The organism is Mesorhizobium sp. M0293, from assembly GCF_040321735.1.
GTDB lineage: Bacteria > Pseudomonadota > Alphaproteobacteria > Rhizobiales > Rhizobiaceae > Mesorhizobium.
Window position 1 is genome coordinate 1 of sequence record NZ_JAMYSA010000057.1, and the last position, 41,368, is coordinate 41,368.

50 protein-coding genes and 2 tRNA genes are annotated in these 41,368 nt (G+C 62.3%); 20 read left to right on the forward strand and 32 right to left on the reverse strand.

The window, feature by feature from the left end; all coding sequences use genetic code 11:
• Positions 1-122 precede the first annotated feature (122 nt).
• Positions 123-1,799 (reverse strand): ABC transporter substrate-binding protein, encoded by a 1,677-nt coding sequence (locus tag NKJ06_RS20980; protein WP_352810493.1) that lies wholly within the window; start codon positions 1,797-1,799, stop codon positions 123-125.
• A gap of 288 nt (positions 1,800-2,087) precedes the next feature.
• On the opposite strand from NKJ06_RS20980, the gene NKJ06_RS20985 reads away from it, so the two are divergent.
• The 4 genes from NKJ06_RS20985 to NKJ06_RS21000 all read left to right on the forward strand — a co-directional run bounded on the left by NKJ06_RS20985 (position 2,088) and on the right by NKJ06_RS21000 (position 5,881).
• Positions 2,088-3,146: an ABC transporter ATP-binding protein gene (locus tag NKJ06_RS20985; RefSeq protein ID WP_352810494.1), complete on the forward strand. Its 1,059-nt coding sequence runs from the start codon at positions 2,088-2,090 to the stop codon at positions 3,144-3,146.
• Between the two features lie 27 nt (positions 3,147-3,173).
• Positions 3,174-3,626, forward strand: coding sequence for an RbsD/FucU family protein (locus tag NKJ06_RS20990; RefSeq protein ID WP_352655755.1), 453 nt, complete (start codon positions 3,174-3,176; stop codon positions 3,624-3,626).
• A 4-nt stretch (positions 3,627-3,630) separates the two neighbouring features.
• Complete coding sequence (gene rbsK / locus NKJ06_RS20995; RefSeq protein ID WP_352810495.1) at positions 3,631-4,560, forward strand: ribokinase; 930 nt, start codon at positions 3,631-3,633, stop codon at positions 4,558-4,560.
• A gap of 1,003 nt (positions 4,561-5,563) precedes the next feature.
• On the forward strand, positions 5,564-5,881 hold the full coding sequence (locus NKJ06_RS21000) for a hypothetical protein (RefSeq protein ID WP_352629242.1): 318 nt from the start codon (positions 5,564-5,566) through the stop codon (positions 5,879-5,881).
• Between the two features lie 124 nt (positions 5,882-6,005).
• On the opposite strand, the gene NKJ06_RS21005 is transcribed toward NKJ06_RS21000, so the two are convergent.
• A tRNA-Asp gene (locus NKJ06_RS21005) sits at positions 6,006-6,082 on the reverse strand.
• A 216-nt stretch (positions 6,083-6,298) separates the two neighbouring features.
• On the opposite strand from NKJ06_RS21005, the gene NKJ06_RS21010 reads away from it, so the two are divergent.
• A tRNA-Val gene (locus tag NKJ06_RS21010) sits at positions 6,299-6,374 on the forward strand.
• 61 nt (positions 6,375-6,435) lie between these two features.
• Here NKJ06_RS21010 and NKJ06_RS21015 read toward each other — a convergent pair.
• From NKJ06_RS21015 to NKJ06_RS21035, 5 genes are all read right to left on the reverse strand, one after another.
• Positions 6,436-7,206, reverse strand: a complete 771-nt coding sequence (locus NKJ06_RS21015) for an SDR family oxidoreductase (RefSeq protein ID WP_352629241.1) — start codon at positions 7,204-7,206, stop codon at positions 6,436-6,438.
• A gap of 13 nt (positions 7,207-7,219) precedes the next feature.
• Positions 7,220-8,215, reverse strand: a complete 996-nt coding sequence (locus NKJ06_RS21020; protein WP_352629239.1) for an ABC transporter permease — start codon at positions 8,213-8,215, stop codon at positions 7,220-7,222.
• A 149-nt stretch (positions 8,216-8,364) separates the two neighbouring features.
• Positions 8,365-9,405: a sugar ABC transporter substrate-binding protein gene (locus NKJ06_RS21025; RefSeq protein ID WP_352629237.1), complete on the reverse strand. Its 1,041-nt coding sequence runs from the start codon at positions 9,403-9,405 to the stop codon at positions 8,365-8,367.
• Between the two features lie 41 nt (positions 9,406-9,446).
• Positions 9,447-10,211: an ATP-binding cassette domain-containing protein gene (locus tag NKJ06_RS21030; protein ID WP_352629235.1), complete on the reverse strand. Its 765-nt coding sequence runs from the start codon at positions 10,209-10,211 to the stop codon at positions 9,447-9,449.
• A complete protein-coding gene (locus tag NKJ06_RS21035; RefSeq protein WP_352629233.1) occupies positions 10,208-11,374 on the reverse strand; it encodes an ROK family transcriptional regulator in 1,167 nt (388 codons plus the stop codon). Before NKJ06_RS21035 ends, NKJ06_RS21030 begins: the two co-directional genes overlap by 4 nt.
• Positions 11,375-11,598: 224 nt before the next feature.
• On the opposite strand from NKJ06_RS21035, the gene NKJ06_RS21040 reads away from it, so the two are divergent.
• Together NKJ06_RS21040 and NKJ06_RS21045 are read left to right on the forward strand one after the other, a co-directional pair.
• Positions 11,599-12,777, forward strand: a complete 1,179-nt coding sequence (locus NKJ06_RS21040; protein ID WP_352629230.1) for a M24 family metallopeptidase — start codon at positions 11,599-11,601, stop codon at positions 12,775-12,777.
• A gap of 515 nt (positions 12,778-13,292) precedes the next feature.
• A complete protein-coding gene (locus NKJ06_RS21045; protein WP_352629228.1) occupies positions 13,293-14,042 on the forward strand; it encodes a methyltransferase domain-containing protein in 750 nt (249 codons plus the stop codon).
• 236 nt (positions 14,043-14,278) lie between these two features.
• On the opposite strand, the gene NKJ06_RS21050 is transcribed toward NKJ06_RS21045, so the two are convergent.
• Positions 14,279-15,583 (reverse strand): M23 family metallopeptidase, encoded by a 1,305-nt coding sequence (locus NKJ06_RS21050; RefSeq protein WP_352629227.1) that lies wholly within the window; start codon positions 15,581-15,583, stop codon positions 14,279-14,281.
• A 146-nt stretch (positions 15,584-15,729) separates the two neighbouring features.
• The gene (locus NKJ06_RS21055) at positions 15,730-16,197 is read right to left on the reverse strand and encodes a peroxiredoxin (protein WP_352629225.1); all 468 of its coding nucleotides are present in this window, start codon (positions 16,195-16,197) and stop codon (positions 15,730-15,732) included.
• Positions 16,198-16,292: 95 nt separating this feature from the next.
• On the opposite strand from NKJ06_RS21055, the gene NKJ06_RS21060 reads away from it, so the two are divergent.
• Positions 16,293-19,673 carry a hypothetical protein gene (locus NKJ06_RS21060; protein WP_352810497.1) on the forward strand — a complete coding sequence of 1,127 codons (3,381 nt, stop codon included), beginning with the start codon at positions 16,293-16,295 and terminating at the stop codon, positions 19,671-19,673.
• A 10-nt stretch (positions 19,674-19,683) separates the two neighbouring features.
• Complete coding sequence (locus NKJ06_RS21065) at positions 19,684-20,172, forward strand: hypothetical protein (protein WP_352810498.1); 489 nt, start codon at positions 19,684-19,686, stop codon at positions 20,170-20,172.
• Positions 20,173-20,200: 28 nt separating this feature from the next.
• On the opposite strand, the gene tyrS is transcribed toward NKJ06_RS21065, so the two are convergent.
• Positions 20,201-21,454, reverse strand: coding sequence for a tyrosine--tRNA ligase (gene tyrS, locus NKJ06_RS21070; protein ID WP_352810499.1), 1,254 nt, complete (start codon positions 21,452-21,454; stop codon positions 20,201-20,203).
• Between tyrS and NKJ06_RS21075 the strand changes: the two genes are divergently transcribed.
• From NKJ06_RS21075 to NKJ06_RS21085, 3 genes are all read left to right on the forward strand, one after another.
• Positions 21,441-21,725: a hypothetical protein gene (locus tag NKJ06_RS21075; protein ID WP_352810500.1), complete on the forward strand. Its 285-nt coding sequence runs from the start codon at positions 21,441-21,443 to the stop codon at positions 21,723-21,725. The two genes, tyrS and NKJ06_RS21075, sit on opposite strands and share 14 nt — an antisense overlap.
• A 73-nt stretch (positions 21,726-21,798) precedes the next feature.
• Entirely contained in the window at positions 21,799-23,442 is a 1,644-nt protein-coding gene (locus NKJ06_RS21080; RefSeq protein ID WP_352810501.1) for an ArnT family glycosyltransferase, read from the forward strand.
• Between the two features lie 45 nt (positions 23,443-23,487).
• Positions 23,488-24,315, forward strand: coding sequence for a phosphatase PAP2 family protein (locus NKJ06_RS21085; RefSeq protein ID WP_352629215.1), 828 nt, complete (start codon positions 23,488-23,490; stop codon positions 24,313-24,315).
• A gap of 21 nt (positions 24,316-24,336) precedes the next feature.
• Here NKJ06_RS21085 and NKJ06_RS21090 read toward each other — a convergent pair whose 3' ends face one another.
• Positions 24,337-24,987 (reverse strand): FMN-binding negative transcriptional regulator, encoded by a 651-nt coding sequence (locus tag NKJ06_RS21090; RefSeq protein WP_352810503.1) that lies wholly within the window; start codon positions 24,985-24,987, stop codon positions 24,337-24,339.
• Positions 24,988-25,005: 18 nt separating this feature from the next.
• A complete protein-coding gene (locus tag NKJ06_RS21095) occupies positions 25,006-25,680 on the reverse strand; it encodes an alpha/beta hydrolase (RefSeq protein WP_013532163.1) in 675 nt (224 codons plus the stop codon).
• 237 nt (positions 25,681-25,917) lie between these two features.
• Here NKJ06_RS21095 and NKJ06_RS21100 point away from each other — a divergent pair, with 237 nt between their 5' ends.
• The 7 genes from NKJ06_RS21100 to sufA all read left to right on the forward strand — a co-directional run bounded on the left by NKJ06_RS21100 (position 25,918) and on the right by sufA (position 33,057).
• Complete coding sequence (locus tag NKJ06_RS21100; RefSeq protein WP_352810504.1) at positions 25,918-27,081, forward strand: cysteine desulfurase family protein; 1,164 nt, start codon at positions 25,918-25,920, stop codon at positions 27,079-27,081.
• A 243-nt stretch (positions 27,082-27,324) separates the two neighbouring features.
• The gene (gene sufB, locus NKJ06_RS21105; RefSeq protein WP_352629210.1) at positions 27,325-28,842 is read left to right on the forward strand and encodes a Fe-S cluster assembly protein SufB; all 1,518 of its coding nucleotides are present in this window, start codon (positions 27,325-27,327) and stop codon (positions 28,840-28,842) included.
• Between the two features lie 27 nt (positions 28,843-28,869).
• The gene (sufC, locus tag NKJ06_RS21110; RefSeq protein ID WP_352810505.1) at positions 28,870-29,625 is read left to right on the forward strand and encodes a Fe-S cluster assembly ATPase SufC; all 756 of its coding nucleotides are present in this window, start codon (positions 28,870-28,872) and stop codon (positions 29,623-29,625) included.
• A 19-nt stretch (positions 29,626-29,644) separates the two neighbouring features.
• The gene (sufD, locus tag NKJ06_RS21115) at positions 29,645-30,913 is read left to right on the forward strand and encodes a Fe-S cluster assembly protein SufD (protein WP_352810506.1); all 1,269 of its coding nucleotides are present in this window, start codon (positions 29,645-29,647) and stop codon (positions 30,911-30,913) included.
• Between the two features lie 4 nt (positions 30,914-30,917).
• A complete protein-coding gene (locus NKJ06_RS21120) occupies positions 30,918-32,162 on the forward strand; it encodes a cysteine desulfurase (RefSeq protein WP_352810507.1) in 1,245 nt (414 codons plus the stop codon).
• Between the two features lie 21 nt (positions 32,163-32,183).
• Positions 32,184-32,576, forward strand: coding sequence for an SUF system Fe-S cluster assembly protein (locus NKJ06_RS21125; RefSeq protein WP_352810508.1), 393 nt, complete (start codon positions 32,184-32,186; stop codon positions 32,574-32,576).
• A gap of 100 nt (positions 32,577-32,676) precedes the next feature.
• Positions 32,677-33,057, forward strand: coding sequence for a Fe-S cluster assembly scaffold SufA (gene sufA / locus NKJ06_RS21130; protein ID WP_352629193.1), 381 nt, complete (start codon positions 32,677-32,679; stop codon positions 33,055-33,057).
• Positions 33,058-33,189: 132 nt separating this feature from the next.
• On the opposite strand, the gene NKJ06_RS21135 is transcribed toward sufA, so the two are convergent.
• Positions 33,190-33,687 carry a GFA family protein gene (locus NKJ06_RS21135; RefSeq protein WP_352810509.1) on the reverse strand — a complete coding sequence of 166 codons (498 nt, stop codon included), beginning with the start codon at positions 33,685-33,687 and terminating at the stop codon, positions 33,190-33,192.
• Positions 33,688-33,776: 89 nt separating this feature from the next.
• Here NKJ06_RS21135 and NKJ06_RS21140 point away from each other — a divergent pair, with 89 nt between their 5' ends.
• Positions 33,777-34,100, forward strand: coding sequence for a TfoX/Sxy family protein (locus NKJ06_RS21140; RefSeq protein WP_352629187.1), 324 nt, complete (start codon positions 33,777-33,779; stop codon positions 34,098-34,100).
• Between the two features lie 324 nt (positions 34,101-34,424).
• Here the strand turns inward: NKJ06_RS21140 and NKJ06_RS21145 are convergent, their stop codons facing one another.
• From NKJ06_RS21145 to NKJ06_RS21235, 19 genes are all read right to left on the reverse strand, one after another.
• Positions 34,425-34,970 carry a hypothetical protein gene (locus tag NKJ06_RS21145; RefSeq protein WP_352810510.1) on the reverse strand — a complete coding sequence of 182 codons (546 nt, stop codon included), beginning with the start codon at positions 34,968-34,970 and terminating at the stop codon, positions 34,425-34,427.
• Positions 34,971-35,070: 100 nt separating this feature from the next.
• Complete coding sequence (locus NKJ06_RS21150) at positions 35,071-35,505, reverse strand: hypothetical protein (RefSeq protein WP_352810512.1); 435 nt, start codon at positions 35,503-35,505, stop codon at positions 35,071-35,073.
• Positions 35,506-35,514: 9 nt separating this feature from the next.
• Positions 35,515-35,688, reverse strand: coding sequence for a hypothetical protein (locus tag NKJ06_RS21155; RefSeq protein ID WP_352810514.1), 174 nt, complete (start codon positions 35,686-35,688; stop codon positions 35,515-35,517).
• Positions 35,689-35,701: 13 nt separating this feature from the next.
• The gene (locus NKJ06_RS21160; RefSeq protein WP_352810515.1) at positions 35,702-35,899 is read right to left on the reverse strand and encodes a hypothetical protein; all 198 of its coding nucleotides are present in this window, start codon (positions 35,897-35,899) and stop codon (positions 35,702-35,704) included.
• A gap of 13 nt (positions 35,900-35,912) precedes the next feature.
• Entirely contained in the window at positions 35,913-36,881 is a 969-nt protein-coding gene (locus NKJ06_RS21165; protein WP_352810516.1) for a hypothetical protein, read from the reverse strand.
• Between the two features lie 11 nt (positions 36,882-36,892).
• On the reverse strand, positions 36,893-37,216 hold the full coding sequence (locus tag NKJ06_RS21170) for a hypothetical protein (RefSeq protein WP_352810517.1): 324 nt from the start codon (positions 37,214-37,216) through the stop codon (positions 36,893-36,895).
• A complete protein-coding gene (locus NKJ06_RS21175) occupies positions 37,206-37,760 on the reverse strand; it encodes a glycoside hydrolase family 25 protein (RefSeq protein WP_352810518.1) in 555 nt (184 codons plus the stop codon). Before NKJ06_RS21175 ends, NKJ06_RS21170 begins: the two co-directional genes overlap by 11 nt.
• Positions 37,757-37,951, reverse strand: a complete 195-nt coding sequence (locus NKJ06_RS21180; RefSeq protein ID WP_352810520.1) for a hypothetical protein — start codon at positions 37,949-37,951, stop codon at positions 37,757-37,759. The genes NKJ06_RS21175 and NKJ06_RS21180 overlap by 4 nt, the downstream gene beginning before the upstream one ends.
• A gap of 3 nt (positions 37,952-37,954) precedes the next feature.
• The gene (locus NKJ06_RS21185; protein ID WP_352810521.1) at positions 37,955-38,224 is read right to left on the reverse strand and encodes a hypothetical protein; all 270 of its coding nucleotides are present in this window, start codon (positions 38,222-38,224) and stop codon (positions 37,955-37,957) included.
• The gene (locus NKJ06_RS21190) at positions 38,224-38,424 is read right to left on the reverse strand and encodes a hypothetical protein (RefSeq protein WP_352810522.1); all 201 of its coding nucleotides are present in this window, start codon (positions 38,422-38,424) and stop codon (positions 38,224-38,226) included. Before NKJ06_RS21190 ends, NKJ06_RS21185 begins: the two co-directional genes overlap by 1 nt.
• Positions 38,421-38,627 (reverse strand): hypothetical protein, encoded by a 207-nt coding sequence (locus NKJ06_RS21195; RefSeq protein ID WP_352810523.1) that lies wholly within the window; start codon positions 38,625-38,627, stop codon positions 38,421-38,423. Before NKJ06_RS21195 ends, NKJ06_RS21190 begins: the two co-directional genes overlap by 4 nt.
• A complete protein-coding gene (locus NKJ06_RS21200; protein WP_352810524.1) occupies positions 38,624-38,821 on the reverse strand; it encodes a hypothetical protein in 198 nt (65 codons plus the stop codon). The genes NKJ06_RS21195 and NKJ06_RS21200 overlap by 4 nt, the downstream gene beginning before the upstream one ends.
• Entirely contained in the window at positions 38,818-39,012 is a 195-nt protein-coding gene (locus NKJ06_RS21205; protein WP_352810525.1) for a hypothetical protein, read from the reverse strand. The genes NKJ06_RS21200 and NKJ06_RS21205 overlap by 4 nt, the downstream gene beginning before the upstream one ends.
• Before the next feature lie 88 nt (positions 39,013-39,100).
• The gene (locus NKJ06_RS21210; RefSeq protein WP_352810527.1) at positions 39,101-39,796 is read right to left on the reverse strand and encodes a C1 domain-containing protein; all 696 of its coding nucleotides are present in this window, start codon (positions 39,794-39,796) and stop codon (positions 39,101-39,103) included.
• Positions 39,793-39,990 (reverse strand): hypothetical protein, encoded by a 198-nt coding sequence (locus NKJ06_RS21215; RefSeq protein WP_352810528.1) that lies wholly within the window; start codon positions 39,988-39,990, stop codon positions 39,793-39,795. The genes NKJ06_RS21210 and NKJ06_RS21215 overlap by 4 nt, the downstream gene beginning before the upstream one ends.
• A complete protein-coding gene (locus tag NKJ06_RS21220) occupies positions 39,987-40,184 on the reverse strand; it encodes a hypothetical protein (protein ID WP_352810529.1) in 198 nt (65 codons plus the stop codon). The genes NKJ06_RS21215 and NKJ06_RS21220 overlap by 4 nt, the downstream gene beginning before the upstream one ends.
• Positions 40,181-40,354, reverse strand: a complete 174-nt coding sequence (locus tag NKJ06_RS21225; RefSeq protein ID WP_352810531.1) for a hypothetical protein — start codon at positions 40,352-40,354, stop codon at positions 40,181-40,183. Before NKJ06_RS21225 ends, NKJ06_RS21220 begins: the two co-directional genes overlap by 4 nt.
• Positions 40,351-40,608: a hypothetical protein gene (locus NKJ06_RS21230; RefSeq protein ID WP_352810532.1), complete on the reverse strand. Its 258-nt coding sequence runs from the start codon at positions 40,606-40,608 to the stop codon at positions 40,351-40,353. The genes NKJ06_RS21225 and NKJ06_RS21230 overlap by 4 nt, the downstream gene beginning before the upstream one ends.
• Positions 40,605-41,000, reverse strand: a complete 396-nt coding sequence (locus tag NKJ06_RS21235) for a hypothetical protein (RefSeq protein WP_352810533.1) — start codon at positions 40,998-41,000, stop codon at positions 40,605-40,607. Before NKJ06_RS21235 ends, NKJ06_RS21230 begins: the two co-directional genes overlap by 4 nt.
• Positions 41,001-41,368: the final 368 nt, after the last annotated feature.

Sequence of the window (41,368 nt, forward strand, 5' to 3'; positions counted from 1 at the left end):
CCCCCTGACATCTCCCTCTCCAGGGCCCTGTTAGAAAACTCACCTTTCCGTCCGCTTCCCCGCCGCCGGGGCGGGATTTCGGGGGGGGGGTGTGCCCCCCCCCCCACGGTTCATAGGCCAGCCTACATGCCGAGCGAAGCCTTGTAGAGCTTGACCTGGTTGTCGCGACCGATCTGGTCGGTCAGCTTCTCCCAGGCCGCCGCAATGGCGTCGGCGCCTTCCTGCGCCTTCATCTTGCCGGCGAAGGTGTTGGCCAAAATATCCTCGGCGGCACTGTAGTACTGGAAGATGCCGGGGATGCGTGGCTCAATCGCAGCGTTCGGGTGGTTGTAGCTGTCGGATTCCGACTTGAGGTACGAGGTGATGAAGGCCTCGTCGTAGCCGGCGGCAACCCATTCCGGAATGTCGAAGTGCGAGTTGCGGTAGGGCTGGAAGCCCGACGGATACATCGCCGTCCAGATCGACAGGTCCTTGCCGCCGAGATGGGCGGCGGCGGACCATGCCGCCTTTTTCTTCTTCTCGTCGGCATCGACGCGAGCCATGACATAGACGCCCCAGCCGAGATAGGCGCAGTTAGGCGCATAGTTCGGGCCGCTGGCCAGTTTGTCCCAGGCGCCGGTCTTGGAATTGTAGACATCGTCGGAGCCTGGCAGGATCGAGAAGCCTGTGACATCGCCGACGACCGAGGAGTCGTTAGTTTTCGCATTCGAGCCCGCATCTCCCCACCAAGCCAGCATCGAACCAGTGCCGCCCAGGAATTGGGAGAAACAGGTCTGGTTCGGGTCGGCATTGATTTGATCTTGCGGCTCGGAAGGCAGCGCATCGATCACGTCCTGGATCGCGCGCACCCAAGCTGGGTTGTTGACGCGCGGTTTCATGGTATCCGGATCGAATAGCCACGCCTTGTCATCCGGATGCTTGGCATAGGCGGAGGCGCGGCTGCCGAGGAAATAGAAGCCGAAGCCGCCCCAGGGCTTGGGCGCGTCGAGGTAGCCGTAAACGTCCTGGCCCTTCACCTGCTTGCCCTTGAGGAACTTGGTCACTACCTGCACCTGCTGCCAGGTCTTCGGCACGCCCCACTCCGTCAGGCCTGCCTTGTCGCCGCTATCGGTTTTCCAGGCTGCTGCCAGATCAGAGTCGGAGAACACGTCGGTGCGGTAGTTGAAGTTGTGCGCGTCTCCGTCGACGGTCACGCGATACTGCTTGCCGTTCCAGGTGCCGACCGGCGGCTTCAGATAGGCCACCAGATCGTCCATATCGATCTGCTTCCTGACCCAGTCGGGCATCTCGGAAGTGAGGCCCTTGCCGCAGACATCGCCTTCGAAAGGCGCGCCCATCTCGACGATATCAAAGTCGATTGTGTTCGTGGCGATAGCCTGCTGCAGGCGCGGATTGTAGTCGGCCTGCGCCAGGTCGATCCAATTGATCTTGGCGCCGGTATAGGTCTCCCATGGCTTCAGAAAGCCGCGGAACAGAACATTGTGCAGGTTCTGGTTGTTGAGACCCATGAAGGTCAGCTCGACGCCGGCGAATTCGCCTTCCTTGACGTTGGCCTTGGTCGCCTCGAGGCAGAGTTCACCGACCTTCTGGAAATCGGCGTCCGTCGGCTGGCCTTTGCCGACGCCGGGAATCTGCAGGATTTTGGAGCGCAATTCGCTTGCGGCGGAAGCCGGGCGCGTCAAGGCTCCAAGCCCGGCGCCCGATGCGGCTGCAATCGCGGCCATGCTGGCCGCACCCTTCAATATGTCGCGCCTTGTGGCGCCGGCACGAACCAGTTTCTCGTAAAGCCCCGTTTTCATCGCCTATTCCTCCCAGAACTTCAGTGTGAATAAATTGACCAACTGTCGGACGCTGGAGCGCCAACGATGCTCCCGGTTCGGAAACGAATTAGGCAGGACCCCACCCTGCGTCGATTGAAGTTCCGATTGCGGATCGGGTACCGACATTTTGACCAGCACCTGCCACTATTCTCACAACCAAACGCCGTGTCAACGAGAACGGTTTTTATCTATAAGAGACCGACTTGCCCTGGCAGGTCGCGTTGGTTAGCTTCTGCGCCTACGGCTAATGGAGCCGATGGGGGAGACATGGCGCAAGTCGCGATCAGCAAGGTGGCCAAAGCCTTTGGAACGGTCAAGGTTCTGCACGAAGTCAGCGTCGATATCGCAGACGGACAGTTCGTGGTGCTCGTTGGCCCTTCGGGTTGCGGCAAATCCACGCTGCTCAGAATGGTGGCCGGGCTGGAAACCGTCTCCGCCGGCACGATTGCGATCGGCGACCGCGTCGTCAATCATCTGCCGCCCGCCAAGCGCGACATCGCCATGGTGTTCCAGAACTATGCGCTCTATCCCCACAAGACGGTCGAGCAGAACATGGCCTTTGCGCTCAAGCTGCGGAAAACCGATCCGGCCGTGGTCGCCGAACGGGTCAAGCGTGCCGCCGACATTCTCGACCTCAATCCCTATTTGAAGCGCTATCCCAGGCAGCTTTCCGGCGGCCAGCGCCAGCGCGTGGCGATGGGCCGCGCCATCGTGCGCAATCCGCAAGTGTTCCTGTTCGACGAGCCGCTCTCCAATCTCGACGCCAAGCTGCGCGTGCAGATGCGCACCGAGATCAAGGAACTGCATCAGCGGCTGAAAACCACCACCATCTACGTCACCCACGACCAGATCGAGGCCATGACCATGGCCGACAAGATCGTCGTCATGCGCGACGGCCGCATCGAGCAGGTCGGCGCGCCGCTGGAACTGTTCGACCGGCCGGCCAATCTGTTTGTCGCCGGCTTCATCGGTTCGCCTTCGATGAACCTGCTCAAGGGCGTCATGCGCAAGGGCGCCAGGCCCGGTGTGGACATTGCAGGCACGCTGTTTCCGGTTGCATCGGACAATGCCGCACAGGACGGCCAGGCCGTCGTCTATGGCGTGCGGCCGGAGCATCTCGAAATCCATCCCGATGGCGTGCCGGCGAAGATTTCGGTGGTCGAGCCGACCGGCTCGGAAACGCTGGTGTTCCTGCGCTTCGGCGAAGGCGAGATGGTGGCGCTGTTTCGCGAGCGCCACGACTTCAAGCCGGGCGATACGCTTACCCTGAAGCCGCGGCTCGACCAGATCCACCTTTTCGACGCCGAGACCGGCAAGCGTCTCTGATTTCAACCGGATTTCACGAGGACTATCATGCTCAAAGGCATCAACCCGCTGCTCAATGCCGACGTGCTGCAGGCATTGCGGGCAATGGGCCATGGCGATGATCTGATCATCGCCGACACCAATTTTCCGTCCGATTCGGTGGCGCGCCAGACAGCGCTCGGCCGCGTGCTGCGCATCGATGCGTCGGCTGCCGAGGTCGCAAAGGCGGTGCTGTCTCTCTACCCGCTGGACACGTTCGTCGATGACTCCGCCGCGCGCATGGAGATTGTCGGCAAGCCGGACGAGATTCCCGCTGTGCAGAAAGAGGTACAAAAGGAAATCGACGCGGCCGAGGGCAAGTCGTGGCCGATGATAGCGGTCGAGCGCTACGCCTTCTACGAGCGCGCCAAGCAGGCCTATTGCGTCATCCAGACCGGCGAGCGCCGCTTCTATGGCTGCTTCGCTTTCCGCAAGGGCGTCGTGCCGCCGGATGCGGAGTAGCGGCATGGCTTCGGGCAAGCCTATCGTCATCTTGGGTGTGTTCGTCGCCGACACCGCCTACAGGGCGCAGCGGCAGCCGCGCATGGGTGAAACGATCCTTGGCACATCCTTCACGCTGGGGCCGGGCGGCAAGGGCTCGAACCAGGCAGTGGCCGCCGGCAAGCTCGGCGCCAACGTCACCTTCCTGACCCGTCTCGGCGTCGATCCCTTCGCGGATATGGCGAGGCAGACCTGGGCACAAGCGGGCGTCAAGAATGCCGCCATCGACACGCCTGAAAGCTATACCGGCGCGGCCTACATCTTCGTCGAGGAGACGACCGGCAACAACGCCATCATCGTCAGCCCCGGCGCCGCCATGCTGATCTCGCCAGCCGATATCGAGGCCAATGCCGGGCTGATCGGCAGTGCCGGCGTCTTTGTCACCCAGCTCGAACAACCGATCGAAGCAGCTACGCGGGCGCTGGAGATCGCGCGCGGGGCAGGGGTGACGACCATCCTCAACCCGGCGCCCGCGGCAATGCTTCCCGACCGCATCTATACGCTCTGCGACTATCTCACGCCCAATGAGACGGAGACGGAGGAATTGACCGGGATGAAGGTGTCCTCGGTCGACGAGGCGCGAGCCGCTGCGGACAAGCTGCTTGAAATGGGCGTCGGCACGGTCATCGTCACGCTGGGTGACAAGGGCGCGCTTTTGCACTCGAAGAACCGCTCCGACCATGTCCCGGCCGTCAGTGCCGGCCCGGTGGTCGAAACCACCGGTGCGGGGGACGCCTTCAATGGCGGGCTGGCCGCGGCGCTGTCACGGGGTGTGGAACCGCTTGAAGCGGTGCGTTTCGCCTGCGCCGTCGCCGGCATTTCAGTGACGCGACCAGGCACCGCGCCGTCCATGCCGACGCTGCAGGAGGTCGAGGCGCTGCTGGCGAGGGGATGAGGTTAGGGCAGCGCATGGCAAGATTGTCAAAGAGCGCTTGGTGGTAGCCATATTCTGGAGGCGGAGTCCCGTCTAATGTCGCCCTCTTGGCCCGTAAATCCGAGTCCAATGAGAAATCGGTCAAGACCAATCCGCGGATAGGCTTCCGCCACCGTGTCTAAATGCGCCAAACCACCTAGCCCGCGATTGCCATCCCAAGGCCAAGCCCAGGCCGATAGCGAGGCCCAGGACGAGCTTGCTGGCAAGATCGAGTGCGATGGCGCGGACAGGGCGCCATGCGTCCAGGCGGGGCGCTCTGAGGGCGTTCGAAAGGCCATCGAAGGTGGCTTCTATGCTCTGCTTCTAGATCAGAACGTGGCGAATGTGAATCTCCCGCCCGTTGCATCAAAGTCTAACGAGCTGGAAAGCGCACTGGAAAGCACGTGCGGTAACAGTTGATTCAACCATCGCTGGTATATTAGCTAGTGTGAGTAGCGGCTCCGACAGTGGGCGGGCGCTGAGTGCCGGAGCCGCCAGCGCAGTCCGGTTGGGGTTTGACCGCGCCGTCCTATTGTGGGACAGCGCGGTCAACGATTCGTTAAAATGCTCCGGGACTAATTAAGCGCATGCTAATTGAATCGCGGTTTCGCGAGTCAGTGCACGGCTTGTTCGGCTGCTCGGATTGCAAGGCTGGGGCACGCGACCGCCAACCGATGTCTTCACCTTCATTCCTGACTGCGAAGGCCGTGATCAGGCTCGCAATCGCTGTAGACGCCGGGCCGTTTAGGCCAAGCCCGCTGCCTCACGGTGGCGGGCTTTTGTCAACGCGACACGGTGCTGTGACAACGAACGATTTTCAAAGCTGCCCTCGGGTGCTCCCGGTGGCAGGACAGCTCCGCGGAGCGTGATTATATTAGCAATAAACGATATATTAACAGCCGTGATGCAGCCTTCCACATCACGGGGGGAAAACACCTCCTCGTCGACGTTTCCGGTGGACGGTCGACCAATGCGGAGCAAACGCATGAGTGTCGGAGCAGCTCTCGAACAATTGCTGCGGTTGATTCATCGCCGAGCCATGAAACTAGCGGCGATGCCGGAGGATGAAAGGGATTCACACTACGATCTCATCCGCCTGTCATGTTGCGCAGCCGCCGAACGCATTGGGCAAAGTCCCGACAAGGCCGCCATTACGGCAAACGATATGGTTGAATTTGTTCGCGCACTGGTTGGAATCATCGAGGTAGGCTGCGGATCAGACCAAAGGCCAAGTGACGATCGACCGGCCGCATCACCGGCACGGCATTTTGGCAGCCGGGAGAATGGCGCTGCGCGCATCTAGGGGACGCGCGCTTCAAGCGGCAGCAGTCGTCCGCGAATTCTTCGCAACCTGCCTACTGGTCCGATTGCCTGACATGGCCGAAGCCTACTTAGCGCGAAAACCATTTAACTATCAGTAAGTTAAATGGCGCGAGTGACGGGGCTCGAACCCGCGACCTCCGGCGTGACAGGCCGGCACTCTAACCAACTGAGCTACACCCGCGCATGGCGAACACGTGTCAGCCGTGTTCGTCGTTGGGGCGCTGGATAAGGGGTTCGCCACCGGGTGTCAAGCGTGACAGGACAGCATAACAGCAAACAGGAGAAGGTTTTTTGACAGCCAGCGTTTTGTTGGCAAAACCGGCATCCAACCAGGGCGTCCTGCGCTCATTTGGCCTTGCGAAGCCGACCCTGACCGCTTAAAGGTCCGGCCCGGAGCGGGCGATTAGCTCAGTTGGTAGAGCGCTTCGTTTACACCGAAGATGTCGGCGGTTCGAGCCCGTCATCGCCCACCATTCATCCCCTGTCTCAAGCGATTGCCAAAACGCGAAGCCGCGTCACTCGCGAGCGCAACGCTCAAGGCGGCAGAAGCCGAAAATCATTGCCTTCGGGCAGCAACTGCCCACCATCGACAACAATGGTCGTGCCGGTGATGTAGCTGGCGTCGTCGGAGGCGAGGAACAGGAAGGCGTTGGCGACGTCGCGCGGGCTGCCGAGGCGGCCGAGCGGGATGGAGTCTTCCATGTTCTTGATGTAGGCCGCGCCGCGATGCAGCTCGATCGCTTCGGTCAGGATGTTGCCAGGCTCGACGCCGTTGACGGTGATGCCGTAGCCGGAAAATTCCAGCGCTGCGGCCCGGATGAAGCCGTTGATGCCGGCCTTGCTGGCCGAATAGTGGCCATGGCCCGGGCTGGTGACATGCGGGCCAGTGATGGAGGAGGTGTAGAGCATGCGGCCGAAGCCTTGCGCTTTCATCGGCGCCAGGGCCGCGCGGCTGGCATTGAAGGTGCCGCGCAGATTGACCGCCATGACACGGTCCCAGTCGTCGGCGCTGGTGTTTTCGATCAGCTGCCAGGGATAGATGCCGGCATTCTGCACGATGATGTCGAGGCGGCCATGTTGTTTGAGCGCCAGCGCTACGGCGGCCTCGGCGTCGGCCATCAGCGAGATGTCGGTGCGGATGAAGGCGACGCCCAGTTCATCCGCGGTCGCTTGCCCGGCCTCGACCTCGGTGTCGGCGAGCACCAGCCTCGCACCCTCTTCGGCAAAGCGCAGGGCGATGCCCTTGCCGATGCCGCGGGCGCTGCCGATGATCAGCGCCACCTTGTCTTGCAGCCGATTGGTCATGCGAGCCGTCCTGTCATGCGAGTCTTTGGCGAATGGTTTGCTTGAAAGCGTCGAGCAGCACGGCGGCCAGCACCAGCAGGCCATGGATGACCTGGGTGAAATTGGCCGGCAGGCCCATCAGGTTGATCGCCGTGTTGATGGCCGAGAGCAAAAGCACGCCGGCATAGACGCCGGGCAGGGTGCCGACGCCGCCTTTCAGGCTGACGCCACCGATGACGACGGCGGCGAAGGCGTTGAACAGCAGGCCGACGCCGAGATTGGCGGTGGCGCCCGAGGTGCGGATCGCCAGCAGCCAGCCGGCAAGCCCGGCGATGGCGCCGGCGAGTACGAAAGCGATGACGAGATTGCGGTTGACGCGGATGCCGGCACGGAAGGTTGCGGTCTCGTTGCCGCCGATCATCACGAGATGCCGACCAAACGGCGTCTTGGCCATGATCAGTGAAAAGACGACGAAACAGGCGACAGCGATCCAGGCGGTCAGCGGCAGGCCGATCAGGCGCTGGATGCCGAACCAGCGGATGGCCGGCGCAAGATCCTGCGCCGAGCGGCCGCCCGAAATCACCAGCACAAGGCCGCGCACCCAGATGTAGGAGGCCAGCGTAATGATGAAGGCGCTCATCTTCACCTTGACCACGAGGTAGCCGTTGAAGGCGCCGATGATGCCGCCGACGGCCAGCGCAACGAGCAGCGAAACCGGAACCATCAGCCATTCCGGATGCAATTTCACGCCCATGCCGATGCCCGACGAGCAGAACAGGATGCCGACCGCCATGGCGCTGAGCGCGGCCACGGATTCCACCGACAAGTCCATGTGACCGGCGATGATGACCAGCGCCAGGCCGATCGACATGACGCCGAGAACACTGGAAGCCTCGATGATGTTGGCGAAGATGCCGAGCTGGAAATAGTTCGGGACAAAGATGGAAAAGACCACCAGCACGAACAGCAGCATGAACCAGACGAGGTTATCGAGAACGAACTCCAGGGCTTTGCGTGTGCGCGGGTTCATGGGCTGATCCGGTTGGCGCATGTCCCGCGAAATCAATTCGATTTCGTCAGGTTCAGGCGCGGATTCAAATTCGCCACGGCGTCCTTTCGGACGCGGCGTTGTGAAAGGGCAGGCTCCGGGCCGTAGCGGCCCGGAGCGCTTTCAAATGACTATTCGACCGACTTGACGGTGTCCGTCGGCGGCTTCTGGTTGCCCCAGAAGGCCGGATTGTCGACGTTCTCCTTGGTGATCGCGGCACCGGGGATCTTGATGTTCGGGCCCCAGGCTTCCTTGGTGACGGTCGATTTCAGGCCGAGCACGTCGTATTCGCCGGGCTTGATCTCTTCCTTCTTGGCGATCTTGTCCATGAACATGGCGACAGCCGCGGCCTGCGCGTAGAGCGGCTGCTCGACCTCGACGTTGAGCCAGCCCTTGCGGATGAGGTCGAGGCCGACCGGCGCGCCGTTCGAGCTCATCAGCATGACGTCGCCCGGCTTCTTGCCGGCGGCCTCGAGCGAGGCGACGGCAGCGACCGACAGGTGCGCGGCATGGCTGAAGATCAGGTCGATGTCTGGGTTTGCCAGCATCTGGTCGGCAACGATGGTGCCGGCATTGCTGGCTTCCCACTGCATGGCCGGAAGCGAGATGATCTTGACGTCCGGAAACGCCTTCATCTTCTCCTCAAAGCCCTTCTGGATGTCGAGCGTGTAGGGGTCACCCGGATCGCCGAGCACCTGCAGCACCTTGCCCTTCACCGAGCCGTTCTTGGCTTTCAGAAGCTTCTCGGCCTGGTCGGCGGCGACGTAGCCGATCTCGATCGTTCCGGCGACCGAGGTGAAGTCGGATGGTGTCGAGGTGATCTGGCGGTCGAATTCGACCACCGGGATGCCGGCCGCGCGGGCAGCCTCGATGGACGGTTTCAGCGCATTGAAGTCGACCGCGGCAAGGATGATCGCCGCCGGCTTCAGCGCGATGACGTCGTTCATCTGCGATTGCTGGGCGTCGGTCTTGTTGTCGGCGTTCAGCGTCTTCATCTCGTAGCCGGTCTGCTTCAGGAACAGCTCCAGCGCGCTCACCGAGCCGGTCTGGAACTCATCGAGCAGTGTCGGCACCATGTAGTAGACAATACCCTTGGACTGGGCGAATGCCGGCGTGAGCGTGGCAAAGGCCAGTGCAAGGATACCGAAGACAGCAAGAAGTATTCGCTTCATGTCGTTCGCTCCTCTTTTACGCCGGACCCCTCTTTTGTCCCTCAGCCCGCCGGTCCGGCACCGGCAAGCGTCTCTCCGGTGATCATGTTGATCACCGCGTCGGGACTTGTTTTGTTGCGTGCGACATCGCCCGCCACGACGCCTTGCCGGATCACCACGATCCGGTCGGCGACCTGGAAGGCCTGCTGCATGATATGGGTGATGATGACGACGCCGATGCCCTGGTTCGCCACCTGGCGGATCATGTCGAGGCCGCGCCGCGTCTGTTCGACGCCGAGGGCGGCAAACGGCTCATCGAGCAGCACCAGCTTGCCGCCCCAATGCACGAAGCGGTTGAGCTCGATGGCCTGCCGCTGGCCGCCCGAAAGGTGCTCGACATTGGTGCGCAGCGAGGGAATGCGGGTGCCGGCACTGGCCAGCGCCTTTCCGACGACGGCTTCCATGGCGCGCTCGTCGAGCACGGGAATGCCAAGAACCTTCCTGGTGATTTCGCGGCCCATGAAGAAATTGGCCACAACGTCGACATTGGTGCACAGCGACAGGTCCTGGTAGACGGTCTCGATGCCCGCCGCCTTGGCCTCGGCGGGTGATCTGGCAAGGAACTCCTTGCCTTCGAACAGCATGCGGCCCGAGGTCGGCTCCAGTCCGCCTGATATGATCTTGACCAGCGTCGATTTGCCGGCGCCGTTGTCGCCCAGCAGCGCCACGACCTCGCCCTTGCCGATCGAGAAGCTGATCCCCTTGAGCGCTTCGATGGCGCCATAATTCTTGGTGACGTTGTCGAGCACCAGCAGGGGTTCGTTCATGCCGCAATCTCCCTGCCTTTGATAAGGTCGCGCTCGCGCTCGCGTTCGGCAGCGAACATCTGCCCGAAGCGGGGTGACAGCACCCCCGAAACCGCAAGGGCGGCGGCGCCGCGCAACACCGAATGTTGCCCGCCGCGCGCGACGATGATTCGAGGCGTCGTGCGGTCCTTCCGCGCGGAAACGGAATTGTGCAGGCCGGCAGCCGAACCGGCAAGCAGTTCGAGTAGATCGGTGGACGCCAGCCCGCCGAGGATGACCGTTTCAGGGTCGAACAGGTTCTCGATGATGGCGACGGCATTGTGGAAGATCGGGGCGACTTCGGCGACCCAATCGGCCTCACTGCCGTTCCAGCGCAGGAGCGCCTCGAGCGAGAGGTATCTTTCGAGACAGCCGCTGTTGCCGCACGGGCAGACCTCACCACCGGGAATGACGGGAATGTGCCCGATCTCGCCGGCATTTCCCCATGCACCGCGCAACGCGCTGCCGTCGTGAACCATCACCCCGCCAAGGCCGACGCCGAAATAGAGATAGTAATATTCGGAAAACTGGGCCCCGAGGCCGTATAGGCGCTCGCCCATGGCCGCGGCCGCCATGTCGGTTTCAAAGAAGGCCGGCAGCCCGGTCGACGCCGCCAGCCGCTCACCCAGCGCCACATCCTTCCAGCCGCTCATGGTGGTCGGACCGACGAAACTCATGGATTCGACGTCGAACGGGCCGGGCAGGGCCATGCCGACGCCCAGAACCCGTCCTCCAGCCCGGAGTCTGGTCAATTCAACCACCATCGCCCCGATCAGATCGAAGGCATGGTCCGGCGTCGCGTTCGGCGCTTCGCGGTAGGTGCTCTCGATCACGTCGCCGCTCAGATTGATCAAGGCGGCATTGATACCAAGCGGGGTGAGGTGGACGCCGACGGCATAGCCACCCTCGGGATTGATCCGCAAGGTCGCCGGAGGCAGGCCGCGCCCCTTCGGCTCTTCGCGCAGCGACAGGATGTAGCCCTGTTCTTCCAGCTCTCGAACGATGGTCGATACCGTCTGGACGGTAAGCCCGACACGCCTGGCGATCTCGCCGCGTGCGATCGGCCCATGGAGGCGGATGGACTCGAGCACGATGCGCCGGTTGTACGGCCGCCCGAACTCCTGATTGGTCCCCCGCAGTGCCATGATTTGCGCCCCTTAGGAGAGGGTAGCTTCGCATCACTTATTTATTCAGTCAAATGGAATTCAAAAATAAATTGATGGCGAAGTCCAGATCGAAAGTCGGCTGTGGAGGACGTATCCGGTCCAGGACCTGCTCACGCGCCGGCCTGGCCGATTGCCGCGATGTCGAAACCGCTTCATGGGTTAGCGAACCCGCGACCGTTGATCCAACAAAGCATGGAGCAAAGATGATCGAATTGCCGTTTGCCCGCGACGAGTACCAGATGCGGCTTCGCAAGATACGCACGGCGATGGCAAAACGCGGTCTCGAGTTGCTGATCGTCAACGACGTTGCCAACCAGCATTACATCACCGGCTACGATGGCTGGTCGTTTTATACGCCGCAGGTGGTGCTGGTTCCAATCGAGGATGTCGAGCCGGTCTGGATCGGGCGCGCCATGGATGCGGCCGGCGGTCTTCTGACAGCCTGGATGAAGCCTGAGAACGTGGTTGGCTTCCCGGAGGACCATGTTCAGCGCGGCGATCGCCATCCCATGGACTGGATCGCGAACTGGATCGTGGCGAAGGGCTGGGGGAACCGCCCTATCGGTATCGAGCTGGAAGCCTACTATTTCTCTCCGAAAGGGCATGCCCGGCTTGTCGCCGGACTTCCCAATGCGAAATGGCATGATGGCGATCTGCTGGTGAACTGGATCCGCGCGGTCAAATCGGCGCCCGAGATCGCCTATTTGCGCAAGGCCTCGACGCTCGCCGAAGCGGCGGTCACGCGGGCCTTCGAGGTGATCGCGCCAGGTGTTCGCGAGTGCGATGCCATCGCGGCCATCCAGGCGGCGCAGATCGGGGGCAGCCCGGACTTCGCGGGCGACATCACCGCGCTTCCGCCGACGATACTCGGCGGCGAGAACGCTTCCGCGCCGCACATCATGTGGAGCGACAGGCGGTTCGGGGACAATGAGACGATTGCCTTGGAGCTTGCCGGTGTCTGCCGTCGCTATGCCGCCGGACTTGCAAGAACCCTGCAACTCGGCAAAACGCCGACAAATGTCTCGGATACGGCAAAAGCGGTGATCGAGGGCATGGACGCGGTGCTCGATGCGGTCAGGCCGGGAACATCAGCCGAAGCCGTCGAGGGCGCCTGGCGCAAGGTCATTCAACGCTACGGACTGAAGAAGGAGTCGCGCATCGGCTATTCCATCGGCGTCGCCTATCCGCCGGATTGGGGCGAACACACGATCAGCCTCAGGCCGGGCGACAAGACTGTGCTTGAACCAGGCAACGTCGTTCATTCCATCCTCGGCATGTGGATGGACGGCTGGGGCATCGAGATCAGCGAGACCATCCTGGTCACCGAAACCGGCAATGAGACGCTGACGAAGTTCCCGCGAGAGATCCATGTTAAATCCTGAGGCTGCGGTTGCCGCTAACGCCGAGGCCTGCATCGACCCGACAATGTTTTCGACACGCCCGGATGGACCATCGCCGACGACTTTGGCTACAACAGCGAGAAGCGCCCGTCGGTCTATTTTCACTAGGAATCCGCAACGAGGCGGTCGGATCGGTCTTTCCGCTCCATCATGCCCGGTTTCGTGTTGACGAGGCCGCGTTGAAAGTTGGCGCGGCCACCCTGGTTTCGGCCGTGACCTCATTTCTGTCGATGCACTCGCGACGGTAAACGGTTTCGAGTTGGCCTGCGTGATGGCGCGGAGTCCGGTCTTCGTTCCGTTCGGCTTCAGGTATCGGCGGAGGGGCTGCCAGGGTAACGCCATTTTCAGCGCGCGCGAAATTGCGGTCCATGGCTCTTCCTCACATCTTTTGCGCAAGGTGGAAGAAGGCAGTGCGAAACTCTAAGGGGCTTGATTTTCACCGTCGCCCGCGCACTCGGATTCTAGTATAGGACCAATTTTGGAGGGGGGGAAATTTTGTGAGCAAAGATTTAAGCAAGGAGTACGGCCCGGCATTCTTTGAATCTCGCAGCCGGGAGGTTGGTATTGCTGAAACGGTCCTGCGCCCTTTGATTAGCCTGCTACGGCCGAAATCCGTCGTCGACTTTGGAACAGCTACAGGATCGTGGCTCGCCGCGTCAAAACGCCTTGGCGTGCAGAAAATAGGAGGTATCGACGGACCTTGGGTGCCCGCAGAGCAGAGGCTCATCGCGCCACACGAATTCACCGAAGCGAATTTTGAAGAAGAGTTGCCCGACCTTGGCCGATTCGATCTGGCGATTTCGGCGGAAGTGCTGGAGCATATCTCGGGCCCGGCATCTCTCAGAGCCGTCGAGTGGCTGTGCCGCAGTGCGCCGGCAGTGCTGTTTTCTGCCGCTATTCCCTTTCAGGGCGGCATGCACCACATCAACGAACAATGGCAAAGCCATTGGGCAAATGCCTTCGAAACATACGGTTTCAAAGCCTATGACATAATCCGACCGGTGATTTGGACTGATACGTCAATCCCCGTTTATTACCGGCAAAACCTGATCTTGCTGGCTGACGACGAGACCGCAAGAAATCATGGTCTCGTCCCGGTCGCCCCTGCGTTCCTTGATCGCGTTCACCCTGAAGAGTACTTTTCAAAGCTGACAAAGCTAAAGCGGCGCACAATCACCGGGCGCATCAAATGGCTGCTTGCCGGAATGCATCGGCCGGAACGGTCCACGCTCCCGCGAAAGAGCTAAGCGGCAAAGACGGCGATGAACACGCCGGGCATATCGACGCCGGTGCCATTTGAGGCTGAGGTGGAACACGTCGGATGCCGACCACTAGATGGGCTTCGACAATCTGCGTTCGCCTTGCAAGGGGAAAGCCCCGCACGGCGACGAGAGTCCGAAAAAGGAATGGGGTCTGCGCGAGATAGAGGTTGTCCGAACGGCTCGGTTGCCTGAGACCGGGATTCAGCTCCCGGCCTGCGCGCTCAGAGATATTGTGCGACCTTCTTGCCGACCGTGAGGAAGCGCAAGGGATCGATCGCTTCGCCATTGTGGCGGACTTCGTAGTGCAGATGCGGGCCGGTCGAGCGGCCGCTGCTGCCGGTCTTGCCGATGACGGCGCCGGCATCCAGTTTCTCGCCCACGGTCACGTCGATCTCGCTGAGATGCCCGTAGCGCGTCGCAAAACCATTGCCGTGGTCGACTTCCACCATGCGGCCATAGCCGCCATTCCAGCCCGCCTTGGTGACGATTCCGGGCGCGGTGACCTTGGCGGCCATGCCGATCGGCGCCCTGAAATCCATGCCGGAATGGAGCGCGGCGGTGCCGAGGAGGGGATCGGTGCGCACGCCGAACGGGCTGGTGACGGAATGACCGGGGGCCGGATTGGTCAACGGGAGCTGGCGTGCTTCCTTCTTGAGGTGGTCGAGCGCGTCCAGCGCCTCGTCGAGTTCCTTGACCTTGCTGTCGAACATCATTGAGGAGTCGAGCGGGATCAGTGGTCCACCGACATCGCTGTTGTCCTTGCCGAAATCGCTGTCGACCGGCAGTCCTGCCGCCTCGAGCGCCTGGGTGATGGCATCGGCGCTCTTGTAGGCGTTGTCGGCAAGCGTGCTGATGCGGGTCAGTTGCTCGTTCTCGATGGATTTCAGCGACTGGTTGATCGAGACGAAGAGCTTGTCGGCACGATCGGCGGCTGAATCGTTGGGCAATGGATCGGAGCGGGTCGACCACAGCGAGAACGGCCTGGTGTCGCCGGCGCCGAGGTCGGCGCTCAGGCTGGCGACCGTATAATTCGGCGCGGGTTCCTTGATGCTGCCGGTCACTTCGGCGCGTTTGTCCGGCTTCGCAACCGCAGCCGGATCTTCGGCCGGCGCCGCGCCGGCTTCGTTCTCGGCGCGTTCGAGCAGCGGGCCAAGCCGACCGTGACGCTGGCTCAGCTGGCTCTGGCGTTCAAGCAGTTCGCTGACCTTGGTTTCCATCACTTGCTGGTCGAGCAACTGGCGGCTGGTGATGCGGTCGACCTGGGCGCGAAGCGCCGAAATGCGATCTTCATAGGCTTGCTGCATGCGCGCCTGCCGCGCCGTGGTGGCGCCGATCAGGTCGTCGCGCAGCACAAGATAGGAGGTGGCCATGAGGTAGCCGATAGCAATGGCGGCCAGCGCCGAGCCGATAAAGGCCGCGAACCAGGGTCGGATCGTAAAGTGCCGGATCTCGTTGCCCCGCGCGATGATGACCGTATGGGGCTCCTTGCGCCTGCCGAAGACTGCTGACTGACCGGTTGCGTTCACGGGACCAAGCTTTCGTTTACGACACAACGACAGCTTGACTACACATTATTAAGGTTAACAAAGGCTTGTGGTGCCGGCTTGCCGGCGGCGATTGCCCGTCAAGCGGGTATAAGGTTGTGGGGGCGCGCCAGCCGTGCCGGTAAACCTTAAAGCGCACGAACGGCCTCGAGCACTTCCTCGGCATGGCCCTTGACCCGAACCTTGCGCCAAATCCCAGCGATCCGCCCGTCGCGGCCGATCAGGAACGTCGCGCGCTCGACGCCCATGTATTTGCGGCCATACATCGATTTCTCGACCCACAGATGATAGGCTTCGATCACCTTGCGCTCCTCGTCGGCGGCAAGGTCGATGGTGAGATCGTATTTCGACTTGAACTTGTCATGCTTCTTGGCGCTGTCGGGCGACAGGCCGATCACCACGGCTCCGGCCTTCTCGAACTCCGGCTTCAGCTGCGAAAAACTGATCGCCTCTTGCGTGCAGCTTGTTGTGTCGTCCTGCGGATAGAAATAGAGCACAATGGGCTTGCCGGAGGATGCGGCAAGGCTGAGTGATCCGCCGCCGTCCCGCGGCAGATCGAATTGCGGCGCAAGATCGCCTACGTCGAGGTCAGCCATACCGATGCCCTTGTTTGTGGTTACGCGCGAAGCCTCACCGATATAGTGTCGAGCGGGGATTCGTCCACGATCGAGTTCGTACAACGGAAAATTGCGTGGATCAGGAGCAACCGCAGCACGAGAAGATCAGGTTCAGGCGTGATGAGATCACCGACCTGGGGGCCTTTCCGTCCGCCTGCCGCGTGCCGCCGCTCGGCCAGGCGCGGATCGGACGCGGCTTTCGTATCCTGGCAAGGGCATTCGCCGGTTTCGCCAGCCTCGTCTTGTTGGCGGCAGTCGTCGTCTATCTCATCGGTGCGTCAGGCGTCGGCTCCGAACGGCTTCGGACGGAAGCGGAAGCGGCTCTCGAGAAACTGGCCGGTGTCGATGTCAATGTCGCGGTCGGGCCTGCCCGCATCACCCTTGACGGATCGAGCTTCATTGCCTTGCAGGTCAGCGACGTCAGCCTGAAGACCTCTGACGGCAAGCCGATGGCCGATGCCGGCCGGGTGCGTTTCGGCGTGCGTCTGTTTCCGCTGCTGTGGGGGGAGGTGCGGCTGACCAGCGCCAGGATTTCCGATGCCCGCATCGTCGTGGCGGCGATGCCATCCGGCGGCGACTGGACCACGACCCTGCGCAATGCGGACGGCCTCATCGATCCGGAGAAGCTGTCCAATGCGGTGTTCGGAAACGTCAACCGCGCACTCGATGCCGTGCGGGAAGATTCGCTGCGCCAGATCGATCTTCGCAATGTCGAATTCGTGCTGCCCGAAACCGGAACGATCAAGCTCGTCAAGATAACCGACGCCACCGTCGTGCAATCGGGACCGGGCGGCATGCAGTTTTCATCCGAGGCGGATGTCGACGGCAGGACGGTTACAGTTGCTGCCTCAGCCACCCGCGATATCGCGGCACACCGCGTCACGGCGCTGGATGCCAGCATCGATCTGGCGGATGCCGGCGACCTCACGGCCGCTGCCGGCAAGTTGGGCGCGGTCGCGCTGAAGCTGACGGGATCGGAAGGATCGGGGGTGAATGCATCGCGGCTGATGGCCCTTTTGTCGTCGACGGGTTCCATCCTCGATCTCGGCACACGCGGGCTGTTGCCGGCTGACGTCGATCTCAATGCTACACTTGTTGCCGGCAGCAACAAGGTCCAGGTCGACAGATTGCTGCTGAAGACCGGCCGGTCGACATTCGATTTCGCCGGTTCGATCGGGCCGAAGCCGGCAACCGGAGCGTCGGGTGAGGAACCCTCCTATCGCTACGACCTGACCAGCGACGGTTCGTCGCTTGCACCTTCGGAGTCGCCTGAGCCGGCGCTCACCTTCCTTGCGCGGATTGCCGGTGTCTACAACACGGTGAGCCACAGACTGGTCGCCGAGCAGATCGCGCTTCGGTCCGCCGCCTCCGGCGAGGTGCTTGGCACCGCTGCCGTGGCCTTCGTCGAGGGCAAGGCGCCGGGGATCAATCTTGCGTTCAACATCCACGATATGCAGGTTTCTCACGTCAAGCAGCTTTGGCCGTGGTTTTCAGCGCGCAACGCCCGGCTGTGGGTGCTGGCCAATCTGTTCGGCGGCCGCGTCGTCGACGCCAACCTCCAGTTCCAGGTCGTGCCGGGCCGCTTGGGCAACGGCGTGCCGCTTTCCGCCGATGAGGTGTTCGGCCGCTTCCAGATCGAGGGATCGCGCTTCGACACGGCCGGCCGCATCCCGCCGATACGCGACGCGGTTGGCGTCGTCGGCTTCCACGGCAACGATGTCGATATCTCACTGTCCTCGGGCACCGTCTATATGCCCAGCGGTCGCACCGTGGCAGCCAGCAACGGCACGCTGACGGTCAAGGCGGCCAACCGCCCGCCGGTCGTCGGCGCGCTCGACATCGACGTCGACGGCGACGCGTCCGCTGTTGCCGAACTTGCATCCTACGAGCCGATCAACGCCATGCGCCATGTTGGCATTCTGCCGGAAGAGCTGTCGGGCAGCGTTACCGGCCACGTCAAGGCGGACATTCCGCTGCAGACCGGCGTCGACTCCTCAAAGCTCGATTGGCTGGTGTCGCTCGACTACACCGGCATGTCCTTGGCCAAGCCGTTCGAGGGGCAGACCGTGACTGATGCCGACGGTTCGATCACGGTCGACCCGGAAAAGGCTGTGATCTCCGCCAAGGCATCGCTGAACGGGATTCCGGCCGAACTCGATCTGATCGAGCCGTTGAGGGATGACGGGCCGGCGCGCAGCCGCAAGGTGGCTTTGGTGCTCGACGACAAGATCCGTGCCGCTGCAATGCCCGGCCTGAAGCCGCTGCTTGGCGGAACGGTGAAGGTCGCGATCGACAAGAACGGCAGCGGCGACCAGAACGTCTCGGCCGACCTGACCAATGCCAGGCTGGACATTCCCTGGGCGGGCTGGAGCAAGGGCGCGGGGGTCCCCGCCAATGTCACATTCGTCATGACCAAGGCCGGCGATACGACGACGCTGTCCGACTTCAACCTCGACGGAAAGAGTTTCTCCATCGACGGCAGCATCGTGCTGGTCAATGGCGCCTTGTCGTCGGCGCGGTTCAGCAAGGTCACCTTGAACAGGGGCGACGATGTCGCGGTGTCGGTGAAACGATCCGGCAAGGGTTATGCGGTCGACATATCGGGCAATGCGCTGGACGCCCGCTCGCTCATCAAGCAGTTCACCTCGGATGTCGACACGGCAACCAAGACTACCGGTTCCGACGCCATTTCCGTCAGCGCCGATGTCGATCAGCTGACCGGCTTCCACGACGAGCAATTGTCCAATTTGAAACTTGACTACAGCGCGGCCGGTTCGCGGGTGAACGGGCTGAAAGTCAGCGCCACGGCAAGTTCGGGTGCCGCCATAAGCATCAGCAACACACCCGGTGCCGGCCGGCGCGAGCGCAACATGCACTCCGCGGCCGCCGGCGCCATTCTGAGGTTCCTCAACATCTACGAGCATATGGAAGGCGGAACGATCACCCTGGCGCTGGCGGGGCCGAGCGATGGATCGCTGAAGGGCAAGGTCGACACCAGCAACTTTTTCGTGGTCAACGAACCGAAGCTGGCCTCCATCGTTTCGACCACGCCGGCCGGCGACAACCGCAGCCTCAATCAGGCGGTCAAGGGCAAGCTGGACACGTCGCGGGTGAAGTTCGAACGCGGTTACGCCGAGATCGACAAGGGCAGCGGCTATCTGAAACTGGCCAATGGCGTGCTGCGCGGTCCGCGCATCGGCACGACATTCCAGGGCACGCTCTACGACCAGAACAACAACATGGACATGACCGGCACGTTCATGCCGGTCTATGGCCTCAATCGCATCTTCGGCGAATTGCCCATCGTTGGCGCGCTGCTCGGCAACGGCCGCGACCGCGGCCTGATCGGTGTTACCTACCGGCTCAAGGGCAATGCCAACAAGCCGGTGCTGGACATCAATCCGCTGTCGGTGATCGCGCCTGGAATATTCAGGTCGATCTTCGAGTACCGGTGAGGCGCGACCGGTGACGATGTCAGCCAAGATTTTGATTGCACTGGGCGCTGGTGCCGCACTCCTGGTCATCGCCAGCGGGTCACTCAACGCATCCAATTTCTGCTTTGCGCAGCGCAAGTTCCTGTCGGATGACGAGCTCTTGGCGGCTGCCGTTGCGGAGCTTCCAAAACTTGTCGAACTTACTCAGGAGAGAGGAAGAATTCTTCTGAGTTATGCAGACAAGTCTACCGATTATTCAAATGTAACGATCGTCAACTACGAAGACGCTTCTGATTTTGTTAAGAAAAACCCAAACTGCTGTCGCATCGGTCGCTTTGACGGTCCGCGCGAGCCCGTATTTCCGCCGGATTGGTGGACCGTGGTGTCAGGTTATACGGCAAAAATTGTTACCGTGAATTTCAAGCTGCGTTTCCTTACTCCGACGGGTGAAGAGTCTTTCCAAAATGATCCTTTTTACATCTGGATAGACTCTTGTGGGAAAATTAAACCGTACACCTAAGAGGCGGTCGGGATAGATCAGGCTCCGGTCAGACCGGCCGCACCAGAATGTGTTTTTTCTTTCCCAGAGACAGCTTTGCGACGGTTTCCGGGCTCAAATCCTTGGAGGTCACCAGTCGGCGCTCGTCGCTGACCGGCTCGTCGTTCAGGCGCACGGCACCACCTTGAACATGCCGTCGCGCCTCGCCGTTCGACGCCGCCAGTCCGGCGGTGACGAGCAGCGACAGGATACCGACACCGGCTTCGAGCGCTGCCTTGTCAACCTCGACGGTCGGCAGCGATTCGGCGAGTGCGCCTTCCTCGAACGTCTTGCGTGCCGTGCCGCTGGCTTGCTCCGCGGCTGCGCGGCCGTGCAGAAGGGCGGTGATCTCGGTGGCGAGGATTTTCTTCGCCTCGTTGATTTCGGACCCGCCGAGCCGCTCGAGCCGTGCGACCTCGTCCAGCGGCAATGTCGTGTAGAGTTTCAGGAAGCGGGCAACGTCGGCATCCTCGGTGTTGCGCCAGTACTGCCAGAATTCATAGGGGCTCAGCATCTCCGCATCGAGCCAGACCGCGCCCGAGGCCGACTTGCCCATCTTGGCGCCCGACGACGTGGTGAGCAGCGGCGTGGTCAGCGCATAAAGCTGCGCGTTCTCCATGCGGTGGCCGAGATCGATGCCGTTGATGATGTTGCCCCACTGGTCGGAGCCACCCATCTGCAGGCGGCAGCCGAGACGCTTGTAAAGCTCGACGAAATCATAGGCTTGCAGGATCATGTAGTTGAATTCGAGGAACGACAGCGACTGCTCGCGATCGAGCCGGAGCTTGACGGAATCGAAGGCCAGCATGCGGTTGACGGAAAAGTGACGGCCGACGTCGCGCAGGAAATTGACGTAGTTGATCTCCATCAGCCAGTCGGCGTTGTTGACCATGATCGCGTCGTTCGGACCGCTGCCGAATTTGAGATACGGCATGAAGTTGCGGCGGATGCCGGCGAGATTGTCGTCGATGTCCTGCGGGGTCAGAAGCTTGCGCGCCTCGTCCTTGAACGACGGATCGCCGATCATCGAGGTGCCGCCACCCATCAGCGCGATCGGCCGATGACCGGTCTGCTGCAGCCAGTGCAGCATCATGATCTGGATCAGCGAGCCGGCGTGCAGGCTCTTGGCGGTGGCGTCGAAGCCGATATAGGCCGTCACCGTCTCCTTGGCGAAGATATTGTCGAGGCCGGCATCATCCGAAGTCTGGTGGATGAAACCGCGCTCGCTCATCGTGCGCAGGAAATCGGATTTGAAGGCGGACATTGTTTCTTTCCCGAAAGCGCCCGGCCGCTGTGGCTCGGATGTGCATGAACGCGGGCGTTTAGCATCCAAGCGCGATCAGCAAAAGTGGTTTCCGGTTTTGCACCTGATCGCGCTTCAACAAAGAACTCGCGATCAGCAAAAGTGGTTTCCGGTTTTGCGTCTGATCGCGCTTCAACAAAGAACTCGCGATCAGCAAAAGTGGTTTCCGGTTTTGCGGCCCAAGCGGATGGCGTTGCGAATCCTTGCTTCGCCGTTTTGGCTGGCGTATTGAGGCGCCGCGCAGGGGCAGGGCCTGAAGCGCCGCGACGGGGCCATCCCGCAGATCAGATCCGGAAAGCTCCGCGATGAACAGGAACTATCTCTTTCTCTTTCTGTTCAGCGTGCTGATGACTTTCAGCGGACTGGCGAGCCTTCCACCCGTCGACCGCGACGAATCCCGTTTTATCCAGGCCACCAAGCAGATGGTCGAAACCTCCGACTATGTCGACATCCGTTTTCAGGATGCCTCGCGCTACAAGAAGCCGATCGGCATCTACTGGCTGCAATCGGCGGCCGTGGCGCTGAGCGGCGAGGGGGCGGCGGCGCCGATCTGGGTCTACCGCCTCGTCTCCATGCTTGGCATTGCCCTGGCCGTCGTCGGCATCGCCTGGACGGGCACGAAGCTCTTCGGAGCCAATGCAGGTCTCGCCGCCGGCCTGATGATGGCGACGATCTTCGCCACCGCCTTCGAGGGCCGCGACGCCAAGACCGACGCCATGCTGCTGGCCTGCTGCGTGGCGGCCCAAGGCGCGCTCGCCCAGATTTACCTGGCAGCGCGCCGCAAGGAACCGGTAGCCGCCCACCTGCCATGGATTTTCTGGGCGGCTCAAGGGCTGGGAATTCTTATCAAGGGGCCTGTCGCCCCGCTGTTGTCTGTGCTCACGGTTGCCGCGCTGTTCGCCTTCGAGCGCGACTGGCGCTGGATCCTGAAGCTGAAGCTCGTGCGCGGCGTCGCTCTGGTGCTCCTTATCGTGCTGCCCTGGGTCGCGCTCATCACCTGGAAGAGCGGTGGCGCCTTTCTGCAGGATGCCGTCGGCAAGGACATGGTGGCCAAGGTCGCGTCGGGTGAGGAGTCGCACGGCCTGCCGCCCGGTTTCTACATGCTGACCTATTCGCTGTTCATGTGGCCCTTCGGCTTGATCGCGGTCGGCGCCGGCCTTCAGGCCCTCAACCGGTTGCGCGACGATCCGCGGCTGCGTTTCTGCCTCGCCTGGTACATTCCGTTCTGGCTGGTGTTCGAGTTGATCCCGACCAAGCTGCCGCACTATGTCCTGCCGGCCTATCCCGGCATGGCGCTGCTGATCGGCTGGCTGCTGACGTTGTCGCCACAGGAGGCGAATGCCCCGCTCAAGCGCTGGCAGAATTGGTTGTGGTGGTCGACAGCATTCGGACTGGTCGTGGTCAGCCTCGGCCTGGCGGTAGTCTGCATCGGAGCGCCGATCTACCTCACCGGCACCTTCTCCTGGTGGAGCATTCCGGCAGCCGCGGCAGCACTGGCGGCGGGCTACTTCGCTTTTTCCAGGGAGCTGCAAGTGCCGCTGCGCCGCATCGGCGCCATCGCGGTCTGCGCCGGCATCACCTATGGCTTGCTGTTCGGCGTCATCGCGCCTTCGCTGAAGCCGATCTGGCTGAGCCCGGCAATCGAGGCGGCGGTCCGCGCCAACCGACCTTGCGACACCACGGTGCTCGCCTCGGCGGAATATCACGAGCCGAGCCTGGTGTTCCTTGTCGGCACGAAAACGGTTCTGACCGATGTCGATGGCGTCGCCAGACATCTGCTTGGCGACCCGGCCTGTGCGCTGGCCCTGGCGCAGGTCGGCGACGAGCAGAAATTGAATGGGCTGCTGGCGGCACAAGGCAAGTCGGCGAACCGCGTTGCCCAGATCGACGGGCTCAACTATTCGTCGGGAGACAAACTGTCGCTCGGCCTCTATCGTGTGGCCAAATGATCGCTCGTCGATGCCCATGACGGCAACAATGGGGTCGAATTTCCAATGCTGGTGAAATCGCGCCCCTGCGTTTCCAGCCTGCTCCTTGGGATAGGGCGTCGATCCCTGGACAATTTTCGCGATACGATACAGATCGCCAAGAGGCGCTTTGCCATCCGTCCGGCCAGATACCCGAACATTTTGTGGTCGGTCTGGGTGCTGGTCTGGGTTTTGCTGACGGCAGCAGCGTTTGTTCGCCTCGACACACCGGCTGGATTGCTGCATGGCCAGTGGTCAGCGAGATTTGCTCGTCTTGCCGACTTTTTCACGCAATTCGGCCTGGGCGGCTGGTATCTCATTCCGTCGGCGATTGTGCTCGTCGCCGCCAATTTGACGGATTGGCGAAGCCTTTCAAGGCGCTCGCTGATGCTCGCCTACAACTGGACCTGCCTGGCTTTCCTCGTGCTGAGCGCCGCAGGCCTATCCGGCCTCGCCGTCAATCTGCTGAAATACGCGATCGGTCGGGCTCGTCCGCTCTATTTCGGCGATTTTGGTGTGCTGGCCTTGCATCCTTTCGCCTTTGATGCGCGCTTCGCCGGCTTCCCGTCCGGCCATGCTACGACGATGGGTGCGGTGTTCGGGGTCGCTCTGCTTTTGTTTCCAAGGCGCTGGTACATCGCATTGGCGATCACGGCCTGCATCGCCTCGACGCGGGTCTTCGTCGGCGTGCATTATCCCAGCGACACGGTAGCAGGCTTCGGCCTTGGCTGCGCCTTCGCGCTGGCCTGCGGGCTGGTCTTTGCCCGGCTCGGCTTCATCTTTCGCCCGATGCCATCGGGATTGCCGGCGCGCAAAGCAACGTTTCGGCTGGTCGGGCCGAGACGGAAGGCCTGAGCGCTCGGTTTTGGCCGAAGCTTAATTTCCTTCCAGACCGCCGTAGGATCTCACCAGGCCGGCCATGTCGGGCGACGAGCGCTCTTCGCTTTCGAGCCCCTGCGCAACGCCGACGCGATCGGCCACAGGCCGGTTCTGGCTGACCTTCCACTTGCCGTGGATTTCGCTGATCTCGATTTCCAGCCCGATAATGCCCTTGATCTGCGACTGGATGAACGGCTCTGGCGCGTCGGTCACTGCCCAGGGCGCTTGGCGAGCGCCTTCCTGCGACGCCGTCAGATCGGCGATCTGCTGCGCCAGCCAGTCCTGGTCATCGATAACCTTGACGGTGCCGCGAACCTGCACGATGGCATAGTTCCAGGTCGGCACCACCTTGCCGGTCTCGCGCTTGGTCTCGTACCAGGACGGCGTCACATAGGCATCGCTGCCCTGGAAGACGATCAGCACCGGTGAAGCCGGATTTTCGGCCAGCAGTCGCCATTGCGGGTTGGCCCGCGCCAGATGCGCGCGCAGCCTGCCGTTCGGCTCGACGTCGGCGTCGAACAGGAACGGGATGGCGTTGGCGACCGGCCCCTCGGGCCCGTTGGAAATTAACAGGCCCAGCGGATGCGCCCGGATCAACCCGTGCAAGATCTCCGGCCGCGTTTCCCTGAAATGAGGAGGCTCGTACATCGCCGCTTCGTCCTTTGCTTATCGCAGCCGCTTCGGCCGCGGATCCGACAATTCACCGGCCAGCCGGCGGTCGAGATAATCAGCGCACTCCTCGAGCAACAGGTCGGCGTCGTTGGAGAAGAAATGGTTGGCGCCGGGCAAGGTCTTCTGCGTGATGGTGATGCCCTTTTGCGTGTGCAGCTTGTCGACCAGGCCTTGCACATCCTTCGGTGGCGCCACCTTGTCGGCATCGCCATGGATGATCAGGCCCGATGACGGGCAGGGCGCCAGGAACGAGAAATCATAGGTGTTGGGCTGCGGCGCGATCGAGATGAAACCTTCGATCTCCGGCCGGCGCATCAAAAGTTGCATGCCGATCCAGGAGCCGAAGGAGTAACCGGCGACCCAGCAACTCTTGGAATCCGGATGCAGCGACTGCACCCAATCCAGAGCTGCGGCGGCATCCGACAATTCGCCGGTGCCGTGATCGAATTCGCCCTGGCTGCGGCCAATGCCGCGGAAATTGAAGCGAAGCGTGGTGAAATCCCGCTTCTGGAACATGTAGAAGAGGTCGTAGACGATCTTGTTGTTCATCGTGCCGCCGAACTGGGGGTGCGGGTGCAGGACGATGGCAATCGGCGCGCTCTTTTCCTTGGAAGGCTGGTAGCGACCCTCCAGGCGGCCGGCAGGACCGGTGAAAATGACCTCAGGCATAAAATACTCCACTTGCGTACGAATGCGCGGCGCCCGGAACGTGTCTTCCTCTGGCCTTGACGCAGGGCGAGCGTCTTCTTAGAAGCTAGTTTAGAATTGTTCAAAACTGAGTGGCAAGACACCGAGCCGGGCCACCCGCGCCGCAAGCCGCGTAAATAGGACGGCTCGCCTTGGAATTTCAAGGAAATAACGCGATACGTCGGCGGAATGGCTTCTAACGGGACCAACTGGACGAAAATGGCCGCAATACGCGCCTATCTCGACTATAATGCCAGTGCGCCGCTGCTTGCCGCGGCGCGCGAGGCTATGGTCGCGGCGCTCGATGTCTCTGCCAACCCGTCGTCGGTTCATGCCGAGGGGCGCGCTGCACGGCGCCTGATCGAGAACGCAAGGCGTGACGTGGCGGCGCTGGTCAACGCCAAGTCAGAGCATGTCGTGTTCACCTCCGGCGCGACGGAAGCCGCGTCGACGCTGCTTTCGCCCGACTGGCAGATGGGACGCGGTGCTGTGCGCATGAGCCGGCTCTACGTGTCCGGGGCCGACCATCCCTGCCTGTTGAACGGCGGGCGCTTCCCGGCAGCACAGGTGACGCGGATCGGTGTCGATGCCAACGGCATCGCCGATCTCGGCCCCTTGGCGGCTGCGCTTGGCGAGCATGACAAGGCCGACGGCCTGCCGCTGGTCGCCATCCACGCCGCCAACAACGAGACCGGCGTCATCCAGCCGATCGATCGTATCGCCGAAATTGTTAAGGCGGCGGGCGGCATCCTCGTCGTCGACGCCGTCCAGGCTGCGGGCCGCGTTTCGATCGACATGTCAGCGGGTTACGCCGATTATCTGATTCTGTCTTCGCACAAGGTCGGCGGCCCCAAAGGCGTCGGCGCCATCGTCGCCGCCTCCGATCTGATGATGCCGAAGCCGCTGATCAATGGCGGTGGCCAGGAAAAGGGCCATCGCGGTGGCACCGAAAACCTCGCCGCCATTGCCGGTTTTGGCGCGGCCGCACGCGGGGCCCTGGTTGGATTGCAGGCCATGGATGCCGTGCGACAGCGCCGCGATGAGATCGAGGCCATCGTGAAAACGCTGGTGCCGGACGTGGAAATCTTCGGAACTGGTGCGCCAAGGCTTGCCAACACGACATTCTTCGCTATTGCGGGCGTCAAGGCCGAAACCGCGCAGATCGCCTTCGATCTGGCGGGTGTGTCGCTATCGGCCGGCTCCGCTTGTTCGTCGGGCAAGGTCGGACCGAGCCATGTGCTGAAAGCCATGGGATACGGTGACAGTCTTGGCGCCTTGCGCGTGTCGATCGGTTCAGCGACCGGCGCGCAGGACATTGAATTGTTCCGCGCCGCGCTTGCGGGAATTGCCGCACGTAGGGCGGATAGAGAAAAGGCCGCGTGAGCGGTTGGGAGCATCGGACCGAAAAGTGCGTAGCGGTTTTCGGGAAAATCCGATGCTTCAGGAAAATGTATTTGGGCCATTCGGCCTGGTAGAGCCGTGCGTTTTCATATTGGCCGGGTGAATTTCCGGTCGCGACGCACTATATGGAACTTACGCTGCCGCGAGCGCTTCCTGGCGTTCATTCGGCGGTGCCATAGTTTGAAAACTGTCGGGCCTTGACCCCGGCGTGGATGGAGAACGCATATGCCTGCTGTGCAGGACACGATCGATCGGGTCCGAAAGATCGACGTCGACCAATACAAATACGGATTCCAGACCGAAATCGCGATGGACAAGGCCCCCAAGGGCCTCAGCGAAGACATCATCCGTTTCATTTCGGCCAAGAAGGACGAGCCGTCCTGGATGCTGGAATGGCGTCTGGAAGCCTATCGCCGTTGGCTGACGCTGGACGAGCCGACCTGGGCGCGCGTCCACTACCCGAAGATCGATTTCCAGGACATCTACTATTACGCGGCGCCGAAGAGCACGCCCGGTCCGACGTCGCTGAGCGATGTCGATCCCGAACTGCTGAAGGTCTACGAGAAGCTCGGCATTCCGTTGAGGGAACAGGAAATCCTCGCCGGCGTGCAGAAGACCGACGCTTCCGAGCTCGAGGAAGTCAGCGACAATGTCTACAAATCGGGCCGCGTCGCCGTCGATGCCGTGTTCGATTCCGTATCGGTCGTCACCACCTTCAAGAAAGAGCTGGCGCAGGCCGGCGTCATCTTCTGTTCGATCTCGGAAGCCATCCGCGAGCATCCCGAGTTGGTGAAGAAATACCTCGGCTCGGTCGTGCCGACCTCCGACAATTATTACGCCACGCTGAACTCCGCCGTGTTCACTGACGGCTCCTTCGTCTTCGTGCCCAAGGGCGTGCGTTGTCCGATGGAGCTGTCGACCTATTTCCGCATGAACGAGAAGAACACCGGCCAGTTCGAGCGCACGCTGATCATCGCCGAGGAGGGGGCTTACGTCTCCTATCTCGAAGGCTGCACGGCGCCGCAGCGCGATGAGAACCAGCTTCACGCTGCCGTCGTCGAACTGGTGGCGCTCGACGATGCCGAGATCAAATATTCGACGGTGCAGAACTGGTATCCCGGCGACGCCGAGGGCAAGGGCGGCATCTACAATTTCGTCACCAAGCGCGGCGACTGCCGTGGCCATCGCTCGAAGATCTCGTGGACGCAGGTCGAGACCGGTTCGGCGATCACCTGGAAATACCCGAGCTGCATCCTGCGCGGCGACGATTCCAGCGGCGAATTCTATTCGATCGCCGTGTCGAACGGCTATCAGCAGGTCGATAGCGGTACCAAGATGATCCATCTCGGCAAGAACACGTCGAGCCGCATCATCTCCAAGGGTATCGCCGCCGGCTTCTCGCAGAACACGTACCGCGGCCAGGTCTCGGCGCACCGCAAGGCGACCAACGCCCGCAACTTTACCAACTGTGACAGTCTGCTGATCGGCGACCAGTGCGGCGCGCACACTGTGCCTTACATGGAAGCCAAGAATTCGACGGCGCAGTTCGAGCATGAAGCCACGACCTCGAAGATTTCCGAGGATCAGAAGTTCTACGTCATGCAGCGCGGCATCCCCGAGGAGGAAGCGATCGCCCTGATCGTCAACGGCTTCGTCAAGGATGTCATCCAGCAGTTGCCGATGGAGTTCGCGGTCGAAGCGCAGAAGCTGATCGGAATCTCGCTTGAGGGCTCGGTCGGCTGACCGGATAAATATTCAGGAAACAAAAGAATGCTTGAAATCAGAAACCTGCATGCCCGCATCGTCGATGATGGCACCGAGATCATCCGCGGCTTGAACCTGACGGTGAAAGCCGGCGAGGTTGCTGCCATCATGGGACCGAACGGCTCGGGAAAATCGACGCTGTCCTACATCCTCGCCGGCCGCGAGGACTATGAGGTGACCGAGGGCGATATCCTCTACAACGGCCAGTCGATCCTTGAAATGGATCCGGCCGAGCGTGCCACGTCGGGCATCTTCCTCGCCTTCCAGTATCCGATGGAGATACCGGGCGTGGCGACCATGGAATTCCTGAAAGTTGCGATGAACGAGCAGCGCAAGGCGCGCGGCGAAGAGCCGTTGAAGATTCCGGAATTCCTGAAGCGGGTGAAGGAAGCCGCCGCCTCGCTCAGCATGGACATGGCAATGCTGAAGCGGCCGCTCAATGTCGGCTTCTCCGGCGGCGAGAAGAAGCGCGCCGAGATCCTGCAGATGAAGTTGCTGGAGCCGAGGCTGTGCGTGCTCGATGAGACCGATTCCGGCCTCGACATCGACGCGCTGAAGATCGTGTCCGACGGCGTCAATGCTTTGCGCGCACCGGACCGCGCGTTTCTGGTCATCACCCATTACCAGCGCCTGCTCGAACACATCGTGCCGGACAGCGTGCACGTGCTCTACAAGGGCCAGGTCATCAAGTCGGGCGACAAGTCGCTGGCGCTTGATCTTGAGGCCAACGGCTATGCCGGCGTGATCGGCGAAGCCGCGTGAGATGCCAGAGGGCAGATTGATGAATATGCACACACAACCGCAGCGGACGCAGGCCGAAACAGCGTTGATCGACGCGTTCGGCGACCGGCTGTCGCTGCTGCCGGGCGACGGCGCGGTGATGCTGAAGCGCGACGACGCTATCGAGGCGATCAAGCACGGCCTGCCGACGCGGCGTGTCGAATCCTGGCATTACACCGACCTGCGCCGGCTGTTGAATGCGGTGCCCGGCTTCGACCCGGCCGCCATGGCCAGGGCCATTGCACCGATCGTCGACGGTTCTGCTGTGGTGTCGATCCTGAACGGCAAGTCCGACGCGAAGATGCCGGCGGTCGAAGGCGTCGCCTTCCAGCCTCTGTCGGAGAAGCTGCTTGATGGCAGCATCGCGCCAGGGCTCGATCCCTACGGCAGCGATGACGCCATCGGCGCGCTGAACACGGCGTTCGTCGCCGACGGATATTTTGTCGACATCGCCGATGGCACTGAACTGGAAAAGCCGATCGAACTGCAGAATTTGCAGGCCGGTGGCCAGACTCATGTGCGCCTACCGGTGCGTGTCGGCGCTGGCGCCAAGGTGGTCATCGTCGAGCGTCAGGCGGGTGACGGCGCTGCGCTGGTCAGCTCGGTCAGCCAGCTGGTGCTGGGCGAGGGCGCCGAGGTGACGTGGCTGATCGTCCAGGAGCAGCCGGAAACCGCAACGCATCTGGCGCAGTTCAAGGCCCATATCGGCAAGAATGCCAAACTGACCCTGTTCGTCATGAACGCCGGCGGCAAGCTCGTGCGCCAGGAGATCGTGGTCAGGACGACGGGTGAAGGCGCCGATTTCAAGCTGCGCGGCATCAACCTGCTTGCCGGCGACACCCACACCGACGTGACCATGGTGCTCGATCATGCCGTGCCGCATACGACCTCGACGGAAGTGATACGCAACGTGGTGACGGGCAAGGCGCGCGGCGTCTTCCAGGGCCGCATCAACGTCCACCAGTACGCGCAGAAGACCAACGCCAAGATGGCCTGCAACACGCTGCTGCTGTCGGACGACGGCGAGTTCTCGACCAAGCCCGAGCTTGAAATCTTCGCCGACGACGTCATCTGCGGCCATGGCGCGACCGTCACCGAGATCGACCACGACCATTTGTTCTACCTGATGGCACGCGGGGTCGACGAGAAGACCGCGCGGGGGTTGCTGGTCAAGGCATTCGTCGCCGAGGTGATCGAGGAACTGGACGACGAGACGATCGTCGAGGCGCTGGAAGCGCGGCTCGACGGCTGGTTTGTGGCACACGGGTGAAGTGATGAACGCGCCGGGCAAGATCGGAGATTTCTACGACGTCGAAGCGATCCGCCGCGATTTCCCGATCCTGTCGCGGGAAGTCTATGGCAAGCCGCTGATCTATCTCGACAATGGCGCCTCGGCACAGAAGCCACAGGTGGTGCTGGATACGATCCAGCACGCCTATTCCCAGGAATACGCCAACGTCCATCGCGGCCTGCATTTCCTCTCCAATGCGGCGACCGACGCGTATGAAAAGGCGCGGGAAACGGTGCGCCGTTTCCTCAACGCGCCGAGCACCGACAACATCGTCTTCACCTCGAACACGACCTCGGCCATCAACACGGTCGCCTATGGCTATGGCATGCCCAACATCGGCGAGGGCGACGAGATCGTGCTGTCGATCATGGAGCACCACTCCAACATCGTTCCCTGGCATTTCATCCGCGAGCGGCAGGGCGCCAAGCTGGTCTGGGTGCCGGTCGACGATCTCGGCGTCTTCCACATCGAGGAATTCGAGAAGCGGCTGACCAGCAAGACAAAGCTCGTTGCCATCACGCAGATGTCGAATGCGTTGGGCACGGTGACGCCGATCAAGGAGATCGTGCGGATCGCCCATTCGCGTGGAATTCCCGTCCTCGTAGACGGCAGCCAGAGCGCCGTGCACATGCCGATCGATGTGCAGGATCTCGACTGCGACTTCTTCGTCTTCACCGGCCACAAGGTCTACGGCCCCTCGGGCATCGGTGTGCTCTACGGCAAGAAGGACATTCTCGCGGGCATGCGCCCCTTCATGGGCGGTGGCGAGATGATCGAGGAGGTGACGGAAGACATCGTCACCTACAACGAGCCGCCACACCGCTTCGAGGCTGGCACGCCGCCGATCGTGCAGGCGATCGGACTGGGCGCCGCGCTCGACTATATGGAAAAGATCGGCCGCGAGCGCATTGCGGCCCATGAGGCCGACCTCAAGAACTATGCGCATGAGCGGCTCCGCGCCATCAACTCGCTGCGCATCTTCGGCGACGCACCGGACAAGGGCGCCATCATCTCGTTCGAATTGCAGGGTATTCACGCGCATGACGTGTCGATGGTGATTGATCGGCAAGGCGTTGCAGTCCGCGCGGGCACCCATTGCGCCCAGCCACTGTTGAAACGCTTCGGCGTAACCTCCACATGCAGGGCGTCGTTCGGCATGTATAACACCAGGGCCGAAGTCGACGCTTTGGCCGAGGCGCTTGAAAAAGCGCGCAAATTCTTCGGATGATGATTTTTTTGGGTGACGACCATGGATGATGTGAGCCACACCACCGAGACCGCACCGGAAGCAGCCATCAACCCGCTGGTTTCCGACTCGGCGATTCCCGCCGACGAACTGGCGCGGCTGACCGACGATATCGTCTCGGCGCTGAAGACCGTCTACGACCCGGAAATCCCGGCCGATATCTACGAGCTTGGCCTCATCTACAAGATCGACATCGAGGACAATCGCGCGGTCAAGATCGACATGACGCTGACCGCACCGGGCTGCCCGGTGGCCGGCGAAATGCCCGGCTGGGTGGAAAACGCCGTCGGCGCCGTCGAGGGCGTGTCCGGCGTCGAGGTCAACATGACCTTCGATCCGCCCTGGTCGCCCGATCGCATGTCGGAAGAGGCGCAGGTCGCGGTGGGTTGGTACTAGTGTCGAGCCTGGCACACTTGCGCCAGTCATAAAACTTCACCATTTTAGGTGAGGAATCATTCGGCAGGCCTTGAACCTGCATGGAATGGAAGGAAAAAGAATGGGACGCTTCGCCGTCATCACGATGACCGAAAAGGCCGCCGACCGGGTGCGCGAGATCGTTGCCACCCGCGACAACGCGCATGGCATCCGCCTCGGCATCAAGAAGGGCGGCTGCGCCGGCATGGAATACACGGTCGATCTGGTGACCGAACCGAACACCAAGGACGACCATATCGAGCGCGACGGCGCCCATGTCTATGTGGCGCCGGAAGCAGCCCTTTTCCTGTTCGGCACCGAGATGGATTTCGAGCAGACGACGCTGCGCACCGGCTTCACCTTCAGCAACCCAAACCAGAGTTCGGCCTGCGGCTGTGGCGAATCCGTCGAGTTGAAGCCGGCCGATCTGAAGGCTCTGGCAGAGGCACGCGCTTCGGCTTGATCTTCCTTCGCCCCGTTTACGGGGAGAAGGTGTCACGAAGTGACGGATGAGGGCAGCGCCAGCCTCTCCAAAGTTAGCACCGCCCCTCATCTGCCTGCCGGCATCTTCTCCCCGTAAACGGGGCGAAGAAAACTACTCCACCCACATGCCTGTCCGTTTGTGCCAGTCGGCGATCGATTCCTCGGGATAAACGTCGAACACCTTGTCGTGCTTGCCAACCACCGGCTCGACCCAGTTCGCCTTGTATTTCAGCATCAGATGCACCCGGCTCGGCGGAATGGGCAAGTCGCTGTCGATCGCCGAAGCGAAGGGATGCACCAGTTCCGGCCAGGTCGGATCGTAGAGCCACAACGCCGACCCGCATTTGCGACAAAAATTGCGTTCGCCGGTCGATATCTCGCAATTCGGATGCTCATCGTCCTGGATGCTGGCGCGGTAGACGCCGAGGCTCCTTTTGCCCCTGATGTTCAAGGTCTCGTAGTCGGCGCCGAGATTGATGGCGAAGCCGCCGCCGCCTTGCTGCTTGCGGCAGATCGAACAGTAGCACAGCATGAATGGCGCCGGCGTGTGGCTCTCCACCTCGAAACGCACGGCATTGCAGCGGCAGGACCCTTTGAGCAAAAGCGGCATGGCAAAACTCCAACGGATGGCTCTCAACCTGTCAGCATGATTTTGGTTGCGGCGATGACAAGGCCAAATGCCGGTGACATGATCGCGGCATGGACAATGAACGTATCGCCGAACTGTTCGAGGGCCTCGGCCCGGTCAGCATCCGAAAACTGTTCGGCGGCAAGGGCATCTATTTCGACGGCGTCATCGTCGCCATCGTGCTGCGCGGCGAATTGATGCTGAAGGCAGACGACCAAAGCGTGCCCGAATTCGAGGCCGCCGGCTGCACGCAATGGACCTATACCGGCTCCCGCCACGGCAAGCAGGTCTCCATGCCCTATTGGAGCGTTCCCGACAGCGCCTTCGATGATCCCGACGAAATGACGGTCTGGGCAAGGCGGGCGTATGAGGCGGGACGAAGGGCGGGGAAGTGACGCCAGCCTTGGGACGGTCGAGGGACAGCACCCCCCTCTGGCCTGCCGGCCATCTCCCCCGCAAGGAGGGAGATTGGCAGCTTTGGCGCTTCGCTCACTTTCTTCACCGTTGAAGATTTGCGAAGACCGCGATGACATCCAATCTCCCCCCTTGCGGGGGAGATGTCCGGTATTTTGCGTGACATCGCATTGTTTTCCTTGCATAAAACCTTGAAACTCTAAGCCGTCCCCAGACCTATTCCCAGTCGCACAATATCCAGCCCGGTTGAACAAAAAAAGGGCCGGCGTGGCGGCCGGCCCGTTTTCTAAGAGGGGGTGCGACAATTAGGCAGGCGTGACCGCCGTGCCGAAATAGCGCGTCACCCGGCCGTCCTTTTCTTGCCTGAGCGTCAGGCCGGCCGACCGGGCAATCGCCGGGACCGACACCGCCGGCCATTTGGTCAGGTCGAGGATGTCTTTCGTGGTTGCGCCCTCGGGGCGGCGCAGGAGTTCGGCGGCCTGCTCAGCCTTGCTGGGGCCGCCGGCTCGCGGCGCGCGGGCCTTCTTGGCGTTCTTGCCGGCGTCATAGGCCTTCTGCAACATGGCGCGCAGGAAGTCCTTGTCGTCGAAAGACACCGAGCCGAACTCGGCAAGCAGCGCGTCAATCGGGTCGACCTCAGGGGTTGCGGGTGCGGTCTCAGTCATCGGCTTCTCCTTCCTCGGCTTGGGAGCCGGCTTCGCCTTGGCGGCCTTGGCCGGCTTTTCCTTCGCGGGCTTTGCCGCCTTCGGGGCCTTGGCCGGCTTGTCGGCCTTGGGTGCCTTCGGGGCCTTGGCGACCTTGGCGATGGCGGCCAAGATGCTCGGGGCGGTGGTTTCGGTCTCGGTGGTCATAATGTCAGCCCTTCCTTTAAGTTGCTGGTTTCGCTCGTGAATTGAGCGTAGGGCACACATCGCTCCACTGCGCGAACGAAGCAACTCCGTTCTGCAAAATTTATTGCGCCGGTTGATTGATCCTCGGTTCGCCTCGAACATCAAGCCGTTGCAAGGTCTGATTGGTCAGCGCCAACTGGGTCGAAATCGTGCTGAGCTGGGTGCGCATGTCCGAAAACTGGTTGGAGTAGTTTTCGGCCAGCCGGTTGATGCGCTGGTCGACGCTATCCTGGCCCTTCTCAAGCAAGGTGATCCGGTAGTCGGTCTGGTCCATTTTGGTGAGCGTCCGGTCGATCACCTCAAAGCGCGCTTCGAAGACGTTGTTCTGCGCCGCGAGCCGCTCGATGTTCTGGGCGTTCTGCTCGCGCCCGGTGCGGATTTCGGCGAGCGTATAACCCCACGCGACAAAGCCGGCGAGGAAGCCGCAGATCACCGCCACAGTGTTGATGTTCCATTCCCATTTGAAGGCAATGGGCGTCGCGCCAGTGCCGGGCATGGCCGTGCCTCACGTCTTCTTGTTCGCCGGAAACGCGAACGTGAACAGCGCCGACAGGATCACGGTCACCGCGCCCTGCATTTCGGGCGTCGCCAGTTCGGCCGGGATGCCCAGCCGCGAGATGAGGACGCCGATGATGCCGCCGGTGAGCGAGCCGTAGAGCTTCGAATAATTACCAAGCATGGTCGTCTTCCTTTCAGGAGGGGATCGCCACTCCAAGGAGAGGCAGGGCCCGCAGCAACACGATCAGCACCGCGATCAGCATGACGATCACGCGCGCGATCTGGTGGAAGGGCGGGTCGAGCGGAAGCAGGTTGATGCAGTAGATGATGATGGCCGCCACGACCCCGACAATCAGGATGGTGATCAGCAGTCCGATGAGCGCTGCGACCATTTCAGACCTCCTTTCATGACCAGTATGTGGTCAGTTTGATCACCGGCCAGATCGTGCCCGAGGCCGCCTTAGGTCCGAACAGTGACCCGGTGGTGAGGTTAACGTAAAAGTCGCCGACGAGACCCACTCCCGAACCGGGGTCGACGGTGCCCGACAGCAGATTGATGGCATCGAGGCCGGGATCGCCCTGCGGTCCCTGTGGGCCGACAGGGCCCGGCACCGTACTATCCGCGCCCGCTGGACCCGGTGGGCCCGCTGGACCCGGTACGGTGCTATCAGCGCCCGCTGGACCAACTGGACCCGGTACCGTGCTGTCGGCACCCGGTGGCCCCATCGGGCCGATGCCACCCTGAATGCCCTGAATGCCTTGGGTGCCCTGAGCGCCTTGGGTGCCCTGAGCGCCGACATCGCCGCGCGGGATCACGAAACTGATGATCTGGTTCGGCGAGGTACCGGTGATGATCGCCACAGCCCCAGAGCCCGGCGCTCCGGTGGCGACGCCGCCGACCGTCAAGACGTTGGGCGGGCCGACCGGACCCTGAATGCCTTGGTTGCCCTGCGGTCCCTGAGGCCCCTGCGGGCCGATCACGACCGGGATATTGATCGGGGCGAGCGGGCTCAGCTGAGCATAGGCGTCGGCCCCGAACATCAGGACGCCTTTGGCCAGCAATCCTATGGCCACAGGCGGGTCGTCAGGGTTGTCGGCGACCCGGCGCTGGTAAAGCTCAATCGAATAGCCCACCTCGTCTGTGAGGGCGCTGCCGGGCACGACGACGTTGCCGGTGTCGTCAACGTCATATGCGGCAACACGAAAGCGGCTGCGGCTCAAAATGGCCAGCTGCGGCTTGAGCGTCGCCGGGGCGACCGGATCGCGACCCTGCGTCACGAAAGAAATGTCAAGGTCGAGGTCGACGCCGGCCGCCGCGCGCACCGACAGCTGCGCCGGCTCGATCTTGGAAACGACGACGGTGCGCGCGACCATGACCGGCTCCTCTATGTTGCCGCCGCGAAGGCGTTGGCGCGAGGGTCCCAGATAGAGCCAAGCACAAACTCGATGTCGCCATCAGGCACTGCGTCACCGCCGTTGGCTTCGATGTTCTGGGCAATTGTGGCGTTGGCCGCGACGAGGTGCAGCGCGAGCAGCAGCGCCTTGTCCTGCCCGGTCATGACCAGCCCTGCATAGTGGACGCGGTTGGCGTGGTTGGCGGTCGCCGGGTCCTCGGAGGCGACCTGCTGCGCCGTCTTGAGCGCGATGAAAGCCACTCGGGTGTAGAAGACCGGGTCGCTGGCGGCGGCGATGATGTCCTTAGTTGCCATGGAAAATCTCTCCCAGTGTTGGGCCGCCGAAGAGGTCTTCGGGGGCGTTGGTGATCTTTTGAAGGACCGACACGGCGTAGGGGGCAATCGGGCCGTAGTCACCCGCGTTGGCCTTGTCCCAGACCTCGCGGTCGTGATTGTCGCCCAGCTGGCCCTTGATCAGCCCGCCGGCATAGATCGTGATCTGGAGGCCGAGTCCGGCGTTGTTCCTGAGTGCCAGCACCGCCTCGCGTAGATCGTCAAGGGTGCAGGCGGCGTCCTCGTAGTCGATCACCACGCGCTCGCCGATGGCCGGGGCCACGACATCGAGGTAATGCAGCATCTGCCAGCGGGCGTCGCCGTGCTTCAGGAAGTGGTAGGACGACACAGCCAGGCCGGCCGCCTTCGCCGCCTCGCGGCGTTGCCCAAAGGTCGGGTCGATATAGGTGGTGCCCTCGGTTGCTTTCAGGATCACGCCGACCGTGCCGCCGGCTTTGACCTTGGCCCAGTTGGGCTCCGGCGGCGGGTTGTGATGCGAGACGTCGATGACGAGCGGCTGGCTCACGGCTTGCCCTTCCTGTCGCGTGGCAGGGCGAACTGGCTGGGGCCCTTTTTCTTCTTCGGCAGCTTGCCGCCGGGATCGGCGTCGGCAAACTCCTTGGCGACCTTGACCGGAACGCCGGTCTTGGCGGCGACCTCAGGGTCGTGGGCTGCTGCCTGCATCAGGCGGCGCTGGGCTTCGGATTTGGGGGGCATGGGTTAATCTCCTTCGAACAGGTCTGGATACTTGGCGGTGATCATCCGCCCGGCGCTCGCGAACAGCCGGGCGGAAGTCTCGGCGATGACGACGGTGCCGTCGTGCAGATCGATCCTGATGGCCACGCTCGGTCGCCCCGAGGCCATTCCGCGGTCCAGCACGGCAACCCGGATCGGCTGGCCACCATCGCCGATATGGACGATGCGCTGGTGGCGCTTGAGGTCGGGAAACGAGCCCTCGCCGCCATCGAGGGAAATGGTCATGGCTGGCATTAGGACCTCCAGATGTTGGGCAGCGTGATGCGGCTTTTGTCGGCCTTGCGCTGGCCCCAGCCCAGCTGCGAGGGCAAGAGCGCACCGCCGCCGTGGCGGTTGTGCAGGCCGGTGTCGGTCTTGGCGTCCCTAAGCGCGCGGGCCGCTTTGGCCTGATAGCGATTGGCGGCCCGGCGGTGGGTCTTGTACTTGCCGCTCATGATTTTTCCTCCTTTGCTTCCAGCCCCTCGCGGATCGCCCGGATTGAGCCCCGGTTGGGGCCCGGTTGCAGCCGCTGCACCTGTTTGCGCAGCGCCTCGATGTCGCCGATGAGACCTTCCAGCAGATCGAGCCTGATCCACACGCTGGTCTCGGCCGTGGTCTTGGCCTGGACGGATTTCGCCCGGTCGAGAAATTCGCTCATGGCGCGGTCACCTCCTCGAACTTCCAGCCCTTGCGGTGGAAATATTCGACCAGCTGCGCCTCGCTCTTGTGGATCGCCCATTTCAGGATCGGCGCGGCCTCGACGCAGCGCCAGCGCAAGGCCGGGTTTTGCTGCAACACCAGCGCGGCGACGAAGTGCGGGGCCTCGACCCGGATCAGGCGCTCGATGCTCATGGCTCTTTCACCTCGGGCTCGTCGTCATCGGCCCATTCCATCATTTCGAGGTCGCGCTCGGCCTCTTCCAATTCGGCCAGCAGCCAGTCAATCGCCTCGGCGGCGTCACGCAGCAGGCCGTCCTTGTCCTGCGTCCTCGCCGCCTTTTCGCGCAGGGCGCGGGCAATGTCCTCGGTTTCGTTCAGCGTCACGGCCGCAGCCTCCGCAGGTCGCGCCGCAAGCCGGCGATGTCGTGCAGCACAATCAGCTGAAGAAAGATCAGGATCAGCAGCAGCGCGGTCACGGCACCGCCTCCTGCATCAGCCCCGGCAGATCGATGTCGGGCAACTCGACCTCATCGACCAATTCCCAGAATGTGCCGATCTGACGGTCGAGCGCCTTCATGCCGGCCGGGCCGTCAAGGGCGGCGACCTTGCGCAGGATGGGCAGGCCGGTGACGACGGAATGCTCGACCTCGGCCCTTGTCGCGACGCGCGACCTCGCCCAAAACGAGACCTTGTGCGGCGGCCCGATGCGCCACAGCGGCTTGCCGCCATGGTTTTCGATCTGGAACGACTTGGTGATCCAGATGCACGACACGCCCGGATTGCGGTCGATCATCATGCCGGCCGGCTTGTCGATGGGCTGGCCCTTGTAGGTGCCGTCGTCCGTCGTTGTGCGCTTGGTTAGCGGGCTGGCCATGAACGGGCAGTTGAGGACGGCGAACTGGGCGCATTCCAGATGGCAGGGCGGCTCGGCCGTCACCCGGTTGACGCAGCACATGGGACCGATGACGAACGCCTTGTAGGCCCCGAGCCGCTGGCCGCAGACCCAGCATTTCTCGTGCCTGAGCGCTTGGCGCATCTTTTCGGGGTCCAGCACCGGAAACAGCGGTTTGCCGTCCTGCCAAGCCACGAACCATGGCACCGGGAAGCCGCGATGGTCGCGTGGCAGCGCCTCGATCCGCGCCGGCATTGTGCCTACAAACTCTCTCATGCCGCTTTCTCCTCCTTAATTGCTCTTGCGCGGTCTAACGCCCGCTCGAAATGCTTTGACGTGCAGGCCTCGCACTCGCCCCAGTAGAAAACCCCATGCGGACACTTGCCCGGCCGGTAGTGCCTCGGGTGCGGATAATCGCCCGCCAGATAATCCTCGATGGCCTTTTGCAGGATCGCCTCGCGCTCGCTCATTTGACCCTCACTTGCGCTCTGAGTTCTTGAAAAGCGGCCATGGCGGCGGCAAGCTCGCGGGCGGTCTCCTCGCTGGGAAACGCCGCTGCCAAAGTGCGGGCAACACGCACCCTGGCCGCCGCCATGGCCAACTGCTGGTCGTCAAGGTGGACTTTTGCCGTCGTCGGCAAGTCCCCAAAGTCCACCCGGCTCATCGGAACTCATCCAAGCGGTTGGCGACCTCGACCAGCGCGTCAATCAGCCGCTCGCGCTTGGCCTCGGGCACGTCTTGGATGTCGCCGCGCCAGAGCCGGCCCAGCAGCATCAGGTATTCCTCGCCGGCCGCCATAAGCTCGGCCGTTGCCTGCCGATCCTGCGGCCTCATAAGATCACCTCCAAGGGAAAGCCTTCGCAGTTGTCACCCTGCGCGACCATGACGGGGCGGCGAGCCTCGATCTGGCTGGCCAGTTGCTCATCGTGCTTGCCGCAATGAAAGCCGTTGCGGAAGGTCAGGAACCGGCAGCAGTCCGCGCCTCGCCCGATGCGGCAGGTTTCAACGACCCGCGCGCTGATGGGCTCCTCGTCGGGGTCCTTGAGGTCGCCCGCAGCAAGGCGGCGACGCTTGGCCTCGCCGGTCATTTCAACCGCTCCCGCAGCCCTGCTACGGCACGGCCAACCTCGGCCTGCGCTTCCTCGATTTCGTGGGCAAGGAAGGCGATGGCCGGCAGCAACCCGTTCGGCAATTTCGGGGCCGCCCTCGTCCTCGGCCCGGCACCGTCGCCGGTTAACGCCTCCGTAAGGCCTCTTATTTGCTCTTGCAGAACATGGGCCTTGTCGGCCACCTGCGCCAAAAGCGCCAAGGGGGAGGTTACGGGCGGGTTGGAGGGGCCCCACATCGTAGCCGGGGCGGGGGCCTGCCGGAACGCCGGGGGGTGGGCTGGCCGGGCCGCCTCGCTCTTGACCAGCGCGCCGAGGTCTCGCTCAAGGTCGGCGAAGGCGTCGGTCTTGGGATTGGTCTGGGGAATGGTCATAGCTTCCTTCCTTTCTTCAACGAAATCAAATGGTTACGAGGCACCCTATCGGACGGCGTGGCCGAAGGGGGTGATCGGCGAGGGCGAGCCGAAGCCCGATAGGTCAGTGATGCTGACCGACCCCGACCCCGGTGAGGGAGCGCGCGCAACAGCACGGGCTTATCGCCCCTTGCCCTTTGCCGTAGGACCGCAGTCCTAAATTTATTACGCCAGAGCGTAAGATGGCGCTGGACTACGGTTACGCTAGAGCGTAAGGTCTGATTATCGAAAAAGGAGTTACCGCAATGACCGACCTGCTCAAGCTCGCCACCGACCTCAAGGCAACCGCCAAGGCCAACAAATCCGCGCTTTACGACGCCGCATACGAG

Bases quoted from the DNA above. Each gene is read 5' to 3' on its own strand.
- NKJ06_RS21140 (WP_352629187.1), top strand. From the start codon at position 33,777: ATGGACAATGAACGTATCGCCGAACTGTTCGAGGGCCTCGGCCCGGTC.
- NKJ06_RS21030 (WP_352629235.1), bottom strand. From the start codon at position 10,211: ATGAACGAACCCCTGCTGGTGCTCGACAACGTCACCAAGAATTATGGC.
- NKJ06_RS21035 (WP_352629233.1), bottom strand. From the start codon at position 11,374: ATGGCACTGCGGGGGACCAATCAGGAGTTCGGGCGGCCGTACAACCGG.
- NKJ06_RS21200 (WP_352810524.1), bottom strand. From the start codon at position 38,821: ATGAGCATCGAGCGCCTGATCCGGGTCGAGGCCCCGCACTTCGTCGCC.
- NKJ06_RS21100 (WP_352810504.1), top strand. From the start codon at position 25,918: ATGGCCGCAATACGCGCCTATCTCGACTATAATGCCAGTGCGCCGCTG.
- tyrS (WP_352810499.1), bottom strand. From the start codon at position 21,454: ATGTCCGCCTTCAAATCCGATTTCCTGCGCACGATGAGCGAGCGCGGT.
- NKJ06_RS21180 (WP_352810520.1), bottom strand. From the start codon at position 37,951: ATGCCCCCCAAATCCGAAGCCCAGCGCCGCCTGATGCAGGCAGCAGCC.
- NKJ06_RS21155 (WP_352810514.1), bottom strand. From the start codon at position 35,688: ATGCTTGGTAATTATTCGAAGCTCTACGGCTCGCTCACCGGCGGCATC.
- sufD (WP_352810506.1), top strand. From the start codon at position 29,645: ATGAATATGCACACACAACCGCAGCGGACGCAGGCCGAAACAGCGTTG.
- NKJ06_RS21170 (WP_352810517.1), bottom strand. From the start codon at position 37,216: ATGGCAACTAAGGACATCATCGCCGCCGCCAGCGACCCGGTCTTCTAC.
- NKJ06_RS21160 (WP_352810515.1), bottom strand. From the start codon at position 35,899: ATGGTCGCAGCGCTCATCGGACTGCTGATCACCATCCTGATTGTCGGG.
- NKJ06_RS21235 (WP_352810533.1), bottom strand. From the start codon at position 41,000: ATGACCATTCCCCAGACCAATCCCAAGACCGACGCCTTCGCCGACCTT.
- NKJ06_RS20990 (WP_352655755.1), top strand. From the start codon at position 3,174: ATGCTCAAAGGCATCAACCCGCTGCTCAATGCCGACGTGCTGCAGGCA.
- NKJ06_RS21015 (WP_352629241.1), bottom strand. From the start codon at position 7,206: ATGACCAATCGGCTGCAAGACAAGGTGGCGCTGATCATCGGCAGCGCC.
- NKJ06_RS21195 (WP_352810523.1), bottom strand. From the start codon at position 38,627: ATGAGCGAATTTCTCGACCGGGCGAAATCCGTCCAGGCCAAGACCACG.
- NKJ06_RS21190 (WP_352810522.1), bottom strand. From the start codon at position 38,424: ATGAGCGGCAAGTACAAGACCCACCGCCGGGCCGCCAATCGCTATCAG.
- NKJ06_RS21220 (WP_352810529.1), bottom strand. From the start codon at position 40,184: ATGAGCCGGGTGGACTTTGGGGACTTGCCGACGACGGCAAAAGTCCAC.
- NKJ06_RS21125 (WP_352810508.1), top strand. From the start codon at position 32,184: ATGGATGATGTGAGCCACACCACCGAGACCGCACCGGAAGCAGCCATC.
- NKJ06_RS21055 (WP_352629225.1), bottom strand. From the start codon at position 16,197: ATGGCTGACCTCGACGTAGGCGATCTTGCGCCGCAATTCGATCTGCCG.
- NKJ06_RS21230 (WP_352810532.1), bottom strand. From the start codon at position 40,608: ATGACCGGCGAGGCCAAGCGTCGCCGCCTTGCTGCGGGCGACCTCAAG.
- NKJ06_RS21150 (WP_352810512.1), bottom strand. From the start codon at position 35,505: ATGCCCGGCACTGGCGCGACGCCCATTGCCTTCAAATGGGAATGGAAC.
- NKJ06_RS21210 (WP_352810527.1), bottom strand. From the start codon at position 39,796: ATGAGAGAGTTTGTAGGCACAATGCCGGCGCGGATCGAGGCGCTGCCA.
- NKJ06_RS21000 (WP_352629242.1), top strand. From the start codon at position 5,564: ATGAGTGTCGGAGCAGCTCTCGAACAATTGCTGCGGTTGATTCATCGC.
- NKJ06_RS21025 (WP_352629237.1), bottom strand. From the start codon at position 9,405: ATGAAGCGAATACTTCTTGCTGTCTTCGGTATCCTTGCACTGGCCTTT.
- NKJ06_RS21040 (WP_352629230.1), top strand. From the start codon at position 11,599: ATGATCGAATTGCCGTTTGCCCGCGACGAGTACCAGATGCGGCTTCGC.
- sufC (WP_352810505.1), top strand. From the start codon at position 28,870: ATGCTTGAAATCAGAAACCTGCATGCCCGCATCGTCGATGATGGCACC.
- NKJ06_RS21085 (WP_352629215.1), top strand. From the start codon at position 23,488: ATGCTGGTGAAATCGCGCCCCTGCGTTTCCAGCCTGCTCCTTGGGATA.
- rbsK (WP_352810495.1), top strand. From the start codon at position 3,631: ATGGCTTCGGGCAAGCCTATCGTCATCTTGGGTGTGTTCGTCGCCGAC.
- NKJ06_RS21225 (WP_352810531.1), bottom strand. From the start codon at position 40,354: ATGAGGCCGCAGGATCGGCAGGCAACGGCCGAGCTTATGGCGGCCGGC.
- NKJ06_RS21185 (WP_352810521.1), bottom strand. From the start codon at position 38,224: ATGCCAGCCATGACCATTTCCCTCGATGGCGGCGAGGGCTCGTTTCCC.
- NKJ06_RS21095 (WP_013532163.1), bottom strand. From the start codon at position 25,680: ATGCCTGAGGTCATTTTCACCGGTCCTGCCGGCCGCCTGGAGGGTCGC.
- NKJ06_RS21120 (WP_352810507.1), top strand. From the start codon at position 30,918: ATGAACGCGCCGGGCAAGATCGGAGATTTCTACGACGTCGAAGCGATC.
- NKJ06_RS21145 (WP_352810510.1), bottom strand. From the start codon at position 34,970: ATGACCACCGAGACCGAAACCACCGCCCCGAGCATCTTGGCCGCCATC.
- sufB (WP_352629210.1), top strand. From the start codon at position 27,325: ATGCCTGCTGTGCAGGACACGATCGATCGGGTCCGAAAGATCGACGTC.
- sufA (WP_352629193.1), top strand. From the start codon at position 32,677: ATGGGACGCTTCGCCGTCATCACGATGACCGAAAAGGCCGCCGACCGG.
- NKJ06_RS21165 (WP_352810516.1), bottom strand. From the start codon at position 36,881: ATGGTCGCGCGCACCGTCGTCGTTTCCAAGATCGAGCCGGCGCAGCTG.
- NKJ06_RS21135 (WP_352810509.1), bottom strand. From the start codon at position 33,687: ATGCCGCTTTTGCTCAAAGGGTCCTGCCGCTGCAATGCCGTGCGTTTC.
- NKJ06_RS20980 (WP_352810493.1), bottom strand. From the start codon at position 1,799: ATGAAAACGGGGCTTTACGAGAAACTGGTTCGTGCCGGCGCCACAAGG.
- NKJ06_RS21020 (WP_352629239.1), bottom strand. From the start codon at position 8,215: ATGAACCCGCGCACACGCAAAGCCCTGGAGTTCGTTCTCGATAACCTC.
- NKJ06_RS21215 (WP_352810528.1), bottom strand. From the start codon at position 39,990: ATGAGCGAGCGCGAGGCGATCCTGCAAAAGGCCATCGAGGATTATCTG.
- NKJ06_RS21090 (WP_352810503.1), bottom strand. From the start codon at position 24,987: ATGTACGAGCCTCCTCATTTCAGGGAAACGCGGCCGGAGATCTTGCAC.
- NKJ06_RS20985 (WP_352810494.1), top strand. From the start codon at position 2,088: ATGGCGCAAGTCGCGATCAGCAAGGTGGCCAAAGCCTTTGGAACGGTC.
- NKJ06_RS21080 (WP_352810501.1), top strand. From the start codon at position 21,799: ATGAACAGGAACTATCTCTTTCTCTTTCTGTTCAGCGTGCTGATGACT.